Below are 55,626 nucleotides of genomic sequence, written 5' to 3'. Positions count from 1 at the left end.
ATCGGCCTGTTCAAGGTGGTGCAGGAGACCGGCGTCGCCGCCGGCGTCCGCCGCATCGAGGCCCTGACCGGCGAGGCGGCGCGCCTCTATCTGGAGGGCCAGGCCAAGGTCGCGCGCGGCCTGGCCCGCGACTTCAAGATCCAGCCCGCCGACGTGCCGGGCCGGGTCGAGGGCCTGCAGACCTCGGTCAAGGCGCTGGAGAAACAGGTCGCCGAGCTGAAGAAGCAACTCGCCCTGGGCGGCGGCTCGGGCGCCGAGGCGGCGCCGGAGGAGATCGGCGGGATCAAGCTGATCGCCCGCGTGCTGGACGGGGTGGACGGCAAGGGCCTGCGCGGCGTGGCCGAGGACTTCAGGAAGCAGGTCGGCTCGGGCGTCGTGGCGCTGATCGGCGTCACGGACGGCAAGGCGGCGGTCACCGTCGCCGTCACCTCCGACGTGACGGACCGCGTCAACGCCGCCGACCTGGCCCGCGCGGCGGTGCTGGCCATGGGCGGCCAGGGCGCCGGCGGCAAGCCCGACTTCGCCCAGGGCGGCGCGCCCGACGGCTCCAAGGCCGAGGACGGCCTGGCGGCGGTCCGAGCGGCGCTTCAGGGCTAAGATCCTCCCCGTGCAGCGCAGCGAAACGGGGGAGGATCTGCGCTACATCATCGGATCGGGCGTCAGGTCCACGCCCGACAGCCTCCATGTGAACGGCCCCCGACGGCTCATGATCAGGACCAGCGCCTCGTCGGGCTGGTCGTCGCGCGTCAGGGTCACCGCGAACGTGTTCACCCCGCGATAGGCCCAGGCCTGGTGCACCCTGTCCTTGGGGACCGCCGGCGTGTCCTCGGACGGCGCAGGCTCCTCCGGTTCGGGGCGTTCGGCCGAGCGGACCATGGCGGCGATCGCCTGGGGGGTGACGAAGCTGTCGACCGCGCCGTCGACCAGGCTGGGCGCCAGCAGCATCCCCAGCGCCGCCAGCCCCCGGTCGTCGCCGGCCCGCTCGCGGATTTCCACGGCGGCCCGCGCGTTCAGCTCGGTCTTCAGGCTCTGGCGAAAGGCCGGGAAATCCACGCGCCGTTCCAGTCCGGCTGCGTCGCCCGCGCGCGCCGCGCGGATCAGTCCCTGCGCGGCGACGAAGGGCGAGACGAAGGCCGCGATCACGACGCCCGCGACGACGGCGATCCCCAGACCCAGAAGAAGCTTGCGACGCATTGGCGTGACCTTGGCGTTCAGGCGGCGGGAGGGACGGGCGCGGGCGCCGGCGGCAGGCCGATCTGGACCAGCCGCCATTCGAACGGCCCGCGCCGCTCGAACGTGAAGACGGTGCGGGCGCCCGCGCGGTCGGACACCGCCAGCCGCGCGCGGTTGACGCCCCAATAGGCGGGGCGGGGCCAGGGCTTGCGCACCGGCTCGGCCGCGGCGGGCGGCGGCGTCGCGGACCAGCGGTCGGCCTGGCGCCCCTCCCCCCGCGTCAGGGCCGCCAGGGCCGCCGGCGTCAGATAGGCGTCCGCGTCGGGCGGGCGGATGATGGGATTGTTCTCGAACTGGCGGCGAAGCGCGCCGATGGGGTCTTCCAGGAAGGCGGGCGGCGGGGCCATCGCCTCGGCCCGGCCGGTCAGCTGCGGCCGGATCGACTGGCGCACGGCGTTGAAGTCGATCAGCCGGTTCAGCCCCTGGACGTCGCTGGCCTCGGCCGCCGAACGGATGGCCAGGAAGGCCACGGCGGGCGCCGCGAAGAAGGCGACGACGGCCAGGACCACCGCCGCCAGGATCAGATTGCCGAACAGCCGCTTCACGCTTGCACTCCCCCACGGCCATCATGCACGGCCCGGACAGGTGCGCAACGAAAAGCCCCGCCGGATGGCTCCGACGGGGCTTTGAAATCCTCCGCCGCGAGGCGGGGGAGGACCTTCTGTCTTACGCCGCTTCGGGCAGGGCGGCCTTCAGGTTCTCGGCGACCTTGTCGAGGAAGCCCTCGGTGGTCAGCCAGCCCTGCTGGTCGCCGACCAGCAGCGCCAGATCCTTGGTCATGTAGCCGGCCTCGACCGTGTCGACGACGACCTTCTCCAGCGTGTCGGCGAAGGTATCCAGCGCGGCGTTGCCGTCCAGCTTGGCGCGGTGCTTGAAGCCGCGCGTCCAGGCGAAGATCGAGGCGATCGAGTTGGTCGAGGTGGCCTCGCCCTTCTGGTGCTGGCGATAGTGACGGGTCACGGTGCCGTGGGCGGCCTCGGTCTCCAGCACCTTGCCGTCCGGCGTCATCAGCACCGAGGTCATCAGGCCCAGCGAGCCGAAGCCCTGCGCCACGATGTCGGACTGGACGTCGCCGTCGTAATTCTTGCACGCCCAGACGAAGCCGCCCGACCACTTGATCGCGGCCGCGACCATGTCGTCGATCAGGCGGTGCTCGTAGGTCAGGCCGCGCTTCTTGAACTCCTCGGCGTATTCGGCGTCGAACACCTCCTGGAAGATGTCCTTGAAGCGCCCGTCATAGGCCTTGAGGATGGTGTTCTTGGTCGACAGATAGACCGGATAGTTGCGCGCCAGGCCATAGCCGAACGAGGCGTGGGCGAAGTCGCGGATCGAGTCGTCCAGATTGTACATGCCCATCGCCACGCCGGCGCCGGGGAACTGGAACACCTCGTGCTCGATCGTCTCGCCGTCGTCGCCGACGAACTTGATGGTCAGCTTGCCCGGGCCGGGGACCTTGAAATCGGTGGCCTTGTACTGGTCGCCGAAGGCGTGGCGGCCGACGACGATCGGCTGGGTCCAGCCCGGCACCAGGCGCGGCACGTTCGAGCAGATGATCGGCTCGCGGAAGACCACGCCGCCCAGGATGTTGCGGATGGTGCCGTTCGGCGACTTCCACATCTTCTTCAGGCCGAACTCCTTCACCCGCGCCTCGTCGGGGGTGATGGTGGCGCACTTGACGCCGACGCCGTGCTTCTGGATCGCGTGGGCCGCGTCGATCGTCACCTGGTCGTCGGTGGCGTCGCGGTTCTCCATGCCCAGGTCGTAGTAGTCCAGCTCCAGGTCCAGGAACGGGAAGACCAGCTTGTCCTTGATCATCTGCCAGATGATGCGGGTCATTTCGTCGCCGTCGATGTCGACGATGGGGTTCTGGACCTTGATCTTGGCCATGGGGGCGTCCGCCTCTGCTCTGGGGAAGGAATGTCGTGGCGGCGATATAGCCGCCGCGAACGGCCGCGCAAACCCCGACCGCCGTCGACCCCGCCCTGAAAAAGCCGCCCACGGCCAAGCTGAACCGTTCCGGAGCCGGCGGGTTATCTCCGCCCATCGGCGAAGCAAGGCGGGGTTTGGATGCAAGATGAGGACCGAAAACTGCTGGATCGCTGGATCCTGACCTTCCTGGAACCTCCGCCCGTCGTCGATCCGGAACTGATGCGCCGCCTGCTCGCTGAGCATGACGCCAGGACGGAGCCCGCCATGACCGACAAGACCTTCAAGCCCGGCGACACGGTGCGCTGGGACCACAGCCAGGGTTCCAGCAAGGGCGAGGTGGTGCGCAAGCTGACGCGGCCGACCAAGATCAAGGGCCACAAGGTCGCCGCCTCTCCATCGGAGCCGGAGTATCTTGTCGAGAGCGACAAGACCGGCGCCCGGGCCGCGCACAAGCCCGACGCCCTGCGCAAGGCCTGAGCGGGAGACCACCGATGAGACCCCTGGCGATCTGCAGCCTGTCCGCCCTTCTGCTGGCCGGGTGCGGCCAGGGCGCCGGCCAGAAAGGCGACGACCAGGGCGACGCCGCCGCGCCGGCCTTGCCGGCGGCGATGGACCGACCGGCCGGCGATGTTCTGTCCGCCCGACCCGAACAGCGCGCGTTCCGCGACTGGCGCGCCGCCTGCGACAACGGCGCGGCCTGTTTCGCCTTCGCCCCGTCCAGCCTGCCCGACCAGGGCTGGCTGCGCCTGGCCCTGGCGCCCGAGGCGCAGGCCGCGCCCCGCATCGCCGTGGGCCTGTGGTCGCCGGGCGCCGAAGGGCTCGCCCCGACCGCGCCCCTGACCCTGACCATCGACGGCCGCGCCTTCGTCACGCAGCGAGACCCCGACGCCGACCTGCCCGTCAGCCAGGTGGAGGCCGCGGACGCCCCCGTCGTGGCGCGGGCGCTGGCGGCCGGCCGAAAGGCGATCCTGTCGGCGGGCGGCCAGCGCGTCGACCTGTCCCTGTCCGGCGCCGCGGCGGCCCTGCTGTGGATCGACGAGCGGCAGGGCCGGCTGGAAACGCCCGGCGCCCTGGTCCGGGTCGGCGACCGCCCCGCCTCGACCCGCGCGCCCGACCTGCCCCGGGTGACCGCCGCCCCGCCCGCCGATCAGGCCGGCTTCGGCGACGAGGACCAGACCCTGCCCAGGACCCTGGAGGCCCTGCCCGCCGTCAAGGCCTGCCGCCAGGAGACGGCCTGGAACGACTATGTCCAGAAGGCCGTCTTCTCGGCCCGGCTCTCGGCCGACCGGGAGCTGTGGGCCGTGCCCTGTTTCGCGGGGGCCTACAACCTGGGCTCGGCGGTCTATGTGACCGGGCCGAACGGCGCCGATCCCACGCCCCTCGCCTTTCCCGTCGCCGAGGGCGGGACGGTCGACACCGTGGTCAACGCCGCCTACGACCCCGCCACGCGCAGCCTGAGCGCCTTCAACAAGGGCCGCGGCGTCGGCGACTGCGGCGTGGCCCAGCGGTGGGTCTGGAACGGGCGCGGCTTCGCCCTGGCCGAGCAGTCCGAGATGCGCGACTGCGCCGGCGTGCCCCGCGACCTGTGGCCCAGCCTGTGGCGCAGCCGATGAGCGCCCCCGAGGTCGTGATCGTCGGCGCCGGCCCCGCGGGGCTGACGGCGGCCACGTATCTGGGTCGGTTCCGCCGCCGGGTGCTGGTCGTCGATGCGGGCGAGCCGCGCGCCTGTTGGATCCCCCTCAGCCACAACATGCCCGGCTTCCCCGCCGGGGTGTCGGGCCCCGACATCCTGCGCCGGATGCGCGAACAGGCGCTGGAATACGGCGCCGAGATCCGTCCGGGCCGGGTCGAGCGCCTGATGCGGGACGAGGACGCCTTCGTCGCCGTGATGGACGGCCAGCGGATCGGCGCGCGGGCGGTGCTGCTGGCGACCGGCGTGGTGGACCACCATCCCGACCTGCCCGGCGTGGAGCGCGCCGTGCAGCGCGCCCTGGTGCGCATCTGTCCGATCTGCGACGGCTACGAGGCCACGGACAAGGCCGTGGCGATCCTGGGCGACAGCGACAAGGGCGCGCGCGAGGCGGCCTTCATGCGCACCTATTCGGACCGCGTGACCCTGATCCACATCGGCCCGGCCGACAGACTGACCCAGGCCGACGAGATGGCCCGCCTGGGGGTGGAGGTGATCGCCGCCCCGCTGGAGGCCGTGCGCCTGGAGCAGGATCGCGTCACCGCCCTGGGCTGGGGCGGCCAGAGCCGCGCCTTCGACCTGGTCTATTCGGCGCTCGGCACATCGCCCAACGCCGAACTGGCCCGCGACCTGGGCGCCCGGCTGGCCGCCGACGGACGGCTGGAGGTCGACCTGCACCAGGCCACCAGCCTGCCCGGCCTGTGGGCCGCCGGCGACGTGGTGCGCGGCCTGAACCAGATCGCCGTCGCCACCGCCGAGGCCGCCGTCGCCGCCACCGACATCCACAACGCCCTCAGACGCGCCGACGGCTGGACGGTGGCGGACTGACGAAGGCTCAGGCCACCGTGGCCTTCCAGTCGCCGATGACCCGCTCCAGCACCGTCAGCGGCACGCCGCCGGCGTTCAGCCCGGTGTCGTGGAAGGCGCGGATGTCGAACTTGTCGCCCAGGTCGCGGCGGGCGTTCTCGCGCAGTTCGACCCATTTGGTGTGCCCGACCTTGTAGCTGGAGGCCTGGCCCGGCCAGACGCAATAGCGTTCGACCTCGGTGGTCACCGCGCTTTCCTGGTCGCCCAGCGTGTCCACCATGTAGCGGATGCCCTGCTCGCGGCTCCAGCGCTTGGCGTGCAGGCCGGAATCGACCACCAGGCGCGCGGCGCGGAACATCAGCGACTGCAGATAGCCGATGCGGCCCCAGGCGTCGTCCTCATAGGCGCCCATCTCGTCGGCCAGCTGCTCGGCGTACAGGCCCCAGCCCTCGGTATAGGCCGAGAAGCCCAGGATCTTCATCAGCATGGGGGTGTCGGCGTTTTCCTGCTGCAGGGCGATCTGGTGGTGATGGCCCGGCGTCGCCTCGTGATAGGTCAGGGTCGGCAGGGTCCAGCTGGGCCATTCCGCCGTGTCGCGCAGGTTGATGTAGTAGTAGCCCGGCCGCGACCCATCCAGGGCCGGGCTGTTGTAATAGCCGCCGGGCGCCCCCGCCTCGATCGCCTTGGGCACGCGCCTGACCTCGACCGGCGACTTGGGAATGCGGCCGAAATACTGGGGCAGGCGCGCCTCCATGGCGACGATCTGCTCGTTCAGCTTGCCCAGCAGCTCTTCCTTGGCCTCGTCCGTGTTCGGATAGATGAAGCGCTGGTCCTTGCTCATGGCCGCGATGCGCTCGCCGACCGACCCCTGGGTCATGCCCTCGGCCTTCAGCAGTTCGTCGGCGCGCGCCGTCAGCTCGGCCACCTGGGCCAGGCCCATCTCGTGCACCTCGTCGCCGGTCATGTTGGTGGTGGTGAAGTAGCGCAGGCCGAAATCGTAATAGGCGTCGCCGTCAGGCAGGCGCCAGGCGCCGGCGTCGTGCACCGCGGTCGGCTGGGCGGCCTTGAACACGTCGGCCTGGCGGTTCAGCGCCGGCAGCACGCCGGCGTTCACGATCGCCTCGGCGCGCGCGGCCCAGTCGCCGGGAATGGCCTTCTCGGCCGTGCGGCGGCGGATGGAGTCCACCAGCGTCAGGCTGGCCGGTTCCGCCCCGGTGATCGCGCCCATCTGCTGCAGGGTCTTGGCGATGATGAAGTCGGGCGGCACGGCGCCGGCGGCGAAGTCGGCGCGCACCCGCTCGGTCTCCTGGTCCAGCGCGGGGCCGAAGGCTTCCAGGCGCGACAGATAGGCCTCGGCGTCCTCGGCCGTCTCGATCGAATGCTGGCTGTCCAGGAAGTCGGGAATGCTCTGATAGGCGCCGCTCAGCTGGCTGACCGTATAGGGCGAGGGAAAGAAGCCGCCGCCGTAGGGGAAGTCGTAGCCGCTGACGACCGTGTCGCCGAAATACTTGAGCGTGTCGTAGTGCACGGCCGAGGCGGCCGGCAGGGCCGCGCGGTCGATGGCGGACAGGTCGGTCATGGCCTGGCGGAACTTGACCTTGTCGGCCTCGACCTTGGCCTGGGACCGGTCGTCCAGCCGCGACTTCATCGCCGCGTTCGGCCCCTTGTCGAAGCCCAGGCTGGTCAGGGTCTCGGGCGAGTCCAGCAGCATCTCCTTGAAGATGCGGTCCATCAGGGCGTTCAGCTGGCCGGCGGCGTCCCCGGCGGGCGCGGCGGGCGCATCCTGCGCCAGGGCCTGGCCCGAAGCGGCCAGCGCGGCGCCGGCCGCGGCGGTGAACATCAGGCGGCGACGATCGATCATGGTTTCAGCTCCCCAAAGACAGGCGCGTACTGGAGCCCTGGTCCGTCCGCGCCGCAAGCGAAATGTGCGCGTGGACCTTGGCGCCGTCGTCGCTTGCATCGACGCAACCGACACGTTTAGCCTCCAGGCGAAATCGGGGGAAAGACGATGAACGGAATCGCCGCATCGCTCATGGCGCTTGCGTGGACGGCCTCTTCTGCGGCCTCAACGCCGAGCTCGTCCACGCCGCCGGTCGAGGCCCGGGTCGAACGCACGGCGGAGGGCGTTCTGGTCCGATACCGCCTGCCCGCCCCCGTCCGGTCCTTCACGTTCGACGACAAGGACGTCATCCGCGACCGCTGGCGGGTCGAGACCCAGGGGCTGGCGCTGGCCGACGGCGTCGTGACGGGCGACGCCCCCTTCTCCAGCTTCGACCTGCGGATCACGCCCGACGCGGCCGAGGTGGACCGCATCTACATGGGCCTGAGCCGCGCGGGCGAGGGGTACGTGGTCTATGGCCCGGCCCTGCGCGCAAGGGGCCAGGACACGCGGTTGCGGTTTTCCGACGCCGCGTCGGACGTGGCCCTGCCGGCCGACAACGCGATCGTCGGCTACGCCTTCGTCGGTCCGGCGGACCATGTCGGCGGCGATGAGCGTGGGGCCATCGTCGCTCGCCCCGACCTGCCCGCCGACCTGGCGCAGCCGATCCGCGACGCCTTCGTCTCCTCCATGGCCTTCTATCAGGCGCGATTGGGGCTGGACCTCCCCTACCGGCCCGCGATCGTGGTCAGCACCGACAGTCCCGGTCCCAGCGGCTTTCGCGGCGACGTGACCGACACCGGCGTGATCTCCGTCCGCTTTCACGGCGACAGTTGGAGATACGATCCCGATGCGGTCGCCCTCTTCGTCTGGCATGAGGTCTTCCACCTCTGGAACGGCCACGGCGTCGTGACGCGCGACGGCGACGCCGCGCCCTGGCTGCACGAAGGCGGGGCCGAATACGCCGCCCTGGCGGGCGCCGTCTCCAGCGACGCCATGTCCGAGGCGCAGGCCCGGACCGCACTGGCGGGCCGGCTGAACGGCTGCCGCCGGGCCATCGGCGTCGACGGCCTGGATCAGAGCTCGCTCCGCTCCGGCGGCGCGGTCTATGACTGCGGGACCCTGGTCCAGTGGCTCGCGGACCTGGAACTTCGGCAGGCCGGCGCGGGCGATGTCTTTTCGGTCTGGCGCGACGTGCTGGGCGCCGGCCGCCGCAACCCGCAGGATGGCTATGGCGTCGCCGACTTCGAAGCCGCCCTTCCTCCCGACAGCGCCGCCCGGACCTTCCTGAAGGAGCCGGGAGAGGGCCGTTGGCGGAGGCTTCAGGACCGCATGGCCCGCCTGGGCGTCCGCTTCGTCAACGCGCCGGGGCCGAACGACCTGCGGGTCGCCGCCCTGTTCCATGTGGCCGCGGCCAACTGCCAGGGCACCTACGGATTCTACGACGAGCCCGGCGCCCTGAAGCTGGACGGGGACCGCTGCGGTCCCCTGTCCGGCGGCCCGGTCATCGACGCGGTGGAAGGCTTCGATCCGCAGCAGGACAGCGCCGCGATGTTCGAGGCGGTCCAGAAGCGCTGCGCGGAGACGCTGCCGGTGCGCTACCGCACGCGCGAGGGCGCGGTGCTGGAGGCCGCCTGCGACGCCCCGCTTGAGACGCCCCAGGTCTGGGCCGTGGCCGTGGCGCCGCCGCTGAAGCGCTGACGCGGCCCAGATCCAGAGCGCGCGTCTCCAGACGCGCGTGGGGCCGGAGGCCCGCGCGCCGGGCGCCGGCGCGCTACGCCGCGTGCAGCTCCTGCTTGACGCGCTCGGCCAGGGTCTTGATGTCCAGGGGCTTGGGCAGGAAGGACACGCCCTTCTCGTCCTGCAGCAGGTCCGAGAAGTCGCTCTCGGCATAGCCCGAGATGAACATGACCGGCGCGTCGCCCAGGTACTGGCGCGCCTTCTTCAGCAGCGACGGCCCGTCCAGGCCCGGCATGATGACGTCCGAGATCAGCATGTCGATCCGACCCGCGTTCTCCTCGGCCAGCAGCAGGGCCTCCTCGCCGTCGGCGGCCTCGATCACCTCATAGCCGCGCTGGCGCAGCAGGCGGGCGGCGATGCCGCGCACGGCCGCCTCGTCCTCGACGAACAGGATGCGGCCGGCGCCCGACAGGTCGCGCGGCGCCTTGACCTTGACCTCGACCGGCTGAACCTCGGCCAGTTCCGCCTCGCCCGCCGCCGGCAGGAAGATGCGGAACACCGCGCCGCCCGCCTCGCCGTTTCCGACGGTGATGTGGCCGCCCGCCTGCTGGACGATGCCATAGACGGTGGCCAGGCCCATGCCGGTGCCCTCGTTGACCGCCTTGGTGGTGAAGAAGGGCTCGAAGATCTTGTCGACCAGTTCGGGCGGCACGCCGGGGCCGGTGTCGGCCACCTCGATCAGGGCCACCTCGTCGGTCGTCGCCTCGGCCCAGCCCAGGCCGCGCGCCTGTTCGGCGGTCAAGCGACGGGTGCGGATGGTCACGACGCCGGCGCCCGGCTCGACATGGCCGCGCATGGCGTCGCGCGCGTTGACGGCCAGGTTCATCACCGCCGTCTCCAGCTGGCTCTTGTCGGCGACGACCACCGGCAGGTCGCGGCCGTAGTCGGTCTCCAGCCGCACGTCCTCGCGCAGCAGCCGGCGCAGCAGGATGGCGAACTCGCCCACCAGCTCGCCCAGATCCAGCCGCTCGCGCCGCACCGTCGACTTGCGCGAGAAGGCCAAGAGCTTGCGCACCAGGTCGGCGGCGCGGATCGCCGTCTGGCGGATCTCGTTCAGCCCCTCGTAGGAGGGATCGCCCACCGGATGCCGCTCCAGCAGGCCGCTCAGCTGCAGCTGGATCGCCGTCAGCAGGTTGTTGAAGTCGTGCGCCACGCCCCCGGCCAGCTGGCCCACGGCCTGCATCTTCTGGGCCTGCGACAGCTGCAGCTCCATCGACTTCTGCGCCGAGACGTCGAACAGCCAGATGCGCCGCCGGTCGCCCTCGGGCGCCACATAGAGATGCAGCGCCTTGTCCGGAAAGGCGCGCGCGACCAGTTCGATCGGCCCGGACGAGCCGGCGGCCAGCTTGGCCCGCGCCTCGATCACGCCGGCGGCGTCGAACAGGTGGCCGAAGGCGGCGTCGCGCGCGGCGGCCGGGCCGGTCAGCACCTGCAGCGCGGCGTTGGGCTCCTCGGTGCGGCCCGCGAACAGGTCCTCGCCCGCGATCACCGCCGATCCGAAGGGGGCGCCCGCCGCCATGGCGCGGGCCTCGCCCGTCGCAGGGGCGGGACGCGGTGCGACCGGAACCGGCAGCGCCGCCTCGGGCGCCGCGCGCAGCAGGAAGCGCCCCTCGCCCGCCTGTCCGATCACCACCTCGACCTCGCGCGCGCCGATGGTGACGATGGCGTGGCCGGGCAGGCCCTTCCGCGCCTGGGCGAAGGCCATGTACAGGGCCTGGGCCGACTTGCCGCGCGGCAGGGCGGTGGTCGCCCCGTTCGCCTCGGCCCAGGCGGCGTTGAAGGCCAGCACCTGGCCCGAGGCCCAGACCAGGGCCGCCGGCTCGGCCATGGCGTCCAGGATGTCGATGGCGGCGTCGCTGTCGGCCGCCCGCGGCTCGGCCCGGCGGAAGGCGAACAGGCCGATCAGGGCGATCAGGCCGGCGGTGACGATCAGCATCAGCCCCGGCGCCGACAGCGGGTCCGACCGGAAGGCCGGATAGGCCATCGCCGCCACGGCCAGCACCAGCCCGACCGCCATCACGACCAGCAACGGATCGAAGGGCAGGCGTCGGGGAGCGGTCATGGGGCCTCGCGGCGAAGGCGAATCAGAAGGGCGATCATACGCCCAATTGCTGCCGGACCCTTACCGGGCCCCTATCGGCGGCGGCGCGACTGGAAGACGAAGCCGATGATCTTGGCGGCGGCCTCGAAATGCTCCTTCGGGATCACCTCGTCGACCTCGACCTGGGCGTAGAGGGCGCGGGCCAGCGGCACGTTCTCGACGATGGGCACGGCGTGCTCGCGCGCGACCTCGCGGATGCGCAACGCCAGGGCGTCGACCCCCTTGGCCACGCAGATCGGGGCCCCGTCGCCCTGGTCCGGCTCATAGCGCAGGGCCACCGAATAGTGGGTCGGGTTGGTGACGATCACCGTGGCGTTCGGCACGTTCTGCATCATCCGCTGGCGGCTGCGCTGCATGCGGATCTGGCGCAGCTTGGCCTTCACGTGCGGGTCGCCCTCGGTCTGCTTGTAGTCCTCCTTCAGCTCTTCCTTGGACATCCGCATCCGCTTGGCGAAGCGGAACTTCTGCCACAGGAAGTCGGCCCCGGCGGTCGCCCCCAGCAGGATGATGGCCGCCACGAACAGGCTGATCGCCATGTCCCGCGCCAGCGGCAGCAGGGCCAGGGGGCTCATCGCCGCCAGGTTCTCCAGCTCGCGCGTGTGCGGCTTCAGCACCAGCCAGCAGACCACGCACACCGCGATCAGCTTCAGGAAGGTCTTGAGGAACTGGACCAGGCCGTCGACGCCGAAGATGCGCTTGAACCCCTCCAGCGGGTTCACCATCGACCACTTGGGCTTCAGCTTCTCGCCGGAGAAGATCAGGCCCGACTGCGCCAGATGCCCGCCCGCCCCGCCGATGATGGTGGCCAGCATCACCGCCCCCAGGAAGGGCGCCATGGCCCACAGGGCGTGGGCGAAGATCTCGGTTCCGCCGCCCCCGTCCAGCGCCCCCAGCATCTCGTGCGGCTGGGCGATGAACGGCAGCAGCTGTTCGGCCATCGACGAGGCGAACCAGCCCCCGCCGCCCAGGATCACCGCCGCCGCCCCCGTCAGGGCCATGACCTGGCCGACGTCGGCGGACTTGGCGACGTCGCCCTTCTTGCGCGCCTCCTCAAGTTTTCGCGGGGTGGCCTCTTCTGTCTTGGACTCGGGATCGGCGCCTTCAGCCACCGGACCCTCCCGCCACGAAATATTCGGCCAGGCGCCGGTAGCGGTCGATGAAGACCGTGCCCAGCACCCCCAGGCTCAGGGCGAAGACCGACAGCCCCAGGATCACGCTCAGCGGCGCGGCGGCGAAGAAGATCTGGAACTGCGGCATGACCCGCGCCACCAGGCCCGAGGCCAGGTTGAAGATCAGGGCGAACACCAGCACCGGCGCCGACAGCTGCACCCCCAGCAGGAAGGCCTCGCCCATCGTGCGCACCGCCACCGCCGCGAAGTCGTTCAGCATCAGCGGCTTGGCCGGCGCCATCAGCTGGTACGAGCCGACGATCCCGGCGATGAACAGGTGGTGGGTGTTGGTGGCGAACAGCAGCGTCACCCCCAGCAGGGTCAGGAAGGCCGCGATCGTCGTGCCCGGCTGGGCCTGCAGCGGATTGGCCGTCTGGGCGAAGCTCAGCGTGGTCTGCAGCGACACGATCTCGCCCGCCGTGGACAGGGCCGCCATGAACATTCGCAGCAACAGGCCGATCATCAGGCCGACCACCGCCTCGCGGATCACCCACCCGGCCATGCCCCCGACGGTGGACGGCACGGCCGGCAGGGTCCCGGCCACCACCGGCCACAGCGCCAGGGTCAGCACCAGCGCCAGCGACAGGCGGATGCGCGGCGGCACATAGGCCTCGCCCACGCCGGGGATCAGCATCAGGATCGAGGCCGTCCGGGCGAAGATCAGCCCGCCCGCCCAGACCTGGTCGGCGGTGGCCCAGGGCTCCATCTAGAAGCGCTCCATCCGCAGGCGCCCCACTACATCCCCGCGATGCGGGCCGCGATCTGGCGCATGAAGCCGCCCAGCAGCGCGCCCATCAGCGGCAGGAACAGCAGCAGCGAGACGAAGATGGCGATGATCTTGGGCGCATAGATCAGCGTCTGTTCCTGGATCTGGGTCAGCGCCTGGAACAGGCCGATCACCACGCCGACCACCAGGCCCACCAGCAGCACCGGCGCGCACAGCTGGATCGTCAGCCAGATGGCGTCGCGGCCCACGTCCAAAACCTCGGCGCCGCTCATCGGCCGCTCCCCGGAAAACTACCGGGCAGAAAATGCCGGGAGGATGGTTAACGGCGCGCTAACTTCCGCCGGCCGCGCGCCCTAAATCGCCCCAGTGGGATCGGCCCGCGCACGCCAGGATCGCGCGCGGGCGGCCCTGGCGCGGGCGAACGCCCGTCGACCTCAGCCCGGTCGCCACTCGCTGAGCACGGCGCCGGCCGCGTCCTCGAAGGCGACGCGGTCGATCTGGGCCGCGGCCACGCACACCGGGCGCTGGTCCGGGCTGGTGGCGCGACACTGGAACGCCCGCCCGTCGGGAAAGGCGGTCAGGCGGCCTTCCAGCACCAGGCGATAGCCGCCGACGGGCGCGGCCGCCGGCTGGTCGCCCTCGCCGCGCACCACGAAGCTGTAGGCGCGGCCGTTGCGGCGGCCCAGGCGCGAACCGTCCTGCTCGTGCACCGCCGCCAGCCCCACCGTCTGGGGCGAGGGCGCCGCCGGGCCGCTGGCCAGCGGGTCGCCCTGCGCGGCCGGGCACCCCTCCGCGCGCATCCAAGGCCGGTTCAACCAGAAGCCCTCGACCGCCTCCCACCCGGCGTCCCCGCCCGAGATCAGCGCGGACTGCGTCCAGTCGCCGGGCGTCAGGCTGAGGCGAAGGGTCTTGCGCTCGGCGCCCCACGACCAGCGGGCCAGGCCGTCGCCGGCGGCGTCCTCGGCCGCGGCGGGGGCGGGGGCGGCGCCCTGGCAGCCGAAGGCCTGTCGCACGGCGAAGCGGCGTCCCGACAGGCTGTCGCGGTCCGCCGCGCCCCCGGCCGCATAGGCCGAGGCCGCGGCCTCGGCGGCCTGGATCAGGTCGGCGCGGCTGAGCACGGGCGGCGTCGGCGGCGTGGCGGGCGCCGACGTCGGTCGGGCGGCGGGCGGCGGCGCGGCCGGGGTCGTCTCCGGCTCCTCCTGGCAGGCGGTCAGGACCAGGCCGGACGCGGCGAGCGCGACGACCGGCAGGCGACGGATCGCGATCGGTTCGAGCATGGAACCACCCTAGCACGCCGTTCGCTGGTTGGGGGGCGGGCGCGGAAAAAAGGTTGACCTGGACCGCGCAGGGGAGTCTCCAAGGGCCAATGACCTTCGATCAGATCGCCGCCCTGGTCGTGCTCGTCGCCGTCGTCGGCGCGCTGATCCACGGCAAGGCGCGCGCCGATGTCGTCGCGCTGACGGGCTCGGCCGCGCTTCTTCTGCTCGGCGTGGTGCGTCCGGTCGAGGTGCAGGGCGCCTTCGCCAGCCCGGCCATCATCGCCCTGGCCGGCCTGTTCGTCATCGCCTACGCCATCGAGCTGTCGGGGCTTCTGGGCCTGCTGATCCGCCAGGCCACGCGGCTGGCGTCGCGGGTGGGCGCGCGCGGCATCTGGATCGTCATCGGCCTGTGCGGCGCGGTGGGCGGCTTTCTGAACAACACGCCCGTGGTGGTGCTGGCCGCGCCGGTGATCCGGGACGTGGCCAAGTCGCTGAAGCTGTCGCCCAAGCGCTTCCTGATGCCGCTCAGCCACGTCACGGTCCTGGGGGGGCTGCTGACGCTGATCGGGACCTCGACCAACCTGCTGGTCAACGACATGGCCCGCAACGCCGGCCAGCCGGTGTTCAGCCTGTTCGAGATCACCCCCGTCGGCCTGGTCATCGCCGCCGTGGGCGGGCTGTGGCTCTATTTCGTCGGCGCGCGCCAGCTGGGGCGCACGGTCGCCCGCGACGAGGCCGAGGCCGCCCGGCTGGAGGCCGAGGCGCTGCAGCGCGCGCGGGCCGAACGGCGCCGCCGCCTGCCGTTCAACCTGCCTCGCCTGGGGGAATCGCGGAATCAGTCCGACGGCTCGGGCGACGCCCATCTGGGCGACGTCGAGCTTTACGGCGCGGCCGACCGGCCGTTCCAGCTGCGCCCCGCCCTGACCTCGCTGGTCGTCTTCATCCTGGTGATCGCGGCGGCGGCCCTGGGGTGGGCGCCGATCGCGGCGGCGGCCTTCGCCGGCGCGGTGCTGCTGATCCTGCTCAGGACCATCACCCCGGAAGAGGCCTACGCCGGCCTGCGTCCCGAAATCCTGCTGCTGATCGCCGGCATGGTGGTGGTCGGCACCGCCATCGAGGTGACGGGCCTGGCCCAGGCCGGGGCGGAACGGCTGATCGACGTGATCCGGCCGCTGGGACCGCTGGGCGCCTTGATCGTGCTTTACGGCGTGACCCTGTTCGCCACCGAACTGCTGTCTAACGCCACCGTCGCGGTCCTGATCACGCCCGTCGCCGTGGCCCTGGCCGAAAGCCTGGGGGTCGATCCCCGCCCGTTCCTGGTGGCGGTGATGATGGCCGCCTCGGCCGCCTTCGCCACGCCGTTCGGCTATCAGACCAATGTGCTGGTCTATAACATGGCCGGCTACAGCTACATGGACTTCGTCCGCGTCGGGGTGCCGCTGAACCTGATCACCTGGGCGGCCGCCATGATCGCCATCCCGATCTTCTTCCCGTTCTGAGGCCGGGCGCGCGGGGCGGCTTGAAAACGGCCGTCGCGCGACCATCTGGCCTGTCGGGCGCCGTCTCGCGTCCGGCGGATTTCACACGATTCACACTATTCATACGGTGTTTTTCGTCGCGGGTCCGAAGGGGCGTTTTCGCTTATCCGGCCGCCGGCTCTCCCCTTCGCCGTCCCGCGTGACTATGAAGGCCCCATGACCGACGCCCCCCACGCTCCGAAAATCTCCCAGGCCGAAGCCGAGGCCGCCGTGCGCACCCTGATCCAGTGGGCCGGCGACGATCCCGCCCGCGAGGGGCTGCTGGAGACCCCGGCGCGCGTCGCCCGCAGCTATCGCGAGCTGTTCGCCGGCTACGAGGTCGACCCGCTGCAGTATCTGGAAAAGACCTTCGAGGAGGTCGGCGGCTATGACGAGCTGGTGGTGCTCAAGGACATCCGCTTCGTCAGCTTCTGCGAGCATCACATGCTGCCGGTCGTGGGCAAGGCGCACGTCGCCTATCTGCCGACCGACCGCGTGGTCGGCATCTCCAAGCTGGCGCGGGTGGTGCGCGGCTTCGCCCGGCGGCTGCAGATCCAGGAGAAGATGACCTCCGAGATCGCCCAGGCCATCCAGACGGTGCTCAAGCCCCAGGGCGTCGGCGTGGTCATCGAGGCCGAGCACAGCTGCATGACCCTGCGCGGCGTCAACGTGCCCGGCGCCAGCCTGTCGACCAGTTGCCTGCTGGGCGTGGTCCGCGACGACCCCCGCACCCGCGAGGAGTTCCTGCGGCTGGTGCGAGGGTGACCGCGCCCGTCACCGAACCGTTGGATCCGCTGGCGCTTCACGCCCGGGCCAGGGACGGCGACGTGAAAGCGCAGATCGCCTTGTCGGCGATCTTCGACCGAGAGGGACGTCACGACGTGGCGCTGGGGTGGTTGCAGCAGGCGGCCGCTGGCGGGAGCCTCGAGGCGGAAACGGCTCTGGGGTCGCGGCTTCTGGTGGGTCGGGCCGCCCCTTTCGCCCCGGCGCAGGGCGCCGAACGCATCCACCGCGCGGCCGAAATGGGCGGCGTGGAGGCCGCGATGCGCGCCGCCGTCCTGCTGCTGCGCGGTTTGGGCCGCCCGCCGAGCGGCGACGCGGCGCTGGACCTGTTGCTGAGCGCCGCCCTGAAAGACAATGTCGACGCCAGCGCGCAATTGGCTGTGCTGGCGAACGATGAGGACCTCCTGGCCCGCGTTGATCGCGGCGCTCCCCTGTCCGAGGATCGTCTGAAGAGGGCCCGCCGCGCCATAGACCTGCCCGCCTGGCTGGGTCCGCCGACGCCGGCGGAGATCAGCGAGACACCAAGAATCCGCATCTTCAGCGACTTCCTGCCTCCCCTCGCCTGTCTCTGGATCCGTCGCCGCGCAGACCGAAAGCTGGATGTGCTCAGGGTCTATGACGCCGAGGCCGGCGGCGTAAGGACCGACGGCATTCGCACCAGCCGCGGCGCCGGCTTCGGCCTTCTGGACACCGATGTCGTGCTGACGCTGGTCGCCGCGCGCATGGCGGTCGCTTCCGGCCTGCGGCTGGAGACGTTCGAGCCGGCCAATGTGCTGAACTACCAGGTCGGCCAGCAGTATCGGCCGCACTACGACTATCTGGATCCCGCAGCGCCGGCGCTGGCCGAGGCGCTGCACCGCCAGGGTCAACGCACGGCCACCTTCCTGGCCTATCTGAACGACGGCTATGCGGGTGGCGAAACCGCCTTTCCCCGGCTGGAGTGGGATTTCAAGGCCAAGGCGGGCGACGCTCTGCTGTTTTTCAACGTCGATCTGGACGGACGCCCCGTCGAACGCAGCCTGCATGCGGGCCTTCCACCCACGGACGGGGAAAAATGGGTGCTGTCGCAGTGGATTCGCGACCGCGCCCAGCCCTTGATCTGATCGCCCCATTCACGGCCCGCCTCTTGCGTCGTCGGGGCCAAGGAGGCCTCCGTCGATGCCGTGGACCCTGTTTTCGACCCGGAATGAGACAGTTCAGATCGCCCGGGGCGGCTGGCTGGACGCCCTGCGTTTCATCGTGGCCTTCCTGATCATCCTGCATCACTTCCAGGCCGCGGGTCCGGCGCATCTGGCCGCCGTCGTCAATCCGATCTTCGAGCGCGGCGGCTTCCTGCTGACCAACTTCTTCCTGATCGATTCCGGCTACGTCCTGATGCGGGTCTATGGCGCGGCGGTGGACAGGGGGCGGATGTCGCCCGGCGACTTCTTCCTGAAGCGCTTCCTGCGCGTCGTCCCGGCCCACCTGATCATGGGCCTGTCCTTGGTCGGCCTGGTGGTGCTGAGCGCCGCCGTGGGCGTGGCCCCGCGCAATCCCGAATGGTTCGCCTGGGATCAGCTGCCGGCGCAGCTGCTGCTGGTCCAGTCGTTCGGCGTCCCCGGCGGCCTGGGCTGGAACGCCCCGACCTGGTCGATCTCGGCCCTGATCGGCTGCTACCTGGCCTTCCCCTGGATCATCCGGGGCCTGATGCGGCTGGGGCCGTGGTCCGCCCTGGCGCTGGGCGTGGGCGTCTATCTGGCCGCCAACCAGCTGTGCTGGTGGATGCTGGACTACCCCGTCTATCAGATGCCGATGCGCTACGGCTTCATCCGCGCCCTGCCGCTGTTCTTCCTGGGGATGTGCCTGGCCTGGTTCGCCCAGAAGGTCTGGATCTCGCCCCGGCTGGCCGGCTGGGCCGGGGTGCTGGCGGCGGTCGGCTTCTTCGCCGTCGAGCTCCACGACAAGCACGCCCTGATCGCCCTGGCGCTGATCTCGGTGATCATCCTGGCCGCCGGCGCCACGCCCGTGCGCCGGCCCTCCAAGCTTGTCGAGACGGCGGCCATGGTGTCCTTCTCCATGTTCATCACCAACGAGGTGGTGCGCATCGCCTGGTTCGGCGCGGTCAATGTGCTGATCGCCCGCTTCGCCCTGCCGGTCGCGGCCCAGTGGGGCCTGTGGGCGATGGGCGTGGCCGCGGCGGTGGCGTTCGCCTTCGCCTTCCACTTCGTCATCGACAATCCGATCCAGTCGCGCATCCGCCGCTGGTTCAAGCGCCGCGCCGGCGCTCGCGCGGCCCGCCGCCCGGAAGCCGGGCCGGTGATCTCGCTGGAGGGCTGAGGCCCGTCTGCGACCAAAGTCTGTCTCTCCAGCCGTATCGGCGTGCGTCAAAGTCCCGATCCGCGCGTCCGCCAGAGGCCGCGTCAGAACGGCCGATCAACGGCGACATGGAGGAAACAGGACAATGGCTACCGACGCCGCAGCTGCGTCCGGGGGGGAAGAGCATCAGGTGGGTCGCAACGATCGCCTGGTGATCCTGGCCTCTTCGGTCGGCACCGTCATCGAATGGTACGACTTCTATCTGTACGGATCGCTGGCGGCGATCATCACCGTGCAGTTCTTCTCGGGCGTCAACGAGACGACCGGCTTCATCTTCGCCCTGATGGCCTTCGCGGCCGGCTTCGCGGTGCGCCCGTTCGGGGCCATCGTCTTCGGGCGGCTGGGCGACCTGTGGGGGCGCAAGAACACCTTCCTGGTGACCATGCTGCTGATGGGCCTGTCGACCTTCGTGGTCGGCCTGCTGCCGTCCTATGCGGCCATCGGCATCGCCGCGCCGATCATCCTGGTGCTGATGCGCCTGATCCAGGGGCTGGCCCTGGGCGGCGAATACGGCGGCGCGGCCACCTATGTCGCCGAGCACGCCCCGCACGGCAAGCGCGGCTTCTACACCTCCTTCATCCAGATCACCGCCACGGCCGGCCTTCTGCTGAGCCTGGTGGTCATCCTGGGCGTGCGCACGGCGGTGGGCGAGGAAGCCTTCGCCGAATGGGGCTGGCGCATCCCGTTCCTGGTCTCGATCCTGATGCTGGCGGTGTCGCTGTGGATCCGGCTGAAGCTGTCGGAAAGCCCGTCGTTCAAGCGCATGAAGGCCGAGGGCAAGGGCTCCAAGACCCCGCTGAAGGACTCCTTCGGCAAGTGGCCGAACCTGAAGCTGGTGCTGATCGCCCTGGTCGGCCTGGCGGCGGGTCAGGCGGTGGTCTGGTACACCGGCCAGTTCTACGCCCTGTTCTTCCTGGAGCGGGTGCTGAAGGTCGACGCCTCGCTGTCGAACGTGCTGATCGCGGTCGCCCTGCTGCTGGCCACGCCCTTCTTCGTCATCTTCGGCTGGCTGTCGGACAAGGTCGGCCGCAAGCCGATCATCCTCTTGGGCTGCCTGTTGGCGGCGCTGACCTACTTCCCGCTGTTCCAGGCGCTGACCACGGCCGCCAACCCGGCCCTGGCGCGCGCCACGGCGACCTCGCCGATCACCGTCTATGCCGACCCGGCGGACTGCAACGTTCAGTTCGACCCGATCGGCAAGACCGTGTTCAACCACTCGTGCGACCTAGCCAAGTCCTACCTGGCCAAGGCGGGCATCAACTACACCAACGTCGAGGCCCCGGCCGGAACGGTGGCCGAGGTGCGCATCGGCGACGACGTGGTGGTGCCCAGCTTCCGCGGCGAATCCATGAGCGGCGCCGACTTCGCCGCCGGCAAGAAGACCTGGGACGCGTCGCTGGGCGAGGCCCTGGCCGCCGCCGGCTATCCCGCCAAGGCCGCCAGCGCCGAGGTGAACAAGCCCATGGTGGTGGGCATCCTGTTCATCCTGGTTCTGTACGTGACCATGGTCTACGGGCCGATCGCGGCCGCCCTGGTCGAGATGTTCCCGACCAACATCCGCTACACCTCGATGTCGCTGCCCTATCACATCGGCAACGGCTGGTTCGGCGGCTTCCTGCCCACCACCGCCTTCGCCATGGTGGCGGCCACGGGCAACATCTACTACGGCCTATGGTACCCGATCGTCGTGGCCCTGATCACGGTCGTGGTCGGCTTCCTGTTCGTCAAGGAAGGCAAGGACGTCGACATCAACGCCTGATCCTGCTTTCAGGCGTGGATGAAGGGGGCGGGCCGTCGACCAGCGGCCCGCCCCCGCTCTTTTTAGGCCAGGCCCGCGCCGGCGCCCCTTGTGAGCGCGGCGGCGGCCGGATCAGATGCCCTCATGTTCAGCCTGGTGATCCTGGCCCTGGTGGCCGCCTACATGGCCGTGCTGTTCGCGGTCGCCTGGTCGCAGGAACGCCCGGCCGCGCGCGCCCGAGGCGGCGGCCTGGGCCCGTCGGTCTATGCGCTGTCGCTGGCCATCTACTGCACCTCCTGGACCTATTACGGCGCGGTCGGCACGGCGGCGCGGACGGGATGGGAGTATCTGCCCATCTACATCGGCCCGATCCTGGGGCTGACCGTGCTGTTTCCCGTCTGGCGACGGATCGCGGCCGCCGCCCGGCGCGAGAACGTCGGCTCGATGGCCGACTTCGTCGCCTCCCGCTACGGCAAGAGCCAGACCCTGGGGGCGGTGGTCACCATCGTCGCCATCCTGGGATCCCTGCCCTACATCGCGCTGCAGCTGAAAAGCCTGTCGATGGCCGGCGAACTGCTGACGGCGGGCACGCCGGTGGCGGGATCGGAGCGCCTGACCGTGCTGGTCCTGGCGGGGGTCCTGGCCTTCTTCGCCATTCTGTTCGGCGCGAGGCGGCCCGACCTGACCGAGCACAATCGCGGCCTGATCCAGGCCATCGGGCTGGAATCGGTGGTCAAGCTGGGCGCCCTGCTGATGGTGGCCGGCTTCGCCCTGTTCCTGCTGCTGGGCCAGGGCGACGCCGGCCGGATCGCGCAAGGCATCGGCGACCTGGCCGCGCCGCCCGAGATCACCCCGCGCTTCACCGCCATCACCCTGGTGGCGACCCTGGCGCTGTTCTGCCTGCCGCGTCAGTTCCACGTCGCCTTCGTGGAGGGGGCCGAGCCCGCCCAGGTGCGGCGCGCGCGCTGGGTGTTTCCCCTCTATCTGGCCCTGACCAGCCTGGCGGTCGTGCCGCTGGTGGCGGCCGGCGCCCTGTTCGCGCCCAGCGTCAATCCGGACCTGCTGGTCCTGGCCCTGCCCTTCGGCCGCGGCGACCAGACGCTGACCGCCATCGTCTTCGTCGGCGGCTTCTCGGCCGCGACGGCCATGGTGATCGTCGAGGCGGTGGCCCTGTCGGCCATGGTCTCCAACAGCCTGATCCTGCCGTTCGTGGCGCGCGACCGCTGGCGGCGACGCGGCGACGCCTCGGACATGGCCGGAACCATCCTGCAGGTGCGCCGGGTGGCCATCGTGGCGGTGCTGCTGCTGGCGTGGGTCTATTACCAGGCGACCGACCAGACGCACGGCCTGGCGGCGATGGGGCTGGTGTCCTTCGCGGCCATGGCCCAGCTGGCCCCGGCGCTGCTGGGGGCTGTGATCTGGCGCGGCGGCCACGCCCACGGCGCCCTGGCCGGCGTCGGGGTCGGGGTGGCGGTGTGGCTGGTGATGCTGGCCCTGCCGCAGCTGGCGCCGGGCGCCGCCTGGCAGGTTCCCGCCCTGCTGGGCCTGACCGACGCCTTCGCTCCCGGCGTTTTCGTCAGCCTGACGCTGAACCTGGCGACCTATGTGGCGGTGTCCCGCTGGGCCAAGCCCAGGCTGATCGACCGGGTGCAGGCGCGGGCCTTCGTCGACCGGCTGGGGCCGGACTGGCTGGAGGGCCGCCCCTCGCCGGCGGGGGCCTCGGTCGGCGACCTGCGCGCCCTGGTCGCCCGCTTCATCGGCGACGAACGGGCCGAGCGCGCCTTCGCCGCCTGGGCGCGCGAGACCGACACCCCCCTGAGGGACGCCGATCCCGCCGACGCCGCCCTGGCGCGCGGGGCCGAACGGATGCTGGCCGGCGCCATCGGCGCGGCCTCGGCCCGGCGGGTCATCGCCGCCGCCCTGGCCGGGGGCGGCCGCGCGCCCGAGGACGTGGTGCGAATGCTGGACGAGGCGTCCCAGGCCGTCCAGTTCAACCGCGACCTGCTGCAGACCACGCTGGACAACATCGACCAGGGGGTGATCGTGGTCGACGAGGACCTGCGCGTCACCGCCTGGAACCGGCGCTACGTCGAGATGTTCGACCTGCCGCCCGGCTTCGTCCACGTCGGCCTGCCCATCGCCCAGATCTACCGGCTGAACGCCGAGCGCGGCGAAAGCCCCGAGGACGTCGAGGCCTGGGTCGAGCGGCGGCTGGAGGCGCTGAGCCGGCGCATCCCGCACGAGCACGAGCGGGCGCGCCCCGACGGGCGGGTGCTGGGCTCGTCCGGGGCGCCGATCCCCGGCGGCGGCTACGCCACCAGCTACACCGACATCACGGCCCTGCGCCGCGCCGCCCGCCAGCTGGAAGAGGCCAACGAGCGGCTGGAGGCGCGGGTCGCGGATCGCACCGAACGGCTGGAGGAGGCGCGCCGCGTCGCCGAGGACGCCACCGCCTCCAAGACCCGGTTCCTGGCCGCCGCCAGCCATGACCTGCTGCAGCCGCTGCACGCCGCGCGCCTGTTCATCGCCGCCCTGAAGGAGGAGCCGGCGCTGGACGAGGGGGCGCAGGGGCTGGCCACCAACGCCGACCGCGCCATCGACAGCGCCCACCGTCTGCTGACGGCGCTGCTGAACCTGTCCAAGCTGGAGGCCGGCGGGGTCCAGCCGGCGGTGCGGCGGCTGTCGCTGGACGCCCTGTTCGACGAGCTGCGGCGCGAGTTCCAGCCGGTGGCCGAGGCCAAGGCGCTGCGGCTGACCATCGTCGGCTCGGGACTGTGGGTCGCCACCGACGCCGATCTGCTGCGCTCGATGCTGCAGAACCTGATCGTCAACGCCATCCGCTACACCGACCGGGGCCGCATCCTGGTGGGGGCGCGGCGAGACGGCGAGACGGCGCGCATCCTGGTGTGCGACACCGGCCGGGGCATTCCCGAAGCCGACCGCGAACACGTCTTCGGCGAGTTCGTCCGCCTGCCCGGCGCGGCGGCGGATGAGCCCGGCGCGGGCCTGGGCCTGGCCATCGTGCGTAGGCTGTCCAGCCTGCTGGACCATCCGCTGGACCTGACCTCGCGCGTCGGGCGCGGCACCGCCTTCCGCATCACCCTGCCCCGCGCCCCGGCCGAGCCGGCGCGGGACGCCGCGCGCGAGGCCGACCCGCGCCTGCCGCTTGCGGGCCTGAGGGTGCTGTGCGTGGACAACGAGCCGGCCATCCTGGACGCCCTGTCGGCCCTGCTGACCCGCTGGGGGGCGCGGCCGACCCTGGCGGCGACGGCGGATCAGGCCTGGGCCGCGGGCGGCGGCTTCGACGCGGCGGTCGTCGACCTGCATCTGGGCGAGGGGCCGGACGGGTTCGCGGTGATCGACCGCCTGCGTCCGCACGGCGTACGCCGCATCGCCCTGGTGACCGCCGACACTCGCGACGGGCTGAAGGAGCAGGCGACGGCGGCGGGGGCGGTGCTGCTGCCCAAGCCGATCAAGCCGGCGGCGCTGAAGGCGTTTCTGTCGAGCTGATCCTTATCCGCTCATCCCGGCGGAACTGGATTCACGCCCCGTCCAGCTGCTTGGCCAGGATCACCGCCTGGGTGCGGTTCTGGACGCCCAGCTTGCGGAAGACGCTGGTCAGGTGCGCCTTGATGGTGGCCTCCGACACGCCCAGGTCGAAGGCGATCTGCTTGTTCAGCCGCCCGGCCTTCAGCCCCTCCAGGATGCGCAGTTGCGACGGCGTCAGGCTGCCCACGCGCGCGGCCAGATCGCCCTCGCCCGCCTCGTCCTCGGGCAGGTCGGGCCACCAGCCGTCGCCGGCCAGGGCCGCGCCGATGGCGGCGACCATCTGCGGCAGGGCGGCGGACTTGGGGATGAAGCCGGCGGCGCCCAGGCCCTGGACATGGCGGACCACCGGCGCGTCCTCGCTGGCCGAGACGACGACGACCGGCACGGCCGGATGCTCCACGCGGACGGCGGCCAGGCCGGCCATGCCTTCGCTGTCCGACAGCTTGAGGTCCAGCAGCAGCAGGTCGACGGGACGCGACAGGGCCGCCTTGGCCTCGGCCAGGCTGGCGCATTCCTCGATCGCGGCGCCCGGCGCGGCCTTTTCCACCGCCGAGCGCAAGGCGGCGCGGAACAGCGGGTGATCGTCGGCGACGACGATACGATCCATGAGCGTCTTCCCCTGGCCGCGACGGCTGACGGTCGCGTTTGCGACAGCATGGCGCGGATCGACTTTGGTCGAAAGTAGACCATTGGCTAATGGCCGCCACTCCCCCGAGGCGAAAAGCTGCGGCCGGACGCCTGCATCAGACGGGCGCGGGAGGAGAGACCATGAAACGATCCGTTCTTCTGGGAGGCGTCGGCGTGGCCGCCATCCTCCTTGGTCCCGGCGCCGCGATGGCCCAGGACGCCTCGGCCCTGGAGGCCCGCATCGCCCAGCTGGAGGCCGAGCTGAACGCTCTCAAGACCGAGGTGGTGGCGGCCCGAACCCAGCAGGCCGCGCAACAGCAGGACATCATCCGGCTGGAGACCCGCCCGGCCGCGGCGCCCGCGCCGGCCGCCCCCGCGACACCCGGCGACGGCTTCCGCATCGGCGCCCATACGGTGAAGTTCGGCGGCTTCATCAAGCTGGACGCCACGGCGTCGAGCTATTCCGGCGGCGACCCGGCCAATGGCGATGCGCTGCGCGAATTCTACCTGCCCGGCTCGATCCCCGTCGGCGGCGCCGACGAGGACACGGCGACCGATTTCAACGCGCGCCAGACCCGCTTCTGGTTCACCACCGACGGCATGGTCGGCGGCCACAAGGTCGGCAGCCGGATCGAGATGGACTTCCAGGTCCTGCCCGGGGCCGGCGACCAGCGCACGACCAGCCCGGCCAACCCGGCGCTGCGCCGCGCCTTCGTCACCATCGACAACTGGCTGTTCGGCCAGGAGTGGACCAACTTCCAGAACACCAACGTCCTGCCCGAGACGGCCGACTACATCGGCCCGGCCGAGGGCACCGTCTTCGCCCGCCAGGCCCAGATCCGCTATACGCGCGGCCCGTTCTCGATCGCGGTCGAGAACCCGGAGACGACCGTGACCCCGTTCGGCGGCGGGACGCGCATCGTCGCCGACGACAACGGCCTGCCCGACCTGACCGCCCGCTATGTGATGGCCAGGCCCTGGGGCGAGGTCCAGCTGTCGGGCCTGCTGCGCCAGCTGAAATACGAGAACCCGGCGCTGACCATCGACAGTTCGGCCACCGGCTGGGGCCTGTCCGCCTCGGCCAAGATCAAGGTCGGGGCGCAGGACGACCTGCGCCTGATGCTGAGCGGCGGCGACGGCGTGGGCCGCTACATCGGCCTGAACTTCTCCAACGACGCGGTGCTGGACGCCTCGGGCGAACTGGACACGATCGGCGTCATCGCCGGCTTCGCCGCCTATCGCCACATCTGGTCGCCGGGCTGGCGCTCGAACCTGATCTATTCGGTGCAGGAGGTGGACAACGACACCGTCCTGACCGGCCTGGGCGTCAACAGTTCGGCCCAGAGCGTTCGCGGAAACCTGATCTGGACTCCGCTGACGGGATTTGATGTCGGGGCCGAGTTGATGTTCGGTGAGCGTAAGCTGGAGTCCGGCGTCAACGGCGACATGACCCGCCTGTCCCTGTTCGCCAAATACGGATTCTGATTGATGCTGGAGACGTCTCGCGTGCCCGATTCCGAACTCTATCCCGTTCCCGCCGACCTGGCCGCCCGCGCCCACATGGACCGGCAAGCCTATGAGGCGGCGCGGATCGCGGCGCGCGAGACCCCCGACGCCTTCTGGTCGGAACAGGCCCGCCGCCTGGACTGGATGACCTTCCCGACCCGGATCAAGGACGTCTCCTTCAAGAAGGAGGACTTCCGCATCCGCTGGTTCGAGGACGGCGTCCTGAACGTCTCGGCCAACTGCATCGACCGCCACCTGCCCCACCGGAAGGACGAGACGGCGATCATCTGGGAAGGCGACGACCCGGCCGACAGCCGGCTGATCACCTTCGGCGAACTGCACGCCGAGGTGTGCCGCATGGCCAATGTGCTGAAGGCGCACGGGGCCAAGAAGGGCGACCGGATCACCCTGTATCTGCCCATGATCCCCGAGGCCGCCTACGCCATGCTGGCCTGCGCCCGCATCGGCGCGGTGCATTCGGTCGTGTTCGGCGGCTTCTCGCCCGACAGCCTGTGCGGCCGGATCGAGGACTGCGGCTCCACCCTGGTCATCACCGCCGACGAGGGTCTGCGCGGCGGCAAGACCATCCCGCTGAAGGCCAATGTCGACGCGGCGCTGGAGAAGGTGAAGGTCGACACCGTCCTGGTCATCCGCCGCACCGGCGCCGACGTGCCGATGATCGAGGGCCGCGACGTCGACTACGCCGTCGAGGCGGCCAAGGCCGCGACCGACTGCCCGCCCGAGCCGATGAACGCCGAGGACCCGCTGTTCATCCTCTACACCTCGGGCTCGACCGGAAAGCCCAAGGGCGTGCTGCACACCACGGGCGGATACCTGTTCTGGGCCGCCTGGACGCACGAGATCGTCTTCGACTATCGCCCGGGCGAGGTCTTCTGGTGCACCGCCGACGTGGGCTGGGTCACGGGGCACAGTTATCTGGTCTATGGGCCGCTGGCGAACGCGGCGACGACGCTGATGTTCGAGGGCGTGCCCAACTATCCCGACACCAGCCGCTTCTGGCAGGTGGTGGACAAGCACAAGGTGGAGATTTTCTACACCGCCCCCACGGCCCTGCGCGCCCTGATGCGCGAGGGCGACGAACCGGTGAAGCGGACCTCGCGCCAGTCGCTGCGGATCCTGGGCACCGTCGGCGAACCGATCAACCCCGAGGCCTGGCGCTGGTATCACGAGGTGGTCGGCGACGGCCGTTGCCCCATCGTGGACACCTGGTGGCAGACCGAGACGGGCGGCCATCTGATCACGCCCCTGCCGGGCGCGACCGACCTGAAGCCCGGCTCGGCCACCCTGCCCCTGCCGGGCGTCGAGCTTCAGATCGTGGACGCCGAGGGCCAGCCGCTGGAGGGCTCCGTGTCGGGCAACCTGTGCATCACCGACAGCTGGCCGGGCCAGATGCGGACCGTCTATGGCGACGACCAGCGCTTCTTCGACACCTATTTCTCGACCTATCCGGGCCGGTATTTCACCGGCGACGGCTGTCGCCGGGACGAAGACGGCTATTACTGGATCACCGGGCGGGTGGACGACGTCATCAACGTCTCGGGCCACCGCATGGGCACCGCCGAGATCGAGAGCGCCCTGGTGCTGCACGACGTGGTGGCCGAGGCGGCCGTGGTCGGCTTCCCCCACGACATCAAGGGCCAGGGCATCTACGCCTATGTCACCCTGAACGCCGGGATCGAGGCGACCGAGGACCTGCGAAAGGCGCTGGGCGCCCATGTGCGGCGCGAGATCGGGCCGATCGCCACGCCCGACGTGATCCAGTGGGCGCCGGGCCTGCCCAAGACCCGCTCCGGCAAGATCATGCGCCGCATCCTGCGCAAGATCGCCGAGAACGAGGTCGGCGCCCTGGGCGACACCTCCACCCTGGCCGATCCGTCAGTCGTGGACGACCTGGTCAAGAACCGCGCCGGGGCCTGAAGGCCTGGGCGGCCGAGAGAGTGTCCGAAGGGATGGAGCGGGTAGCGAGAATCGAACTCGCGACATTCAGCTTGGGAAGCTGACGTTCTACCTCTGAACTATACCCGCGCTCCCGGTTTCCTTAGCCTCGCCCGAGGCGGGGCTCAAGGCGCAAGGCGGGCGGACGAATCATGAGGCGCGAAAAGGGAGCGGGCGCGGGAAGGGCGGCCATGTTCGGCTGCCTGGCCGTGCTCCTGATCGGGGCGGGCGTGGCGGCGGCGCTCTGGGTGATCTTCGTCTGGGACGTCAATCAGGGCTGAGACCGCCGCCGTTCCGGGTCAGTCGGCGACGCGCGCCACGTCGACGCCGCGCTGCGCCAGCAGGGCCTGGACGCTGTCGTCGCCCGCCAGGTGGGCGGCGCCCACGGCGATGAAGGCCGTGCCCGAGCCCTGCAGCAGGGTCTGGATCTGGTTGGCCCAATCGAGGTTCCGGTCGACCAGGATCGCCTGATAGACGTGCGGCGCCGTGTCCTTCATGTCCTCGACCACGACCCGGTCCAGTTCGGCCACGTCGCCGCGCGACCAGGCGTCGACCATGCCGTCCAGCATCTCGACGGCGTCGTCGAAGTCCTCCAGCGTCTGGCGGATGAACTCCAGCTGCACCGGCTCGTCCATCGTGGCCAGGATGCGGATCTGCTTGTCGATGGTCTCGAACGCCTTGATCGGCTTGCCGGCGGCCTCGGCGCGCGCCTTCAGCACCAGTTCCACCCCCGACTGGGGATCGTAGCCCGCCTTGACCAGCGGTGCGACCGACAGGGTCAGGCCCGCCAGCCACGGCCGCATCGGATCCAGCTGCGCGGCGCTCATGCCCACGGTGCGGGCGGCGGCGTCCAGTTCGGCCATCTCCTCGGCGGTCAGGATGCTGGACAGGGGCTTGTCCGGCGACAGGCCGTACTGCTGGACCAGGGGCATGACGGCCGCCTGGTTGTCGGGATCGCTGATCTCGAACCAGACCTCGTCGGCGCTGTCGAAGGCGGCCTCCACGCGCGGGCTGGACCAGCCGATGGTCGGGCGCAGCACATGGACGGTGCCGAACAGATACAGGGTGGAGTCCGCGTCCTTGACCACCCAGAGGGCCGGGCCCTCGCCGCGAATGGCGGGCGGGGCCGCCGGCTGGGCGGCTTCCTGGGCCAGGGCCGGCTGGCCGGTCAGGGCGAAGTAGAGCGCCAGGCCGCCGGCCACGCCGGCCGCGCCGCGCGCAAGGGTGGAGGCGGAGGTCTTCAGAAGGGTCGACAGGGTCATGGGTTCAGTCCTCGTTGAAAAAAGGGAAGGCGGCGGCCCTCAGGCCAGGCCTCGACGGGCCGAGGCGACGGCGGAGACCAGCAGGTACAGGGTCATCAGGACGGCGTAGATGTCCCAGGCGGTCAGGGGCGCCAGAACGCCCAGACGCTCGGCCGCCGCCCACAGGAACAGCAGGCCCTGGCCCAGGAAGAGGGTCGCGGCCGCGGCTTCCAGGGCCGTGCGGCGCAGCAGTTCGTCGACGCCGCGCCAAACCTTGAAGTTCAGCACCGTGTGGACGGCCAGCAGCAGGACGATCGACCCCATCGCCACGCCGCCCGCCAGCCCGGCCAGGGCGAAGACGATCGGCAGCAGCAGGATCAGGCCGGAAAAGCCCATGACGGCCGCCTGGAAGCGCGCCTGGCGCCCTTCCTCGGCCGAGGCGGGGTCGTCCATGCCGTACATCCGGCCCAGGCGGCGCGGATCCAGGCTGATGAGCATGACCGCCCCGGCGCCGATGATCAGGGCGGCGCCGGTCAGGGCGGCCAGGGCGTCGGACCAGCGCACGTCGACGCCGTCCAGGGCGTCGGGCCCGATCAGGTCGGGCAGGATCAGCCGACCGAACAGATAGCCGGCGGCGCCCGTCGCCAGGCCGAAGCCGAAGGCGGTCAGCAGGCGGCGCGGCAGCGGGGAGGTCTTGCGTGAAGACGCGGTCATCCGTCGGTCTCCTGTTCCGAGAAGATGGATTCGATGGGTTGGCCGAAGACGCGGGCGATCTTGAAGGCCAGCGGCAGGGACGGGTCGTAGCGGCCGGTCTCCAGCGCATTGACGGTCTGGCGCGACACGGCCAGCAGCTCGGCCAGCTGCGCCTGGGACCAGTCGCGCTCGGCGCGCAGAACCTTGAGGCGGTTGTTCATGGGGTTCTCCTATCGCCGCCGGAACCACCACCACGCCCAGGCGACCGTGTAGCCGACCAGCATCAGGACCAGCAGGCCGCCGGCGCCCAGGGCGGCGTGGGCCACGGGATCGCTGCGGCCGTAGAACCAGTCGGGCAGGCGCCAGTCCGCCGTCTGCGGCAGGGTGGCGATCAGCATCAGCGGCAGGCCCAGCAGCAGCGCGCCCGATCCGCCCCAGAACCAGGCGGCCTTGTGCGCCTCGCGCGCCGCCTCGTCGATCGTGCGCATCCAATAGACGCTGACCCACAGGCTGACGCCGACGGCGATCAGTCCGAACACGCCGAAACCGACGATCTCGAACGCGGCGACGCGGTCGGCGGCTTCCGGGCTGGACGCCGACAGATAGCCCGCGCCGAACCCGGCCAGTCCCGCCAGGAACCCGGTCAGCAGCCCGCCCAGGAAGACCCAGCCCAGCAGTCGCTTCAGTTTCGGCTGCATGACAGCCCTCCTTGTCTTTATGACAAGGTCACTTTACGTCCAATGACGGCAATGTCAAGCACCCTTTCCTTATGGACAAGCTCGCTTGCTATTCGGCGGCGTCGCGAGTGGCTGACGTCAGCAGTTCCGGCCGGCTGACGGCGCGCGGGCTGGCGTCGACCGGGGCCAGTTCGGGCAGGGTCTTGCCTTCGTGATCGACCTGCAGGTCCTCAAACCGGCGGGCCGAAACCATGACCTGGCTCTCCAGCGAGCCGACGAACTGGTTGTACTTGCCGACCGCCGCATCCAGCGCGCGGCCGACCGCCGAGGCGTGGCCGCCCATGACCGACAGCCGCTTGTAGAGCTCGCGTCCCAGGGCCGCGACGCGGTCGGCGTTGGCGGCCTGCTCCTCGGCGCGCCAGCCGTAGGCGACGGCCTTGCACAGGGCGAACAGGGTCGTGGGCGTGACGATGACGACGCGCGAGGTCATGGCGTGGGTCATCAGGTCCGGCTCGTGGTCCAGGGCGGTGGCCAGGAAGGCGTCGCCGGGCACGAACAGGGCGACGAAATCGGGGCTGGGCTTGAACTGGTCCTGATAGGCCTTGGACGACAGCTGCCGGACGTGGGTCTTCAGGCTGGCGGCGGTGCGCAGGCCGACCGAGCGGGCGCGCGCCTCCTCGTCCCCCTCCCCGTCGTCGAAGGCCAGGGGCACCTTGGCGTCGATCACGAACATGCCGCCGCCCGGCAGGCGCACGATGAAGTCCGGACGGTTCTGGCGCCCCTCGTCGTCGGCGCTGGAGGTCTGTTCAGTGAAGTCGAACCGGCCGGCCATGCCGGCGGCCTCCAGCACGTTGCGGCAGGTCTGCTCGCCCCAGCGGCCGCGCCGGCCGGTGTTGCCGCGCAGGGCCTCGGTCAGCTTGCGCGCCTCGTCGCGCGTCGCCGAGGAGGCCGCCATCAGCTGGGCCAGCTGCTCGCGCAGGCCGCCGGTTTCCTCGGAACGGGTCTTTTCCAGCGCCGCGACGTGTTCCTGGAACTTGCTCAGGGTGTCGGCGACCGGCTTCAGCTGCGCCGCCATCCGCTCGCGCGCCAGCTGGTCCTGGGCGCGGAAGGTCTCGGTCGCGCGACTGACCATCTGGTCGGCGACGACCTGCGCCGACTGGGCGGCCTGGGCCTTCAGCAGCTCGCCCAGGGTGACGCGGCTTTCCTCGACCACCTCGATCCGCGCCAGGGCGGCGGAGAGCTCGGCGCGGGTCCGCTGCCATCCCATGAAGGCCCACAGGAAACCGCCGCCCAGGGCGACGGCGACGACGGCGAGGATCGGCGCGAGCATGTTCATGGTCCGTTCCTTAAACGGAGTCGAAGGATCAGGCCAGTTGCGCCCTCCCTGCGACGGAATCGGTCGTCAGGTCGGCCGGCGCGCGCGCAGGGCCTGGACGATGGTGCCGTCGTCCAGCCAGTCCAGTTCGCCCCCGACGGGCACGCCGCGCGCCAGGGAGGTCACCTCCACCCCCGGCCCGGAGATGCGTTCGGCGATGTAGTGGGCGGTGGTCTGACCGTCGACGGTGGCGGGCAGGGCCAGGACGACCTCGCGCACCTCGCCGCCCCTCACCCGGCCGACCAGTTCGGCGACGCGCAACTGGTCCGGCCCCACGCCGTCCAGGGCCGACAGCAGGCCGCCCAGCACGTGGTATTTGCCGCGAAAGGCGCCAGACCGCTCCATCGCCCACAGGGCGCCGGCCTCCTCGACCACGCAGATCAGGCCGTTGTCGCGCGCGCCGTCCGCGCAGATGGCGCAGGGGTCGCGGGTGTCGGGCGCGCCGCACACCGAGCACGACACCACCTTGTCCGCCGTCTCGGCCAGCGAGGCGGCCAGCGGGACCAGCAGCTGCTCGCGCCGCTTCAGCAGCGCCAGGGCCGCGCGCCGGGCCGAGCGCGGGCCCAGGCCCGGCAGCTTGGCGAGAAGGGAGATGAGCCGCTCGATCTCGGGCCCGGCGGAGGCGGCCATCAGAACAGTTTCGGCATTCCGGGAATGTTCATCCCGGCCATCGGCCCGGCGGCCTCGCGCATCAGAGCGGTGTTGACCTCGTCCAGCTTGCGCTTGGCGTCGGCATGGGCGGCGACGATCAGATCGGCCAGGATCTCACCCTCGCCCGGCGCCAGCAGGCTGTCGTCGATCCTGATCGCGGTGATCTCGCCGGCGCCCTTCAGCGCCACGCTCACTAGGCCGCCGCCGGACGTGCCCTCGGCGGAGGTTTCGGCCATCTTGGCCTGGGCGTCCTGCAGCTTTTGCTGCATCGCCTGGGCCTGCTGCATCAGTTGGGTCAGGTCTTTCATGGCCCCTAGATAGGGCCAAGCGCCCCGGTCGCACAGGGGTCTTTCGCCGACATCACGCAAATGGAAACGCTGTGATGCGCGATTCGCACTTGCGACTGTTGCGATACGGCTTAATTAGCACTCGCATTCGTTGCTAATCAAGTCAGGAACGCTCCCATGGCCTATGACGCCATTCCCCAACGCGACGCCCCGCTGTCGGACGCCGCCCTGTCGCAACTGTTCACCGAGGCGCGCACCCGCAACGGCTGGACCGACCGGCCGGTCGCGCCCGAGCTGCTGCATCGGCTCTACGACCTGACCAAGTTCGGGCCGACGGCGGTGAACATGACGCCGGCCCGCTTCCTGTTCGTGACGTCGCCACAGGCCAAGGCCCGCCTGGTCCCGCTGATGAGCGAAGGCAACCAGGCCAAGACGGCCCAGGCGCCGGTCACCGTCATCATCGGCCAGGACATCGACTTCCACGACCACCTGCCCGCGCTGTTCCCGCATGCGCCCGGCGCCCGCGACTGGTTCGCCGACGAGGCCGGCCGCCGCGAGGCCGCCTTCCGCAACAGCTCGCTTCAGGGCGGCTATTTCCTGATCGCGGCCCGCGCCCTGGGCCTGGACGTCGGCCCCATGTCCGGCTTCGACGCCGCGGCGGTGAAGGCCGAGTTCTTTCCCGAAGGCAATGTGGAGCCCAACTTCATCGTCAATCTGGGCTACGGTTCGGACGAGAACCTGTTCCCCCGCTCGCCGCGCCTGAGCTTCGACGAGGCGGCGAAGATTCTGTGAGCGACGACGCAAGGCTTCTCCCTCCCCCTGCGGGGGAGGGTGGCTGAGCGCAGCGAAGCCGGGTGGGGAGGGCTGGGCGAACAGAGACAGACCGAGTCGGCGTCGCCTTGCCGCCCCCATCCGGTCTCGCCTTTGGCTCGACCACCCTCCCCCGCAGGGGGAGGGAGAGCGCGGTGCGCCCCCTCAGTCCTCGTCGCCTTCCGCCTCGTCCGGGATTTCCGGCGTGACCAGGGTCGGCGCGACCGTGCGGATTTCGCCCAGCTTCGCGCCGGGGAAGGCCGTCAGCACAGACTGGATGAAGGCGTCGCTTTCGACGGCCTCGCGCTCGGCGGCGCGGGCCTTCTTCTGCTGTTCGATCAGGGTCTCGCCGCCGCCCTGGCCGTTGGCGGCGATCAGCCAGGTGCGGCCGGTCCAGTCCTTCAGGCGCGAGGCCAGCTTGCGCGCCAGTTCGACCGGCGCGCCCTGGACGCTCTCATAGACGATGGCGCCGGGCTTGAACGACACCGGCTTCACATAGCGTTCGACGTCCATCTGCAGGCCGATCTCGCGCCGCTCGCCGATCAGGGCCACGACCTGTTCGAAGCTCTGCGGATCCGGCAGGGCCGGCGCCGCCATCGGTCGCGCGGCCAGTTGGGCGGACGCGCCGCCGCCCCCGCCGCTCCCGCCGCCGCCGCCGCGCGGGGCCGAGCCGCCGCCCAGGGGCTCGCCGGACTGCAGCCGCTTCAGCGCCTCTTCCGGTCCGGGCAGGTCGGCGGCGTAGGCCAGGCGCACCAGGGCCATTTCCACCGCATCGGCCGGATTGGGCGCACGCCGCACCTCGTCCAGCGCCTTCAGCAGCATCTGCCAGGTGCGCGACAGGGTCGCCGCCGGAATGGCCGCGCCCAGCGCCGCCAGCTTCTGCGCCTGGTCGTTGGGCAGGCGCGTCGCGTTCGGCCCCAGCATCTTGGCCACCGAGGCGGCGTGACAATGTTCCAAGAGGTCGTTGGTCACCTGCACCGGATCGGCGCCGAAGCCGTAAAGCGTGCGGAAGGTCTCCAGCGCCTCGGGCGTGCGGCCGGCCATGACGGATTCGAACAGGGCGATGGTCTGGCTGCGGTCGGCCAGGCCCAGCATGTCGCGCACGGTCTCGGTCTTGACCGTCTCGCCGCCCTCGGCCTGGACCAGGGCCTGGTCCAGCAGCGACAGGCCGTCGCGCACCGACCCTTCGGCCGCGCGCGCGATCAGGGCCAGGGCGTCGCCCTCGATCTTCATGCCCTCGCGGTCGGCGACGCGCGCCAGGTGCTCGACCAGGATCTCGGGCTCGACACGACGCAGGTCGAAGCGCTGGCACCGGCTCAGGATCGTCACCGGCACCTTGCGGATCTCGGTGGTGGCGAAGATGAATTTGGCGTGGGGCGGCGGCTCCTCCAGCGTCTTCAGCAGGGCGTTGAACGCCTGCGTCGACAGCATGTGGACCTCGTCCAGCACATAGACCTTGTAGCGCGCCTCTACCGGCGCATAGCGGACGCTTTCCAGGATGTCGCGGATGTCGTTGACGCCGGTGTGGGACGCCGCGTCCATCTCCATCACGTCCATGTGCTGGCCGGCCATGATGGCGGCGTCGTGCCGGCCGTGGGCGGTCAGGGCCAGCGACGGCTTGTCGATGGCGTCGGTCTCGTTGTTCAGGGCGCGGGCCAGCAGGCGGGCGGTGGTCGTCTTGCCGACGCCCCGCACGCCGGTCAGCATGAAGGCGTGGGCGATGCGGCCGGTGGCGAAGGCGTTGGTCAGGGTGCGGACCATCGCCTCCTGGCCGATCAGGTCCTCGAAGGTGCGCGGCCGGTACTTGCGCGCCAGCACCTGATAGGCGGCGCCATCCTCGGCCGCCGGCTCGGCACGGGCCTCGACGGGAGCGGCGGCGACGGGCGCAGGCGGCGGTTCCGGTGCAGCCGCCGGCGCGCCGAACATGTCGTCGGTGTTCTCGTCGCGTTCGACGACATCCTCGTCCCAGGGCGGGCCGTCCAGATTCGGGTCGCTGTCCGTCATGGCCCCGTCTTACCGCGAAGGACGGGGGCGGTCAGGCGGAATCTCAGAACCCTTGAGCTTGCGCCAGCCGCTCGCTGTGGAAACCGGCGTCGCCCAGCAGTTCGTTCAGCACGCGCACCCGCTTCATGAACAGGCCGACGTCGAATTCGTCGGTCATGCCGACGCCGCCGTGCATCTGCACCGCCTCCTGGACCGCCAGTTCGGCCACCCGCCCGGCCTTGGCCTTGGCGACCGAGGCGGCCAGGGCGGCGTCCTGCCGCCCGGCGTCGAGGGCCTGAAGCGCGCCCAGGGTCGCGGCGCGGGCCAGCTCCAGTTCGGTGAACAGGTGCGCCGCCCGGTGCTGAAGCGCCTGGAACTCGCCGATCAGCTTGCCGAACTGCTTGCGGGTGCGCAGATACTCCAGCGTAATCTTGAACGCCTGGTCGCCCGCGCCGGTCAGGCTGGAGGCCGCGCAGGCCCGGCCCAACGCCAGGGCGCCGTCCAGCAGCGCCTCGCCATTTCCAACCTCGCCGATCACCGCATCCGCATCGACCGCGACGTCGGTCAGGACGACCCGCGCGGCGTTGTGGGCGTCGACCATGACGGTCCGCTCGATCTCCACGCCCGCCGCCTTGGGATCGACCAGGAACAGGGTCGTCCCCTCTTCCGCCCTGGCCACGACGATCAGGGCGTCCGCGACATGGCCGTCCAGCACGAAGGCCTTGGCGCCGTTCAGACGAAAGCCGTTGCCCGCCCGTTCGGCCCGCGTGGCGATCTTGGCCGGGGCGTGCTTGGGACCCTCGTCCACGGCCAGCGACAGGATGGCCTCGCCCGCCGCGATCTTCGGCAGCCAGGCCTGCTGGGCCTCGGACCCGCCGTCGGCCAGCACCCTGGCGGACAGCACGGCCGAACCCATGAAGGGCGACGGCGTCAGGGTGCGGCCCAGGCTCTCGGCGATCACCCCCGCCTCGACCGCGCCCAGCCCGGCGCCGCCGTATTCTTCAGGAATGATGACGCCGGCGAAGCCCATCTCTCCGAACGCCCGCCACAGGTCGCGGGACAGTCCATCAGGGTCGCGCGCGTCGCGCAGCTGGCGCAGGTGGGCGATGGGCGCGCGCTCGGCCAGGAAGCCGTCGGCGGCCTCCTGCAGCATGGCCTGCTCTTCGGTCAGGATCAGGGGCATGGGCTCAGGCTCCCGGCAGCTGCAGCAGGTGTTTGGCGATGATGTTCAGCTGGATCTCGCTGGTTCCGCCCTCGATGGAGTTGGCCTTGGTGCGCAGCCAGTCGCGGGCGGCCGAACCGCCGCGCGAGCGCTCGCTCTCCCACTCCAGCGCGTCGGCGCCGCCGGCCGCCATCAGCAGTTCGTGGCGGCGCTTGTTCAGTTCGGACCCATAGTATTTCAGCATGGAGGCGATGGCCGGATGGGCCTGCTTGGCCTTCACCTGGTCGCCCACCCGCTCCATCGCCAGGCGGAAGGCGGCCTGATCGATCTCCAGTTCGGCGATGCGCGCGCGCAGCATGGGCTCGTCCAGCCGGCCGGCCTCGTCCGTCCCGATGGCGTCCAGGGCGACCTGGCCCACCGGCCGCCCGCCCGCGACCTCGCCCATGGCGCCGATCATGGTCCGCTCGTGGGCCAGCAGATATTTGGCCACGTCCCAGCCCCGGTTCAGCGTCCCGACCAGGTTTTCCTTCTCGACCCGAACATCGTCGAAGAAGGTCTCGCAGAAAGGCGACTTGCCGCTGATCAGGGTGATCGGCCGCGTCGTCACGCCCGGCGTCCTCATGTCGAACAGGACGAAGGAAATGCCCAGGTGCTTGGGCGCCTCCGGGTCCGTCCGCACCAGGCAGAAGATCCAGTCGGCCTTGTCGGCGTAGCTGGTCCAGATCTTCTGGCCGTTGACGATCCAGTGGTCGCCCCGATCCTCGGCCCGGGTCTGGATCGAGGCCAGGTCGGAGCCGGCGCCCGGTTCGGAATAGCCCTGGCACCAGCGGATCTCGCCGCGCACGATCTCGGGCAGGAACCGCTTCTTCTGTTCCTCGGTCCCGAAGCCCAGCAGCGCCGGCCCCAGCATCCAGACGCCGAAGCTGTTCAGCGCCGGCTGGGCCTTGATGCGGCGCAGTTCCGAGGCCAGCACCTTGGCCTCCTCACGGCTCAGCCCCCCGCCGCCGTATTCCCGGGGCCATTCCGGCGCCGTCCAGCCGCGTTCGCCCATCCGCTCCAGCCAGAGCTTGTGGCCGGGCGTGGCGAAGACGGCGTCGCGCCCGCCCCAGATCATGTCCGCCTCGGAGCCCATCGGCCCGCGCGCCTCGGGCGGGCAGTTCGCCTCCAGCCAGGCGCGCGTCTCGGCGCGGAAGCCTTCCAGATCGCTCATTCGCGTGTTCCCCGCGTTTCCTCTGGCGACGACGTTAGCAGATGCGTTTCGATTGGCTACGGTCACGTAGGGGAAGCCTCGGCAACAGCTTCGCCGTTCGCGCGTTCGTCAGGCCCGTTTGGAGCCGACCATGACCTATCTCAGCCGCGCCGTCTTCGCCGGCGCCAGCCTGTTGCTGCTGCTGTCGGCGATGGCGCTGATCGGCTTCGGCGTCAGCGATGCGATCCAGAGCATCCGCTCGCCGGAACAGTCGGGCGCCGACGCGGTGCTGGACGTGCTGGGCTATGTCATCGTCGCCATCGCCGTGTTCGACGTGGCCAAGTACATCTTCGAGGACGAGGTGCGGCGCGGCAACGACAAGCGCAGCGCCGCCGAGGCCCGGCGCAGCCTGACCAAATTCCTGTCCACCATCGTCATCGCCCTGTTCCTGGAGGCCCTGGTGGTGGTGTTCAAGACGGCCCGCGCGGACGTCTCCCAACTGATCTATCCGACCGCCCTGCTGCTGGCTTCGGTCCTGGTCCTGGTCGGCCTGGGAGCCTTCCAGCGCTTTTCGGCGACGGTGGAGGAGAAGGTCGGCGACGACGACGAGGCCGAGGAGCGCAAGGAAAAGGCCCGCCGCCGAAGCGACGCCTGACCTCAGCCCCCGCTGGGCAGGAAGGGCGAGAAGGTGATGACGGTGAAGGTGTCGCGCACGTGGGGGCGGGTCTGGACCTGCCTGGTCACGAAGGTCCCGATGTCGGCGTCGCGCGGCAGGTTGAACTTGGCCAGCAGGTCGTGCTGGCCCGAGGTCGAATAGACCTCCGACACGTTCTCGACATTGTCGACGATGTCGGCGGCCACGTCGTTGGCGTAGCCCAGTTCGGTTTTGATGAAGACGAAGATGGCGGTCATCATGGCGGCGGTCTCCCTGACGCCTTCCTAGACCATCGCGGCCGCGCCGATAAGGCCGCATCTCCAGGGTCGCCAAGGTACGGTATCGAACCCACAGAAACGAAAAAGTTCAACGTTCACGGTCTCTTATCAGTCATGAACTAAAACGGCGGCAAGGAGCGCGTGACGATGACCTCAGCCGCCGACGATCCCCGACCCCTGCTGCACCGGCTGATCGCCGCCGGACACCTGCGCTACTGGATCATCGCCAGCTGGTCGCTGGCGCTGTGGACGACGACCGACTTCCACACAGCCGCCACCTGGTTCGTCCTGGCCACGGTGGCGGGGCTGATCCGCACGGTCGTCGACGGACGCCAGGGGCCGCGCGGCGCCAATCCCACCCGGCTGCGGCTGGCCGTCGCCACCCTGTCCTGCGCCATCTGGGCCGCCGCGCCGTGGCTGTCCTTCAGCGCCGGAAGCCTGTTCGGCGTGGCGGTCGGGGTGGCCCTGCTGATGGCCGGCTATGTCCTGGTCTTCACCCAGATGCGCGCCGCCCCGCACGAGGCGCTGATGGTGTCGACGCCCTATTCGATCGTCGTGATCCTGCTCGTCCTCAGCCTGTGGGGCACGTCCGGCTTCTGGGTGGTGCTGAGCATCGTGCCAGTGCTGGGCCTCGCCCTGCTGATCAAGGTCGTCATCACCCAGATGAAAGACGAGGAACTGGGCGCCGTGAACCGGCGCCAGGCCGCCCTGATCACCGAGCTGGAACAGGCGCGCGATCGCGCCGACGCCGCCAGCGCCGCCAAGTCCAACTTCCTGGGCGTCATCTCCCACGAGCTGCGCACGCCGATGAACGGCGTCCTGGGCGCGGCCGAACTGCTGCGCCTGTCCGACCTGGACGCGCGCCAGACCGAGTTCGTGCAGATCATCACCCGCTCGGGCGAGGGCCTGATGGTGCTGCTGAACGACATCCTGGACGTGACCAAGATCGAGGCCGGCAAGATGGAGCTGTCCCAGGCCCTGGTCGAGGCGCAGTCCCTGGCCCCGCGCCTGGTGGGCCCCTTCGCCGCCCAGGCCGAGGCCAAGGGCCTGGGCTTCGTCGCGGAGACCACCGGCGACTGGCCGACGCTGGTGCGCGCCGACGTGCTGCGCCTGGCCCAGATCAGCCACAACCTGCTGGCCAACGCCATCAAGTTCACCGCGGCGGGCGAGGTGGGCCTGCGCCTGGACGGCCGGCGGCGGGACGACGGCCGGCTGGCCCTGCGGCTGGAGGTGCGCGACAGCGGCATCGGCATCGCGCCCGAGGACCAGGCCGCCCTGTTCCAGCCGTTCAGCCAGGTCGACGCCTCCTCCACCCGCCGGTTCGGCGGCACCGGCCTGGGCCTGAGCATCTGCAAGCGGCTGGCCGAGATGATGAACGGCGAGATGACCGTCCGCTCGGCGCCGGGCGAGGGCTCGACCTTCGTCCTGAGCGTCGCCCTGGACGCGCACGGCTGGGGCGCCGAGGGCGAACCCGCCCAGGCGGCCTGACGCGCTAACGTGGTTTGACTTGACGCGGCGGCGGCGACGTCGGAGGTCGGGCGCGAACCGTTGCAGAGGATGTCGACCATGACCCACGACCGCGTCAGCGTGCTTCAGGCGCTGGAAGCTCAGGGCGTGTGCCCGGTCTTCTACCATCCCGATCCCGAGGTCTGCCTGAACGTCATCCGCGCCAGCGCGCGCGGCGGAGCGAAGGTGGTGGAGTTCACCAATCGGGGCGACTTCGCCTGCGACCTGTTCGGCGAGATCAACCGCGAACTGATCCGCACCGACCCGGACATCGTGCTGGGCATCGGCTCGGTGGTCGATGCGGGCACGGCGGCGCTGTATCTGAACCGGGGCGCCCGCTTCGTGGTCAGCCCCTGCCTGGTCCCGGACGTGGCCAAGGTCTGCAACCGGCGCAGGGTCGCCTATTTCCCCGGTTGCGGATCGGTCACCGACATCGGCGAGGCGCACGAACTGGGCTGCGACATCGTCAAGCTGTTCCCCGGCGCGTCCGTCGGCGGCCCGGACTTCGTCAAGGCGGTCCGGGGACCGATGCCCTGGGCCAAGATCATGCCGACCGGCGGCGTCGATCCGGACGAGGCCTCCATCGCCAAATGGTTCGGCGCGGGCATCGTGGCGGCCGGCATGGGCTCCAAGCTGATCACCGACGCCGCGGTGAAGTCGGGCGACTGGGCCGGGATCGAGGCTTCGACGCGCGCGGCGGTCGAGGCCGTCGCCGCCTTCCGCGCGCGCGGCTGATCCGTTCGGCCTAGCGGGCGTGGGGCGCGGCGTCTTCGCGCGCCACCGCCCGGCGGTGATCGCTCTTGCGCGCGAGGATCGGCGTCAGGGCCTTGCGCTCCTCGACGCTGAGGCCGGCCAGAATGTCCACGGCGTCGCCTTCCAGCCGCCCGCGCCCGCGCATCTCGGCCTCGCGCGACTGCTCCAGCAGGGCGCGCACGCGCGCGGCGTCCATCGTCGGCGCCCCCGCCAGCTCGGTCGCCTGGCGACGGGCGGCGCGGGCGGCCTCGAAATCGGGGCGCGCGGCCAGGGCGGCCTGGCGCATCTGCTGGCGCACGCTGCGACGCGTGGCCGGGTCCAGATCGGCCAGCACCGCGTCGAACGGCCTGCGGCCCGGCCGGACCTGATCCTCGACCTTGCGCTCCACCTGTTGGCGGCTGATCAGGAAGGCGCCGCCGCCCGCCAGGGCGAAGACGTTCAAGGCGACCGAAACGGCCAGGGCGATCTTCAGTCCGCGTTCGCTCATCCCAGCACCTCGGCGTCGTCCACGCCGCTGAGCGTCGATTGATAGAGCACCGCGTCGGCGCGCGCGTCGGCGGTCAGATGGGTGGTCAGGCCCAGGCCCGCGACCACGCCGGCGCAGGCCGCCGCCGTCCAGCCCGCCCCCAGGAACCAGGCCAGCCGGCCCCGCCGCGCCTGGCGCGCGCGCGGCCTCGGCGCCCCGGCCAGGACGCGCGCGGTCAGTTGCGCCGACGGCGAAGGCGCGGGCGAGGCGGCCAGCAGCGCATCCAGGGCCGCCGCCTCGTCCAGCGCGGCGCGGGCGGCGGGATCGGCGGCGATCAGGCTCTCGGCGAAGGGCCGCTCGGACGCGGGCCAGCGGCGCAGGTCGGCGCCGTAAGCCTGCGCCAGCGCCTTCAGCCGTTCGATCGTCATCATCCGTCTCCTTTCGGCGACACGTCAGCGAGGGCGTGGCGCAAGGCGCGCCGCCCCCGTGACAGCAAACTTTCCAGCGCCTCGACGCTGATGTCCATCAGGGCGGCCGCCTCGATGTTGGACAGCTCCTGATAGTGGCACAGCACGATGGCCTCGCGCTGGCGCTGGGGCAGGCCGGCCAGGGCGGCGTCGACGCGCGCGCCCGTCTCGGCCGCCAGCAATCCGCGATCCGGCGCCGGCCCCTCGTCCGGCCGTTCGGGCGGCGCATCGGTGGGAATTTCCCGCCGCCGCCTCAGCCGGTCGTAGCAGAGGTTCAGCGCCACCCGGTGAAGCCAGGTGTCGAACCGCGCCCGGCCCGGCGTCCACCGGGGGGCCTGCCGCCAGGCCTTCAGCAGGGTTTCCTGCGCCACGTCCTCCGCCTCGGCCGCATCGCCCAGCATCCGCTGGGCCAGGGCCAGGACGCGCGGCAGCTTGCGCGTGACCAAGGCCTGCGACGCCGCGGGATCGCCCTGACCCACGCGGCGCACCAGATCCTCGTCGGGGTCGACGACTGCGACCAAGCCCGCCTCTCGCTTTGCCCAAGACAGGGACCGATTCGCGCGTCACGGCCGACCCCGACACCTGTCTTACTCCGAAGCCGGAGCGGGGGAAGCCGGTTGTTGCGCCGGACGGGACGCCCGGCGTTCGCGGCGCTGTTCCGCCCACGCCCGGCGCGCGACGCGCTGTTCGTCGGCGGTCGCCACGCCGTCTCGGTTGGCGTCCAGCCGGGCGAACTGCTCGGTCAGCTTGGCGCGGGCGTCGGCGATGACGACGGGTCCGCGCTCGGCCTTGTCGCGAGCGCCCGAGCGCATCGGACCGTGACGACCGCCGCCGCGACCGGCCCGCTCCGCCCGCGGCCCGCGCGCGCCGTGCGCGGCCATGCCGGCGTCGAACTCCGCACGGCTGACCGCGCCGTTGGAATCGGCGTCCAGACGCGCGAAGCGCCGGTCGGCCCTCTCGGCGCGCCGCGCCTGGCCGGCCGCCTGCATTTCCTCGCGCGAGACCGCGCCGTCGCCGTTGGCGTCCATGGCCGTCAGGCGCGCCACGCGGCCGTCGACGAACTCGGCCTGGGTCACGCGGCCGTCGCGGTCGGCGTCCCCGGCCAGCCGATGGGGGCGCGCCTCGCCCCTCGGCGCGGGCGCGGCGGTCTGGGCCGCGGCCGCGCCGGTCATGGCGGCCAGGGCGGCGGCGGCGACGCCGGCGATGATGGTCTTTCTCATGTCGATGGTCTCCTGAGGCCGCGCGCGGCGGCCGGTGTTCAACCCTGTCGAGACGTTGAACGGAGAACCAACGACTATCCGTCGCGACCGGCGGGAACCGCGCGTTCGAAGGCGGCGCGCGCGCGCGTCCTCAGCTCCGTCAGCTCGCGCTTCAGCGTGTCGAAGTCCGGCGCGCCGGCGGCCTCGGCCAGCCGATGGCGGAACACGGCCGGCTCGCTCTCCGGGTCGACCCGCCCCTCGAAGGCGGCGGCCAGCAGCTGGCCCAGCCGCTGCTGCAGCCGCCAGGCCTCGGCCAGGACGGCGTCGTCGTGCAGCGCCTCCAGGGTCGAGACGGTCAGCGGCTCGCCGATGACGGCGGCCTGCAGCTGGCGATACTGGGCGACGAATTCGGCGTCCACCTGGCCGCCCGCCGACAGTTTCAGGTCCCAGAAGCCGTGCGGCCGGCGCTCGCGGTCCATCAGGGCGCGCATCTTGCGGACGTCGGCGGCCACGTCCACCCCCGGCCGGGGCCGGCGCAGCGCCGCCTCGATCGCCGCCGACACCCGCTCTGCGAACGCCGGATCGCTGGCCCAGACCACGCGCGCCCGGGTCAGGACCATGAACTCCCACGTCTCGGCCTCGCGGGCGTAATAATCGTCGAAGGCCGACAGCCGCACCGACACCGGCCCCTTGGAGCCGGTCGGCCGCAGCCGCATGTCCACCTCATACAGCCCGCCCTCGGCCGTGTGCGCCGACAGGGCCGAGATCAGCCGCTGGGTGAAACGCACGTAGAAGACGTCCGCGCTCCAGTCCTTGATCGTCGAGGCCGCGCCCGCCGGCGCGTCGTAGAGGGTCATCAGGTCCAGGTCCGACCCGGCCGTCATCTCGCGCGATCCGGCCTTGCCCAGCGCGACCACCGCCACCGCGCCGGGCAGGGCGCCGCCCAGCCGTTCGGTCTCGGCCAGGGCCGCCGGGGCCAGGGTCCGCATCGCCGCGTCGGCCAGGGCGGCGTAGGCGCGGCCGGCCGCCTCCGGCCCCGCCCGCCCCGACAGGGCGTGCATGCCGATGCGGAACAGCTGTTCGCGGTGCAGCCGCCGGACCGCGTTCATCGCCCCCTCGAAATCGCCCGCCTCGCCCGCCTCGCGCGCCATCTGCTCGGTCAGGCCGGTGTCCTCGGCCAGGTCGGTCAGGAAACGGGCGTCCAACACCCCGTCCAGGGCCGCGGGCTGGCGCGCCAGGGTGCGCGCCAGGCGCGGGGCGAAGGCCATCACCCCCACCACCATCTCGAACAGCCTGGGCTGGTTCAGGAACAGGGCCTGGACCTGGACCCCCGCCGCCAGCCCCGAGAAGAAGGCGGCGAAACGCGGAAAGGCGGCGTCGGGCGCGCCGGAGCGCGCCAGGGCCTCCAGCAGGCGCGGCGCCAGGCGGGTGAACAGCTCGCGCCCGCGCTCGGTCCGCGTCGCCGGGATGCGGCCGTGGTGCCAGCTGCGGATCGTGTCGGCCACCGGCCCCGGCTCGGAAAAGCCCATCCGCCTCAGCGTCTCCAGCGTCTCCGGATCGTTCTCGACCCCGGTGAACACCAGACTGCCATAGGCGGAGTCCAGCTCCTCGCCGCCCTCGAACAGTTCGCCGTAGCGCCGGTTGACCCCGACCAGCAGCCGCTCGACGTGCGCGTCGAAGGCGGCCAGGTCGCCCTGCCCCGCCAGGGCCGCCACGGCCGCGCGCCGGTCGGCCGCCTCGGGCAGGCGATGGGTCTGCTCGTCATCCAGCATCTGCACGCGGTGCTCCAGCCCGCGCAGTTCGACATAGGCCGCCGAAAGCTCCCGCGTCACGTCGGCGGGCACGTGGCCGGCGGCCGACAGGGCGCTCAGGGCCTCCAGGGTGCGCGACGCCCGCAGGGCCGGATCGCGTCCGCCCAGGATCAGCTGCTGGGTCTGGGCGTAGAATTCGATCTCGCGGATGCCGCCGCGGCCCAGCTTCAGATTGGCGCCCGCCGCCTGCAGCCCCTCGCCGGTCTTGTGCACGTGGATCTGGCGCTTGATCGCCTGGATGTCGAGCACGGCGGCGTAGTCCAGGCTGCGCCGCCAGATGAAGGGCTGCAGCGCCTTCAGGAACCGGCCGGCCGATCGCAGGTCGCCCAGCACCGGCCGCGCCTTGATGAAGGCGGCCCGTTCCCAGTTCTGGCCGACGCTTTCGTAATAGGCCAGGGCGGCGGGGGCGGCGACCACCGGCGGGGTCGACGACGGGTCGGGCCGCAGACGCAGATCGACGCGGAAGACGTAGCCGTCGGCCGTCCGTTCGGTCAGCAGGGTGGCCAGGGTCCGCGCCGCGCGGTTGACGAAATCCTGCATCTCCTCGCCCTCGCGCAGGGCCAGGGTCAGCAGCCGGGGCTCGAAGAAGAGCGAGATGTCGATGTCGGAGGAATAGTTCAGCTCATTCGCGCCGTGCTTGCCCATGGCCAGGCCGAACAGGCCCGGCACGGGACCGCGCGCGTCGTCGGCGGGCGAGATCAGACGCCCGCGCGCGCGCTGTTCGGCGCCCACGGCCCTGAGCGCCGCACGGCAGGCGGCGTCGGCGAAGCGCGACAGGGCGCCCGTCACCGCGTCCAGCCCCCAAACCCCGCCCAGGTCCGCCAGGGCCGTCAGCAGGTGCAGGTCCGCCTTCAGCACGCGCAGCGGCTGTTTCATCGCCTCCGGTTCGTCATCCAGGGCGTCGGTTCGCGACAGGATATCGGCCAGGGCCGCGTCCGGGTCGGTCTCCAGGATCCGGCGCAGGTGTGCGGGGCGCCGTCGCATCAGCCCGGACAGATAGGGCGAGGCCCCCGCCACGGGCGCCAGCGCGGGCCAGGCTGCGGCCAGGGTGTCGGACCAGCCGTCGGTCCCCGCGGCCTCGATCAGGGCCTCATGCAGGCGGTCGGCGGCGGCGGCGTTCGCCACCGGGCCGGCGGGCTTCAGGCTGTGGAACAGGGGCTTGGCCATGAATCGTCCGCTCATCCCGGCGAAAGCCGGACCCAGCGCTTTCGCATCGCTTGCGTTGGACCACGACCCCGACACGTTCCACAAGTTGGAACGCCCAAAGACCTGAGTCCCGGCGTTCGCCGGGAGGAACGGAAAAAGGGTCAGTTCGCCGCCGGCGGCAGCACCAGCGCCACGCGCAGGCCGGGCCCGAAGTCGCCGTACGCCCCGGGGCCTTCGTCCAGCACGATCCGCCCGCCGTGCGCCTCGGCCACCGCCGTGACCAGCGACAGGCCCAGGCCCGAACCGGCCTCGGTGCGGCTGTTGTCCAGGCGCACGAAGCGCTGCACGACCCGCTCGCGGTCTTCCTCGGGCACGCCCGGTCCGGTGTCGGTCACGGAATATTCGATCTCGCCCGACGATCGCCGCCGCGCCCGCAGCTTCACCGCGCCGCCGGCCGGGGTGTATTTGATGGCGTTGTCGATCAGATTGGCCAGGGCCTGGGCCAGGAAGGGCTGGTTGCCCTCGACCATCAGCCCCTTCTCGACCTCGGCGGAGAAGTCGATGGCCTTGTCCTCGGCGGCGGGCTCGTACAGTTCGGCCATGTCGGCGGCCAGGTCGGCGGCGTCGAACACCTTGGGGTCCGGGGCCCCGCCCGCCTGCAGACGGGCGATGGCCAGCACGGTGTTGAAGGTCTTGAGCAACTGGTCCGCCTCGTCCAGGGCGATGGTCAGGGCGTCGACCCCGTTCACCTTGCCCGCCTCGGCGTCGATCAGGGCGACCTCCAGCTTGGCCCGCATCCGGGTCAGCGGCGAGCGCAGGTCGTGGGCGATGGCGTCCCCGGCGTGGCGGATCGAGGCCATCGAGGTCTCCAGCCGGTCCAGCATGATGTTCAGCCCCTGGCCCAGTTCGTCCAGTTCGTCGCCGGAATGGCGCAAGGGCGCGCGCTGCTTCAGGTCGCCCTCCTGCACCGCCTGGACGACGCGGTTCAACCCGGCCATCGCCGCCTCGACGCGCCGGCTGACATAGAGGCCGCCGGCCAGGCCCAGCAGGATGACCAGCGCCATCGCCCCCCACAGCGCCTGGGTCAGGCGCGACAGATATTCCTCGATCCCGCCGATGTCCTCGCCCACGAACAGGGTTTCGCCGCCGGTCAGCGGCAGGATCACGCCGATCGAGCGGCGGTTCTCGACCCGGCCGTCCTCGTCGGTCGTGGTCAGGCGGAAGGTGCTCCATTCGCCGCGCCCGGCCTGGCGGGGCTGCTTCAGGTCGAACGGCATGACCGACAGGTTGCCGGTGACGATCTTCCCGTCCGGCCCGGTCAGCAGATACAGATAGGGTCCGCCCCGGATGGTGCGCTCCACCAGCGCCTGGTTCAGGGCGTCGACGCCGCGCGTCCGGTGTATGGCGGTCAGGGCGTTCAGTTCCCCCTGCACGTCGGCCTGCGCCCGGGCCTGGGCCTCCGACGCCGAGGCGAAATAGACATAGGCCAGGATCGCCCCCGCCGCCGCCACGAACAGCGCCAGGAACAGCAGCGTCAGCCGGAACGGCGTGCGGCGGAGAAGGGAGGGAAGGCGCACCTATTCTCCCTCCCCTTCATGGGGAGGGTGGTCGCGCAGCGACCGGGTGGGGCGCGCCTGAAGCGTCCTCAGCACATGATCCATCACGTCGCCGATGTGATCGCGGATAGATGGATTGTCGAAACGCAAAGTCAGAAAGCCCTCGGTCGCCAGGGTCGCATCGCGACGCGCGTCATGCAGAGCCTGCGCCTCCTCGCCGTGATGCTGACCGTCGACTTCAATCACCAGCCGTCTCTCGAAACAGACAAAATCCAGGAAGTAGCCGCGAAACGGAGCCTGTCGTCGGAAATGATACCCTTGGGCGCGAAGACGCTTCAGGTTCACCCACATCCGCGCCTCTGGCGGCGTCATCGTCTTGCGCATGGCGCGAGCGCGGCTCGTGGCTTCTGACACGGATATTCCCCCACCCGGTCTCGCTTCGCTCGACCACCCTCCCCATGAAGGGGAGGGAGAAAAGTTACGCCTCCAGCCGATACCCCGCGCCGCGCACGGTCTGCAGCATGGCCTTTTCGAAGCCCTTGTCGATCTTGGAGCGCAGGCGGCTGATGTGGACGTCGATGACGTTGGTCTGGGGGTCGAAGTGGTATTCCCAGACCTTTTCCAGCAGCATGGTGCGCGTCACCGACTGGCCGGCGTGGCGCATCAGGAACTCCAGCAGCTGGAACTCGCGCGGCTGAAGGTCGATCTCCTGGCCCTCGCGGTGCACGGTGCGGGCGATCAGGTTCATCTCCAGTTCGCCGACTTTCAGCACGGTCAGGACGCCGCCGGTCTCGCGACGGCGGGCCAGGGCCTCGACCCGGGCGATCAGTTCGGCGAAGGCGTAGGGCTTGACCAGATAGTCGTCGGCCCCGGCCTTCAGGCCCGTGACGCGGTCCTCGACCTCGCCCAGCGCCGACAGGAACAGCACCGGCGTCTGGTCGCCGCCCTTCCTCACCGTCTCGACCATGCCGACGCCGTCCAGGCGCGGCATCATCCGGTCCACGACATAGACGTCGTAGCCGCCCTTCTGCGCCTCCAGCAGGCCGAAGGCGCCGTCCACCGCGTGGGTCACGTCGTGGCCCGCCTCGGTCAGGCCCCGCACCATGGCGGTCGCCGCCTCGGCGTCGTCCTCGACCACCAGAATCCGCATGAACCCCTCCCGGAATCAAAATCGCCGCCGATGGTAGCGCATCGGCGGCGATTGACGAGTTAAGGCTTGTTCAGACTGCCGATCAGTTCTTGTCCCCAAGCGGCAGGACCACCGGACGGTTGCCCTGGGGCGTGCGGACCAGCAGCAGGACGCCCGGACGGCCGGCGCTCTTCACCGTTTCGACCGCGCCCTTCAGGTCGGCGGCCGAACCGAGGCTGCGGCCGTTCGCCTGCATGATGACGAAGCCCGGCTGGAACTGCATCCGTCCGGCCCGCGACTGCGGACTGACCGCGGTGACCACCAGGCCGTCGACCGTCTCGGGGATGTCGAAGCGACGACGCAGGGCGCCGTTCAGCGGCGCCACCGTCATGCCCTCGACCACCTCGCCGGCGGCGGCGCCGGGGTTGGCCGGCGCGCCCGAGCCGCTGTCGTCGTCGGCGGCGATCTCGAGATCCGCCGGGCGGGTGCCGGCGCGGATGTCGATCGTCTGGCGACGGCCTTCGCGCAGGACCTCCAGGCGCAGGTTGTCGCCCGGCTTGGCGGCGCCGACGGCGCGGGTCAGCTCGGTGGAGCCCTCGACCGCCTTGCCGTTCAGCGAAACCACCACATCGCCCGGGCGCAGGCCGCCGCGCGCCGCCGGCGCGTCCGGCGTCACCTCGGCGACATAGGCGCCCTTCTGCGTGGCGGGCAGCCCCAGGCTTTCGCGATATTCGTCGGCCAGGTTGGTGATCTGCACCCCCAGATAGCCGCGCTCGATCGTTTCGCCGCGCATCAGGCGGGCGGTGATCGACTTGGCGGTCTCGGCCGGGATGGCGAAGCCGATGCCGACCGAGCCGCCGGTCGGCGAATAGATGGCCGAGTTCACGCCGATGACGCGGCCGTAGATGTCGAAGGTCGGCCCGCCCGAGTTGCCCCGGTTGATGGCCGCGTCGATCTGGATGTAATCGTTGTAGCCCGAGGGATCGATGTCGCGCGCCTTGGCCGAGACGATGCCGGCCGTGGCGGTGCCGCCCAGGCCGAAGGGATTGCCCACGGCGATGACCCAGTCGCCCACGCGGGGCTGGGCCGTCTCTTCGAAGCTGACGTATTTGAAGTCGTCGCCCTCGACCTTGATGACGGCCAGGTCGGTGCCCTGGTCGCGGCCGATCAGGCGGGCCGGCAGTTCGCGGCCGTCGGACATCTTCACCTTAATCTCGGTGGCGTCGGCGACGACGTGGTTGTTGGTGACGATGTAGCCGTCCTGCGAGATGAAGAAGCCCGAGCCGGCCCCTTGCGTCGTCTGCGGTTCGGCGTCCTGGCCCTGGCCGCCGCGGCCATTCGGCGGCACGAACTGGAACGGCAGGCCGGGGATCTGGAACAACCCTTGCGGCTGCTCGACCGGCACGGTCACGTCGATCTGCACCACCGCCGGCGCCACCTGTTCGAAGATGGTGGCGAAGCTGTTGGGCGCGCCGGGCGGGGGCGAGAAGCTGTCGCCGTTGGCGGGCACCGGGGTGATCCGGTTCACGGCCTGGGGCTCGGCGTGCGCGCCGGGCCAGGTGATGACGCCGCCGGCGGTCGCGGCCGCCGCCAGGGTCAGGCCGGCCGCGGCCCCCAGAATGAACTCCTTGCGCTTCAGCATCGTGGTCCTTGCGATCCTCTGTCCGGGCCGAGCGGGCCCGGGTCGCGTCTGATATAGGCCGATCCGCCCGAAGGCCAAAACCCGGCCGACGATCGTTGTTCCCGCCTAGCGCCCGTCGTGAGGCGAGGTTGCGTCAGGATCGCGGCGAAGGTTCTCATTTTGGAGAAGATCGTCCAGCCGGCGTTGCTCGTCCGCCGACAGGGGCGCGGGCTCCGCCGACGCCGCGCGACGGCGCGCCAGCAGCACCGCCCCGGCCGACAGCACCAGGGCGAACGGGCCGAACCACAGTAGCCAGGTCCCCGGCCGCACCGGCGGGCGGAACAGCACATAGTCGCCGAAGCGGCGCACCAGGTCGGCCCGCACCGCCGCGTCGTCGGCCCCGGCGGCGATCTCCTCGCGGATCAGGCGGCGCATGTCGCCCGCGACGCCCGCCGGGCTGTCGGCGATGGATTCGTGCTGGCAGACCACGCAGCGCACGTCGGCGAACAGGGCGCGGGCGCGGGCCTCCTGCGCCGCGTCGGGCAGCGGACGGTCGGGCGCCGCCGCAGGCTCGGCCGCAACCAGCATCACGGCCAGGATCGGCGCGGCCAGCAGGACGGACAGGCGCTTCACGCCGGCTTCCTCCGCCGCGCGCCGACGCCCAGCCTCAGGCGCCGGTCCATCAGGGAAAGCGCGCCGCCCAGCGCCATGATCGCCGGCCCCAGGAAGATCAGCCGCGCCCACGGGTTCCAGTACAGGCGCACGGTCCAGGCCGGCCGGCCCGCGACCTCGGTCCGCTCGCCCAGCACCACATAGACGTCGTCCAGCCCGCGGAAATCCAGCCCCACCTCGGTCGTCGTCTGTCCCCCCGCGGGGAAGAAGCGGCGCTCGGGCGTCACCGTCGCGGCCCGCCCGGCGCCATCCGCGCGGCGCACCGTCAGCCGGCCCTGTTCGGCCAGATAGTTCGGCCCCTCCACCACCTGCACCTGGTCCAGCGTGACCGCCCACGGTCCGGCCGAGACGCTCTGGCCCAGGGTCAGGGCGCGCGCGGCCTCGGCCTTGAAGCCGGTCTCGACCACGGCGCCCAGGATGAAGACCCCCAGCCCCAGATGCGCCAGGGTCATGCCCCAGGCGCCCAGCGGCAGCCCCCGGAGCCGGCGCAGGCTCTCGGCCAGGGGCGCGCGCATCAGCCGGCCGCGTTCGGCGACCTCGGCCAGCGGCCCGGCGATCAGCCAGGCCCCCAGGGCGACGCCGGCGGCGGCCAGCGCCTTCCTCGGCTCGAACAGGGCGAAGGCGGCCAGGCCCGCGACCACGGCCAGGACCGCGGCGACCCACAGGCGCTGAAACGCCCCGGTCAGATCGCCCCGCTTCCACGCCAGCAGCGGCCCGGCCGGAAGGATCAGGAAGGCGACCGTCATCAAGGGAACGAAGGTCGCGGCGAAATAGGGCGGGCCGACCGAGATGGTCGCGCCCGACGCCGCCTCCAGGATCAGCGGATAGAGGGTGCCCAGCAGCACCGTCGCCGCCGCCGCCGTCAGGAACAGGTTGTTCAGCACCAGCGCGCCCTCGCGGCTGACGGGGGCGAACATTCCGCCGCCCTTCAGCTGCGGGCTGCGCCAGGCGAACAGGGCGAAGGCGGCGCCGGCCGTGACGCCCAGGATGGCCAGCAGCATCAGCCCCCGCTGCGGATCGACGGCGAAGGCGTGAACGCTGGTCAGCACGCCCGAGCGCACCAGGAAGGCTCCCAGCATCGAGAAGGTGAAGGCCAGGAGCGCCAGGAAGACCGTCCATCCCGCCAGCGCCCCGCGCCGTTCCGTCACCACCGCGCTGTGCAGCAGGGCCGCCCCGGCCAGCCAGGGCATGAAGCTGGCGTTCTCCACCGGGTCCCAGAACCACCAGCCGCCCCAGCCCAGTTCGTAATAGGCCCAGAAGCTGCCCAGGGCGATGCCCACCGTCAGGAAGGCCCAGCTGGCCAGTGCCCACGGCCGCACCCAGCGCCCCCAGGCGGGCCAGAAGGCGGTCTGCGCCCGCCCCTCGATCAGGGCCGCGACGGCCAGGGAGAAGCAGACGGAAAAGCCGACGTAGCCGGCGTAGAGCAGCGGCGGATGCACGGCCAGCGCCGGGTCCTGCAGCAGCGGATTCAGCGACGCCCCCTGGAACGGGGCCGGGTCCAACCGGACGAAGGGGCTGGAGGTGAAGACGGCGAAGGCCAGGAACAGCGATCCCAGCGCGCCCTGGGTCGCGACCGCCGAGGCCTTCAGCCCGAACGGCAGGCCCCGCGCCCGCGCCAACGCGCCGCCGAACACCGTCAGCACCAGGCACCACAGCAACAGCGATCCCTCGTGGCTGCCCCAGGCGCCGGCGACCTTGTACAGCATCGGCTTGTCGGTGTGGCTGTTGCCCGCCACATTCGACACCGAGAAGTCGGACGTCACGAAGGCGTAGATCAGGGCGGCGAAGGCCAGGGCGACCGCCGCCGCCGCCGCCAGGGCCGCCCCCTCGCCCGCCCCGGCCAGCACCGGGCTGCGCCGCCAGCGCCCCGCCGCCGACATCGCGGTCTGCAACACCGACAGCGCCAGGGCCAGGACCAGGGCGAAGGTCCCGAACTCGACGATCATAGGGTCTCCCGGCCCTGGCCGGCGCCGGCGCCCTCAGGCCGCCATTCGCCCTTTTCCTTCAGGCGGTCGGCGACCTCGCGCGGCATGTAGTTTTCGTCGTGCTTGGCCAGGACCTGGCTGGCCTGGAAGACCCGGTCGGGGCCGAACGACCCCTGCGCCACGATGCCCTGCCCCTCGCGGAACAGGTCGGGCAGGTCGCCGTGATACAGCACCCGCGCGGTTCCGGCGTTGTCGGTGACGACGAAGGCCACCGAGCCATCGGCCGCCTTGTGCACGCTGCCCGCCTCGACCAGGCCGCCCAGGCGGATGGGACGGCCCGCCGGCGCCGTCTCGGCCGTCGCCTCGGACGGGGAATAGAAGAAGGTCACGCTGTCCTGCATCGCCCACAGCGACAGGCCGACCGCCAGGGCCAGGATCGGCGCCGCGGCGGCGACGACCCACAGGCGGCGACGCGCCTTCGGCGATTTGGGCAGCCAGCTCATGCGGCGGACGATCCGGGAACGGCGAACGGAAGGCGCCGATATAGCCGCCGTGCGGCGCGGCGCCAAAGCGTCATTGCGCCCCCGCCGGGGGGATCCGCCGCTCCAGGTCCTGGCGGCGCGGATCGCTGGGGTCCAGGGCGGCGATCAGCGGCGTCCACTGGGCGCGCGTCTGCGCCGCATCGCCGCGCCTCAGCGCCGCCTCGCCCAGGAAGAAGCGCGCGCCCAGCTGGTCGGGATCGTGGCGCACGGCCTCGCGGAAGGCGGCCTCGGCGTCGGTGCCGATCCGGTCGTCGTTGGCCCGCACCAGGCTTTCGCCCAGCCGCGCCCAGGCCTGGCCGTCGTCGGGACGCAACGCGACCAGACGACGGAAGGCCGAGGCCGCACCCAAGGGGTCGTCGGCCTGGAACCGCGCGGCGCCCAGCATGGCCAGCGCCTGCGGATCGTCGGGCCGCTCGCGCACCACGCGGGCGACCACGGCGGCCAGCTGCGGCGGCTGCAGCGCGTCCGGCGTCTCGGCCCATTGATCGACCCGGCCTTCGTAGCCCTGGTCCGGCAGGCCGGGCGCCCCGACCAGGACATAGAGGCCCAGCGCCGCCGCCGTCGCCGCCCCGATCCCGGCCAGCACCCACAGCCGGTCGCGGGGCCCGGCGCGGACCGGGCGGTCCGCCTGGGCCGCCTCGCCCGCCAGCAGCCGCCGCGCCGCCTCGGCCCGCGCCGCCGCGTGGGCGGCCTCGTCCATCAGGCCCCGCGCCTTCAGCCGGTCCAGTTCCTCGATCTCGCGCAGTCCCGCGGCGGTTTCCGCCCGGGGCGCCGCCGTCGCGCCGCGCCGCGCGCCGCCCAGCACCGCCAGGGCGGCCAGGGCGGCGGCGAGGCCAGTCATCATCCAGAAGACGATCATGGCCCGCCGTCTAGCCCATGCGGGCCGGCCGTCAAAGCGCCCGCGACGCCGCGCCCGCCGTGGCCCGCGCCGTCTCGGCCGTCGCCGCGCGCCGCCGCACGGTGCGCGCCGCCTCCAGCGCTTCGATCAGGGTCAGATAGCGCGCGGCGATCCCGACCAGCCGAAGCGCCCGGTCCACGTCCGGCGCCTCGCCGTCGGCGACGCTGTCCAGGGCCTCGTTGGCCCAGATGGTCAGATAGTCGGTCAGTTCGGCGTTCAGCCGCTGGCGGTCGGATTCGCTGCCGAACACCACCGCCGGTCCGCGCAAGGCCGTCACCAGTCCCAGCAGGGCCGCCGCCGCCTCGATCGGCTCGCCCTCGGTCGGCGCCTCCAGCCAGGGCGCCATGCGCGTCATCCGCCCGGCGATGG

Annotated in this window: 53 protein-coding genes and 1 tRNA gene (2 of these 54 cut by a window edge); 18 read left to right on the top strand and 36 right to left on the bottom strand. The window is 71.3% G+C overall.

Annotated elements, in window-relative coordinates:
• Positions 1-597: the end of an alanine--tRNA ligase gene (gene alaS, locus M8231_RS01705; RefSeq protein ID WP_250202112.1), read on the top strand. The gene continues 2,067 nt to the left of window position 1, outside the view; 597 of the gene's 2,664 nt are visible here — the last part of the coding sequence; its start codon lies beyond the left edge, outside the window; the stop codon is at positions 595-597.
• 42 nt (positions 598-639) lie between these two features.
• Here the strand turns inward: alaS and M8231_RS01700 are convergent, their stop codons facing one another.
• From M8231_RS01700 to M8231_RS01690, 3 genes are all read right to left on the bottom strand, one after another.
• Complete coding sequence (locus M8231_RS01700) at positions 640-1,194, bottom strand: DUF2939 domain-containing protein (RefSeq protein WP_249751426.1); 555 nt, start codon at positions 1,192-1,194, stop codon at positions 640-642.
• Positions 1,195-1,211: 17 nt separating this feature from the next.
• Entirely contained in the window at positions 1,212-1,778 is a 567-nt protein-coding gene (locus tag M8231_RS01695) for a DUF2939 domain-containing protein (protein ID WP_249751427.1), read from the bottom strand.
• Between the two features lie 121 nt (positions 1,779-1,899).
• Entirely contained in the window at positions 1,900-3,120 is a 1,221-nt protein-coding gene (locus tag M8231_RS01690; protein ID WP_249751428.1) for an NADP-dependent isocitrate dehydrogenase, read from the bottom strand.
• A 180-nt stretch (positions 3,121-3,300) separates the two neighbouring features.
• Here M8231_RS01690 and M8231_RS01685 point away from each other — a divergent pair, with 180 nt between their 5' ends.
• Genes M8231_RS01685 through M8231_RS01675 form a run of 3 tightly spaced genes read left to right on the top strand, consistent with a single transcriptional unit; the run spans position 3,301 to position 5,680 of the window.
• On the top strand, positions 3,301-3,639 hold the full coding sequence (locus M8231_RS01685; RefSeq protein ID WP_249751429.1) for a hypervirulence associated TUDOR domain-containing protein: 339 nt from the start codon (positions 3,301-3,303) through the stop codon (positions 3,637-3,639).
• A gap of 14 nt (positions 3,640-3,653) precedes the next feature.
• Entirely contained in the window at positions 3,654-4,775 is a 1,122-nt protein-coding gene (locus M8231_RS01680) for a DUF1176 domain-containing protein (protein ID WP_250202111.1), read from the top strand.
• Positions 4,772-5,680, top strand: coding sequence for an NAD(P)/FAD-dependent oxidoreductase (locus tag M8231_RS01675; protein WP_249751431.1), 909 nt, complete (start codon positions 4,772-4,774; stop codon positions 5,678-5,680). The genes M8231_RS01680 and M8231_RS01675 overlap by 4 nt, the downstream gene beginning before the upstream one ends.
• A 7-nt stretch (positions 5,681-5,687) precedes the next feature.
• On the opposite strand, the gene M8231_RS01670 is transcribed toward M8231_RS01675, so the two are convergent.
• Positions 5,688-7,520, bottom strand: coding sequence for a DUF885 domain-containing protein (locus tag M8231_RS01670; protein WP_249751432.1), 1,833 nt, complete (start codon positions 7,518-7,520; stop codon positions 5,688-5,690).
• A gap of 147 nt (positions 7,521-7,667) precedes the next feature.
• Here M8231_RS01670 and M8231_RS01665 point away from each other — a divergent pair, with 147 nt between their 5' ends.
• Positions 7,668-9,239 (top strand): hypothetical protein, encoded by a 1,572-nt coding sequence (locus M8231_RS01665; protein WP_249751433.1) that lies wholly within the window; start codon positions 7,668-7,670, stop codon positions 9,237-9,239.
• A 73-nt stretch (positions 9,240-9,312) separates the two neighbouring features.
• Here M8231_RS01665 and cckA read toward each other — a convergent pair whose 3' ends face one another.
• The 5 genes from cckA to M8231_RS01640 form a co-directional block, all read right to left on the bottom strand.
• On the bottom strand, positions 9,313-11,340 hold the full coding sequence (gene cckA, locus M8231_RS01660; RefSeq protein WP_249751434.1) for a cell cycle histidine kinase CckA: 2,028 nt from the start codon (positions 11,338-11,340) through the stop codon (positions 9,313-9,315).
• A gap of 71 nt (positions 11,341-11,411) precedes the next feature.
• Positions 11,412-12,488, bottom strand: coding sequence for a flagellar biosynthesis protein FlhB (gene flhB, locus M8231_RS01655; protein WP_249751435.1), 1,077 nt, complete (start codon positions 12,486-12,488; stop codon positions 11,412-11,414).
• Complete coding sequence (fliR, locus tag M8231_RS01650; RefSeq protein ID WP_249751436.1) at positions 12,481-13,254, bottom strand: flagellar biosynthetic protein FliR; 774 nt, start codon at positions 13,252-13,254, stop codon at positions 12,481-12,483. The genes flhB and fliR overlap by 8 nt, the downstream gene beginning before the upstream one ends.
• 29 nt (positions 13,255-13,283) lie before the next feature.
• Positions 13,284-13,547, bottom strand: coding sequence for a flagellar biosynthesis protein FliQ (gene fliQ, locus M8231_RS01645; RefSeq protein ID WP_249751437.1), 264 nt, complete (start codon positions 13,545-13,547; stop codon positions 13,284-13,286).
• 162 nt (positions 13,548-13,709) lie between these two features.
• The gene (locus M8231_RS01640) at positions 13,710-14,552 is read right to left on the bottom strand and encodes a hypothetical protein (protein ID WP_249751438.1); all 843 of its coding nucleotides are present in this window, start codon (positions 14,550-14,552) and stop codon (positions 13,710-13,712) included.
• A gap of 89 nt (positions 14,553-14,641) precedes the next feature.
• Between M8231_RS01640 and M8231_RS01635 the strand changes: the two genes are divergently transcribed.
• From M8231_RS01635 to M8231_RS01610, 6 genes are all read left to right on the top strand, one after another.
• The gene (locus M8231_RS01635) at positions 14,642-16,033 is read left to right on the top strand and encodes an SLC13 family permease (protein WP_249751439.1); all 1,392 of its coding nucleotides are present in this window, start codon (positions 14,642-14,644) and stop codon (positions 16,031-16,033) included.
• A gap of 195 nt (positions 16,034-16,228) precedes the next feature.
• Positions 16,229-16,816, top strand: coding sequence for a GTP cyclohydrolase I FolE (gene folE, locus M8231_RS01630; RefSeq protein ID WP_249751440.1), 588 nt, complete (start codon positions 16,229-16,231; stop codon positions 16,814-16,816).
• On the top strand, positions 16,813-17,937 hold the full coding sequence (locus M8231_RS01625; RefSeq protein ID WP_250202110.1) for a 2OG-Fe(II) oxygenase: 1,125 nt from the start codon (positions 16,813-16,815) through the stop codon (positions 17,935-17,937). The genes folE and M8231_RS01625 overlap by 4 nt, the downstream gene beginning before the upstream one ends.
• A gap of 55 nt (positions 17,938-17,992) precedes the next feature.
• Positions 17,993-19,150, top strand: coding sequence for an acyltransferase family protein (locus tag M8231_RS01620; RefSeq protein ID WP_249751442.1), 1,158 nt, complete (start codon positions 17,993-17,995; stop codon positions 19,148-19,150).
• A gap of 124 nt (positions 19,151-19,274) precedes the next feature.
• Entirely contained in the window at positions 19,275-20,948 is a 1,674-nt protein-coding gene (locus M8231_RS01615) for an MFS transporter (RefSeq protein WP_250202109.1), read from the top strand.
• A 123-nt stretch (positions 20,949-21,071) separates the two neighbouring features.
• Positions 21,072-24,437, top strand: a complete 3,366-nt coding sequence (locus tag M8231_RS01610) for a hybrid sensor histidine kinase/response regulator (protein WP_249751444.1) — start codon at positions 21,072-21,074, stop codon at positions 24,435-24,437.
• A gap of 31 nt (positions 24,438-24,468) precedes the next feature.
• Here the strand turns inward: M8231_RS01610 and M8231_RS01605 are convergent, their stop codons facing one another.
• Positions 24,469-25,083 carry a response regulator transcription factor gene (locus M8231_RS01605; protein WP_249751445.1) on the bottom strand — a complete coding sequence of 205 codons (615 nt, stop codon included), beginning with the start codon at positions 25,081-25,083 and terminating at the stop codon, positions 24,469-24,471.
• Between the two features lie 161 nt (positions 25,084-25,244).
• On the opposite strand from M8231_RS01605, the gene M8231_RS01600 reads away from it, so the two are divergent.
• The gene (locus M8231_RS01600) at positions 25,245-26,588 is read left to right on the top strand and encodes a DcaP family trimeric outer membrane transporter (RefSeq protein WP_249751446.1); all 1,344 of its coding nucleotides are present in this window, start codon (positions 25,245-25,247) and stop codon (positions 26,586-26,588) included.
• 3 nt (positions 26,589-26,591) lie between these two features.
• Positions 26,592-28,547: an acetate--CoA ligase gene (gene acs, locus M8231_RS01595; RefSeq protein WP_249751447.1), complete on the top strand. Its 1,956-nt coding sequence runs from the start codon at positions 26,592-26,594 to the stop codon at positions 28,545-28,547.
• A gap of 33 nt (positions 28,548-28,580) precedes the next feature.
• Here the strand turns inward: acs and M8231_RS01590 are convergent.
• Positions 28,581-28,655: transfer RNA gene (locus tag M8231_RS01590), tRNA-Gly, on the bottom strand.
• Between the two features lie 62 nt (positions 28,656-28,717).
• Between M8231_RS01590 and M8231_RS16840 the strand changes: the two genes are divergently transcribed.
• Complete coding sequence (locus M8231_RS16840; RefSeq protein ID WP_283843803.1) at positions 28,718-28,846, top strand: hypothetical protein; 129 nt, start codon at positions 28,718-28,720, stop codon at positions 28,844-28,846.
• A gap of 18 nt (positions 28,847-28,864) precedes the next feature.
• Here M8231_RS16840 and M8231_RS01585 read toward each other — a convergent pair whose 3' ends face one another.
• The 7 genes from M8231_RS01585 to M8231_RS01555 all read right to left on the bottom strand — a co-directional run bounded on the left by M8231_RS01585 (position 28,865) and on the right by M8231_RS01555 (position 33,510).
• Entirely contained in the window at positions 28,865-29,827 is a 963-nt protein-coding gene (locus M8231_RS01585) for a TraB/GumN family protein (RefSeq protein WP_250202108.1), read from the bottom strand.
• Between the two features lie 39 nt (positions 29,828-29,866).
• Positions 29,867-30,520: a hypothetical protein gene (locus M8231_RS01580; RefSeq protein WP_249751468.1), complete on the bottom strand. Its 654-nt coding sequence runs from the start codon at positions 30,518-30,520 to the stop codon at positions 29,867-29,869.
• Positions 30,517-30,720 (bottom strand): helix-turn-helix transcriptional regulator, encoded by a 204-nt coding sequence (locus tag M8231_RS01575; protein ID WP_249751469.1) that lies wholly within the window; start codon positions 30,718-30,720, stop codon positions 30,517-30,519. The genes M8231_RS01580 and M8231_RS01575 overlap by 4 nt, the downstream gene beginning before the upstream one ends.
• A 9-nt stretch (positions 30,721-30,729) precedes the next feature.
• Positions 30,730-31,197, bottom strand: a complete 468-nt coding sequence (locus M8231_RS01570; protein WP_249751470.1) for a hypothetical protein — start codon at positions 31,195-31,197, stop codon at positions 30,730-30,732.
• Positions 31,198-31,285: 88 nt separating this feature from the next.
• Positions 31,286-32,512, bottom strand: coding sequence for a DNA recombination protein RmuC (locus M8231_RS01565; RefSeq protein ID WP_249751471.1), 1,227 nt, complete (start codon positions 32,510-32,512; stop codon positions 31,286-31,288).
• A gap of 66 nt (positions 32,513-32,578) precedes the next feature.
• A complete protein-coding gene (recR, locus tag M8231_RS01560; RefSeq protein WP_249751472.1) occupies positions 32,579-33,181 on the bottom strand; it encodes a recombination mediator RecR in 603 nt (200 codons plus the stop codon).
• Complete coding sequence (locus tag M8231_RS01555; RefSeq protein ID WP_249751473.1) at positions 33,181-33,510, bottom strand: YbaB/EbfC family nucleoid-associated protein; 330 nt, start codon at positions 33,508-33,510, stop codon at positions 33,181-33,183. Before M8231_RS01555 ends, recR begins: the two co-directional genes overlap by 1 nt.
• 156 nt (positions 33,511-33,666) lie before the next feature.
• Here M8231_RS01555 and M8231_RS01550 point away from each other — a divergent pair, with 156 nt between their 5' ends.
• Complete coding sequence (locus tag M8231_RS01550; protein WP_249751474.1) at positions 33,667-34,281, top strand: malonic semialdehyde reductase; 615 nt, start codon at positions 33,667-33,669, stop codon at positions 34,279-34,281.
• 183 nt (positions 34,282-34,464) lie between these two features.
• Here the strand turns inward: M8231_RS01550 and M8231_RS01545 are convergent, their stop codons facing one another.
• Genes M8231_RS01545 through M8231_RS01535 form a run of 3 tightly spaced genes read right to left on the bottom strand, consistent with a single transcriptional unit; the run spans position 34,465 to position 38,654 of the window.
• Positions 34,465-36,303, bottom strand: a complete 1,839-nt coding sequence (locus M8231_RS01545) for a DNA polymerase III subunit gamma/tau (RefSeq protein ID WP_250202107.1) — start codon at positions 36,301-36,303, stop codon at positions 34,465-34,467.
• A 43-nt stretch (positions 36,304-36,346) separates the two neighbouring features.
• Entirely contained in the window at positions 36,347-37,465 is a 1,119-nt protein-coding gene (locus M8231_RS01540; protein ID WP_249751475.1) for an acyl-CoA dehydrogenase family protein, read from the bottom strand.
• A gap of 4 nt (positions 37,466-37,469) precedes the next feature.
• Positions 37,470-38,654 carry an acyl-CoA dehydrogenase family protein gene (locus M8231_RS01535; RefSeq protein ID WP_250202106.1) on the bottom strand — a complete coding sequence of 395 codons (1,185 nt, stop codon included), beginning with the start codon at positions 38,652-38,654 and terminating at the stop codon, positions 37,470-37,472.
• A gap of 130 nt (positions 38,655-38,784) precedes the next feature.
• Here M8231_RS01535 and M8231_RS01530 point away from each other — a divergent pair, with 130 nt between their 5' ends.
• Positions 38,785-39,288 (top strand): GNAT family acetyltransferase, encoded by a 504-nt coding sequence (locus M8231_RS01530; RefSeq protein ID WP_249751477.1) that lies wholly within the window; start codon positions 38,785-38,787, stop codon positions 39,286-39,288.
• A gap of 2 nt (positions 39,289-39,290) precedes the next feature.
• Here the strand turns inward: M8231_RS01530 and M8231_RS01525 are convergent, their stop codons facing one another.
• Entirely contained in the window at positions 39,291-39,548 is a 258-nt protein-coding gene (locus M8231_RS01525; protein WP_250202105.1) for an Lrp/AsnC ligand binding domain-containing protein, read from the bottom strand.
• 165 nt (positions 39,549-39,713) lie between these two features.
• Here M8231_RS01525 and M8231_RS01520 point away from each other — a divergent pair, with 165 nt between their 5' ends.
• Positions 39,714-41,054 (top strand): sensor histidine kinase, encoded by a 1,341-nt coding sequence (locus tag M8231_RS01520; protein ID WP_249751478.1) that lies wholly within the window; start codon positions 39,714-39,716, stop codon positions 41,052-41,054.
• A gap of 78 nt (positions 41,055-41,132) precedes the next feature.
• Positions 41,133-41,807: a bifunctional 4-hydroxy-2-oxoglutarate aldolase/2-dehydro-3-deoxy-phosphogluconate aldolase gene (locus M8231_RS01515; RefSeq protein WP_250202104.1), complete on the top strand. Its 675-nt coding sequence runs from the start codon at positions 41,133-41,135 to the stop codon at positions 41,805-41,807.
• Between the two features lie 10 nt (positions 41,808-41,817).
• Here M8231_RS01515 and M8231_RS01510 read toward each other — a convergent pair whose 3' ends face one another.
• The 14 genes from M8231_RS01510 to M8231_RS01445 all read right to left on the bottom strand — a co-directional run.
• Positions 41,818-42,312, bottom strand: a complete 495-nt coding sequence (locus M8231_RS01510) for a periplasmic heavy metal sensor (protein WP_249751480.1) — start codon at positions 42,310-42,312, stop codon at positions 41,818-41,820.
• Entirely contained in the window at positions 42,309-42,722 is a 414-nt protein-coding gene (locus M8231_RS01505) for a hypothetical protein (protein ID WP_249751481.1), read from the bottom strand. The genes M8231_RS01510 and M8231_RS01505 overlap by 4 nt, the downstream gene beginning before the upstream one ends.
• Positions 42,719-43,279, bottom strand: a complete 561-nt coding sequence (locus M8231_RS01500; RefSeq protein ID WP_249751482.1) for an RNA polymerase sigma factor — start codon at positions 43,277-43,279, stop codon at positions 42,719-42,721. The genes M8231_RS01505 and M8231_RS01500 overlap by 4 nt, the downstream gene beginning before the upstream one ends.
• Positions 43,280-43,345: 66 nt before the next feature.
• Positions 43,346-43,978: an EF-hand domain-containing protein gene (locus M8231_RS01495; protein WP_250202103.1), complete on the bottom strand. Its 633-nt coding sequence runs from the start codon at positions 43,976-43,978 to the stop codon at positions 43,346-43,348.
• A 74-nt stretch (positions 43,979-44,052) separates the two neighbouring features.
• Positions 44,053-46,935, bottom strand: a complete 2,883-nt coding sequence (locus M8231_RS01490; protein ID WP_249751483.1) for a bifunctional [glutamine synthetase] adenylyltransferase/[glutamine synthetase]-adenylyl-L-tyrosine phosphorylase — start codon at positions 46,933-46,935, stop codon at positions 44,053-44,055.
• A 140-nt stretch (positions 46,936-47,075) separates the two neighbouring features.
• Positions 47,076-48,491 (bottom strand): ATP-binding protein, encoded by a 1,416-nt coding sequence (locus tag M8231_RS01485; protein ID WP_249751484.1) that lies wholly within the window; start codon positions 48,489-48,491, stop codon positions 47,076-47,078.
• Positions 48,492-48,854: an endonuclease domain-containing protein gene (locus M8231_RS01480; protein ID WP_249751485.1), complete on the bottom strand. Its 363-nt coding sequence runs from the start codon at positions 48,852-48,854 to the stop codon at positions 48,492-48,494.
• A 94-nt stretch (positions 48,855-48,948) separates the two neighbouring features.
• Positions 48,949-49,620, bottom strand: a complete 672-nt coding sequence (locus tag M8231_RS01475; protein ID WP_249751486.1) for a response regulator transcription factor — start codon at positions 49,618-49,620, stop codon at positions 48,949-48,951.
• 82 nt (positions 49,621-49,702) lie between these two features.
• The gene (locus M8231_RS01470; RefSeq protein ID WP_249751487.1) at positions 49,703-51,241 is read right to left on the bottom strand and encodes a Do family serine endopeptidase; all 1,539 of its coding nucleotides are present in this window, start codon (positions 51,239-51,241) and stop codon (positions 49,703-49,705) included.
• A gap of 105 nt (positions 51,242-51,346) precedes the next feature.
• Entirely contained in the window at positions 51,347-51,853 is a 507-nt protein-coding gene (locus M8231_RS01465) for a cytochrome c-type biogenesis protein (RefSeq protein ID WP_250202102.1), read from the bottom strand.
• Entirely contained in the window at positions 51,850-53,838 is a 1,989-nt protein-coding gene (locus tag M8231_RS01460) for a heme lyase CcmF/NrfE family subunit (RefSeq protein WP_250202101.1), read from the bottom strand. Before M8231_RS01460 ends, M8231_RS01465 begins: the two co-directional genes overlap by 4 nt.
• Complete coding sequence (gene ccmE / locus M8231_RS01455) at positions 53,835-54,320, bottom strand: cytochrome c maturation protein CcmE (RefSeq protein WP_250202100.1); 486 nt, start codon at positions 54,318-54,320, stop codon at positions 53,835-53,837. The genes M8231_RS01460 and ccmE overlap by 4 nt, the downstream gene beginning before the upstream one ends.
• Positions 54,321-54,390: 70 nt before the next feature.
• Positions 54,391-55,218, bottom strand: a complete 828-nt coding sequence (ccmI, locus tag M8231_RS01450) for a c-type cytochrome biogenesis protein CcmI (protein WP_250202099.1) — start codon at positions 55,216-55,218, stop codon at positions 54,391-54,393.
• A 31-nt stretch (positions 55,219-55,249) separates the two neighbouring features.
• Positions 55,250-55,626, bottom strand: partial view of a hypothetical protein gene (locus M8231_RS01445; RefSeq protein WP_249751489.1) — the 3' portion only. 985 nt of this gene lie beyond the right edge of the window; 377 of the gene's 1,362 nt are visible here — the last part of the coding sequence; its start codon lies beyond the right edge, outside the window; it ends in the stop codon at positions 55,250-55,252.

Origin of the sequence: Brevundimonas albigilva (genome assembly GCF_023573565.1) — a bacterium.
Lineage (GTDB): Bacteria > Pseudomonadota > Alphaproteobacteria > Caulobacterales > Caulobacteraceae > Brevundimonas > Brevundimonas albigilva.
This window is presented reverse-complemented; position numbering and strand designations above follow the sequence as displayed.

Excerpts from the sequence above, each read along its gene's own strand:
- M8231_RS01700 (WP_249751426.1), bottom strand. The coding sequence starts at position 1,194 with ATGCGTCGCAAGCTTCTTCTGGGTCTGGGGATCGCCGTCGTCGCGGGC.
- M8231_RS01690 (WP_249751428.1), bottom strand. The coding sequence starts at position 3,120 with ATGGCCAAGATCAAGGTCCAGAACCCCATCGTCGACATCGACGGCGAC.
- M8231_RS01685 (WP_249751429.1), top strand. The coding sequence starts at position 3,301 with ATGCAAGATGAGGACCGAAAACTGCTGGATCGCTGGATCCTGACCTTC.
- M8231_RS01680 (WP_250202111.1), top strand. The coding sequence starts at position 3,654 with ATGAGACCCCTGGCGATCTGCAGCCTGTCCGCCCTTCTGCTGGCCGGG.
- M8231_RS01675 (WP_249751431.1), top strand. The coding sequence starts at position 4,772 with ATGAGCGCCCCCGAGGTCGTGATCGTCGGCGCCGGCCCCGCGGGGCTG.
- M8231_RS01670 (WP_249751432.1), bottom strand. The coding sequence starts at position 7,520 with ATGATCGATCGTCGCCGCCTGATGTTCACCGCCGCGGCCGGCGCCGCG.
- M8231_RS01665 (WP_249751433.1), top strand. The coding sequence starts at position 7,668 with ATGAACGGAATCGCCGCATCGCTCATGGCGCTTGCGTGGACGGCCTCT.
- cckA (WP_249751434.1), bottom strand. The coding sequence starts at position 11,340 with ATGACCGCTCCCCGACGCCTGCCCTTCGATCCGTTGCTGGTCGTGATG.
- fliR (WP_249751436.1), bottom strand. The coding sequence starts at position 13,254 with ATGGAGCCCTGGGCCACCGCCGACCAGGTCTGGGCGGGCGGGCTGATC.
- fliQ (WP_249751437.1), bottom strand. The coding sequence starts at position 13,547 with ATGAGCGGCGCCGAGGTTTTGGACGTGGGCCGCGACGCCATCTGGCTG.
- M8231_RS01640 (WP_249751438.1), bottom strand. The coding sequence starts at position 14,552 with ATGCTCGAACCGATCGCGATCCGTCGCCTGCCGGTCGTCGCGCTCGCC.
- M8231_RS01635 (WP_249751439.1), top strand. The coding sequence starts at position 14,642 with ATGACCTTCGATCAGATCGCCGCCCTGGTCGTGCTCGTCGCCGTCGTC.
- folE (WP_249751440.1), top strand. The coding sequence starts at position 16,229 with ATGACCGACGCCCCCCACGCTCCGAAAATCTCCCAGGCCGAAGCCGAG.
- M8231_RS01620 (WP_249751442.1), top strand. The coding sequence starts at position 17,993 with ATGCCGTGGACCCTGTTTTCGACCCGGAATGAGACAGTTCAGATCGCC.
- M8231_RS01615 (WP_250202109.1), top strand. The coding sequence starts at position 19,275 with ATGGCTACCGACGCCGCAGCTGCGTCCGGGGGGGAAGAGCATCAGGTG.
- M8231_RS01610 (WP_249751444.1), top strand. The coding sequence starts at position 21,072 with ATGTTCAGCCTGGTGATCCTGGCCCTGGTGGCCGCCTACATGGCCGTG.
- M8231_RS01605 (WP_249751445.1), bottom strand. The coding sequence starts at position 25,083 with ATGGATCGTATCGTCGTCGCCGACGATCACCCGCTGTTCCGCGCCGCC.
- M8231_RS01600 (WP_249751446.1), top strand. The coding sequence starts at position 25,245 with ATGAAACGATCCGTTCTTCTGGGAGGCGTCGGCGTGGCCGCCATCCTC.
- acs (WP_249751447.1), top strand. The coding sequence starts at position 26,592 with ATGCTGGAGACGTCTCGCGTGCCCGATTCCGAACTCTATCCCGTTCCC.
- M8231_RS16840 (WP_283843803.1), top strand. The coding sequence starts at position 28,718 with ATGAGGCGCGAAAAGGGAGCGGGCGCGGGAAGGGCGGCCATGTTCGGC.
- M8231_RS01585 (WP_250202108.1), bottom strand. The coding sequence starts at position 29,827 with ATGACCCTGTCGACCCTTCTGAAGACCTCCGCCTCCACCCTTGCGCGC.
- M8231_RS01580 (WP_249751468.1), bottom strand. The coding sequence starts at position 30,520 with ATGACCGCGTCTTCACGCAAGACCTCCCCGCTGCCGCGCCGCCTGCTG.
- M8231_RS01575 (WP_249751469.1), bottom strand. The coding sequence starts at position 30,720 with ATGAACAACCGCCTCAAGGTTCTGCGCGCCGAGCGCGACTGGTCCCAG.
- M8231_RS01570 (WP_249751470.1), bottom strand. The coding sequence starts at position 31,197 with ATGCAGCCGAAACTGAAGCGACTGCTGGGCTGGGTCTTCCTGGGCGGG.
- M8231_RS01565 (WP_249751471.1), bottom strand. The coding sequence starts at position 32,512 with ATGAACATGCTCGCGCCGATCCTCGCCGTCGTCGCCGTCGCCCTGGGC.
- recR (WP_249751472.1), bottom strand. The coding sequence starts at position 33,181 with ATGGCCGCCTCCGCCGGGCCCGAGATCGAGCGGCTCATCTCCCTTCTC.
- M8231_RS01555 (WP_249751473.1), bottom strand. The coding sequence starts at position 33,510 with ATGAAAGACCTGACCCAACTGATGCAGCAGGCCCAGGCGATGCAGCAA.
- M8231_RS01550 (WP_249751474.1), top strand. The coding sequence starts at position 33,667 with ATGGCCTATGACGCCATTCCCCAACGCGACGCCCCGCTGTCGGACGCC.
- M8231_RS01545 (WP_250202107.1), bottom strand. The coding sequence starts at position 36,303 with ATGACGGACAGCGACCCGAATCTGGACGGCCCGCCCTGGGACGAGGAT.
- M8231_RS01540 (WP_249751475.1), bottom strand. The coding sequence starts at position 37,465 with ATGCCCCTGATCCTGACCGAAGAGCAGGCCATGCTGCAGGAGGCCGCC.
- M8231_RS01535 (WP_250202106.1), bottom strand. The coding sequence starts at position 38,654 with ATGAGCGATCTGGAAGGCTTCCGCGCCGAGACGCGCGCCTGGCTGGAG.
- M8231_RS01530 (WP_249751477.1), top strand. The coding sequence starts at position 38,785 with ATGACCTATCTCAGCCGCGCCGTCTTCGCCGGCGCCAGCCTGTTGCTG.
- M8231_RS01525 (WP_250202105.1), bottom strand. The coding sequence starts at position 39,548 with ATGATGACCGCCATCTTCGTCTTCATCAAAACCGAACTGGGCTACGCC.
- M8231_RS01520 (WP_249751478.1), top strand. The coding sequence starts at position 39,714 with ATGACCTCAGCCGCCGACGATCCCCGACCCCTGCTGCACCGGCTGATC.
- M8231_RS01515 (WP_250202104.1), top strand. The coding sequence starts at position 41,133 with ATGACCCACGACCGCGTCAGCGTGCTTCAGGCGCTGGAAGCTCAGGGC.
- M8231_RS01510 (WP_249751480.1), bottom strand. The coding sequence starts at position 42,312 with ATGAGCGAACGCGGACTGAAGATCGCCCTGGCCGTTTCGGTCGCCTTG.
- M8231_RS01505 (WP_249751481.1), bottom strand. The coding sequence starts at position 42,722 with ATGATGACGATCGAACGGCTGAAGGCGCTGGCGCAGGCTTACGGCGCC.
- M8231_RS01495 (WP_250202103.1), bottom strand. The coding sequence starts at position 43,978 with ATGAGAAAGACCATCATCGCCGGCGTCGCCGCCGCCGCCCTGGCCGCC.
- M8231_RS01490 (WP_249751483.1), bottom strand. The coding sequence starts at position 46,935 with ATGGCCAAGCCCCTGTTCCACAGCCTGAAGCCCGCCGGCCCGGTGGCG.
- M8231_RS01480 (WP_249751485.1), bottom strand. The coding sequence starts at position 48,854 with ATGCGCAAGACGATGACGCCGCCAGAGGCGCGGATGTGGGTGAACCTG.
- M8231_RS01475 (WP_249751486.1), bottom strand. The coding sequence starts at position 49,620 with ATGCGGATTCTGGTGGTCGAGGACGACGCCGAGGCGGCGACCGCCATG.
- M8231_RS01470 (WP_249751487.1), bottom strand. The coding sequence starts at position 51,241 with ATGCTGAAGCGCAAGGAGTTCATTCTGGGGGCCGCGGCCGGCCTGACC.
- M8231_RS01460 (WP_250202101.1), bottom strand. The coding sequence starts at position 53,838 with ATGATCGTCGAGTTCGGGACCTTCGCCCTGGTCCTGGCCCTGGCGCTG.
- ccmE (WP_250202100.1), bottom strand. The coding sequence starts at position 54,320 with ATGAGCTGGCTGCCCAAATCGCCGAAGGCGCGTCGCCGCCTGTGGGTC.
- ccmI (WP_250202099.1), bottom strand. The coding sequence starts at position 55,218 with ATGATCGTCTTCTGGATGATGACTGGCCTCGCCGCCGCCCTGGCCGCC.